Origin of the sequence: Pseudomonas sp. 1928-m, assembly GCF_029269135.1 — a bacterium.
Classification (GTDB): Bacteria; Pseudomonadota; Gammaproteobacteria; order Pseudomonadales; family Pseudomonadaceae; genus Aquipseudomonas.
On sequence record NZ_JARIXO010000007.1, the window covers coordinates 112,047 to 169,717 of the forward strand.

51 protein-coding genes and 1 pseudogene (2 of these 52 cut by a window edge) are annotated in these 57,671 nt (G+C 62.4%); 25 read left to right on the top strand and 27 right to left on the bottom strand.

Annotated features, from left to right (window positions below; genetic code table 11):
- A protein-coding gene (cysZ, locus tag P3C18_RS18805; protein ID WP_275963328.1) for a sulfate transporter CysZ crosses the window boundary here: on the top strand, window positions 1–22 show its 3' portion. The gene continues 731 nt to the left of window position 1, outside the view; the window shows 22 of its 753 coding nt (coding positions 732–753); its start codon lies off the left edge, out of view; its stop codon occupies window positions 20–22.
- Between the two features lie 4 nt (window positions 23–26).
- Here cysZ and P3C18_RS18810 read toward each other — a convergent pair whose 3' ends face one another.
- Window positions 27–1,148, bottom strand: coding sequence for an SRPBCC family protein (locus tag P3C18_RS18810; RefSeq protein ID WP_275963329.1), 1,122 nt, complete (start codon window positions 1,146–1,148; stop codon window positions 27–29).
- Between the two features lie 82 nt (window positions 1,149–1,230).
- On the opposite strand from P3C18_RS18810, the gene P3C18_RS18815 reads away from it, so the two are divergent.
- The gene (locus tag P3C18_RS18815; RefSeq protein WP_275963330.1) at window positions 1,231–2,133 is read left to right on the top strand and encodes a LysR family transcriptional regulator; all 903 of its coding nucleotides are present in this window, start codon (window positions 1,231–1,233) and stop codon (window positions 2,131–2,133) included.
- 58 nt (window positions 2,134–2,191) lie between these two features.
- On the top strand, window positions 2,192–3,370 hold the full coding sequence (locus P3C18_RS18820; protein ID WP_275963331.1) for a glycosyltransferase family 1 protein: 1,179 nt from the start codon (window positions 2,192–2,194) through the stop codon (window positions 3,368–3,370).
- A gap of 230 nt (window positions 3,371–3,600) precedes the next feature.
- On the opposite strand, the gene sfsA is transcribed toward P3C18_RS18820, so the two are convergent.
- Both sfsA and P3C18_RS18830 read right to left on the bottom strand, forming a co-directional pair.
- A complete protein-coding gene (gene sfsA, locus P3C18_RS18825) occupies window positions 3,601–4,308 on the bottom strand; it encodes a DNA/RNA nuclease SfsA (RefSeq protein WP_275963332.1) in 708 nt (235 codons plus the stop codon).
- Window positions 4,298–5,479, bottom strand: coding sequence for a pyridoxal phosphate-dependent aminotransferase (locus tag P3C18_RS18830; RefSeq protein ID WP_275963333.1), 1,182 nt, complete (start codon window positions 5,477–5,479; stop codon window positions 4,298–4,300). The genes sfsA and P3C18_RS18830 overlap by 11 nt, the downstream gene beginning before the upstream one ends.
- Window positions 5,480–5,675: 196 nt before the next feature.
- Between P3C18_RS18830 and dksA the strand changes: the two genes are divergently transcribed.
- The 4 genes from dksA (at window position 5,676) to P3C18_RS18850 (ending at window position 16,651) form a co-directional block, all read left to right on the top strand.
- Window positions 5,676–6,119 (top strand): RNA polymerase-binding protein DksA, encoded by a 444-nt coding sequence (gene dksA, locus P3C18_RS18835; protein WP_090251641.1) that lies wholly within the window; start codon window positions 5,676–5,678, stop codon window positions 6,117–6,119.
- A gap of 60 nt (window positions 6,120–6,179) precedes the next feature.
- On the top strand, window positions 6,180–7,067 hold the full coding sequence (gene gluQRS / locus P3C18_RS18840; RefSeq protein ID WP_275963334.1) for a tRNA glutamyl-Q(34) synthetase GluQRS: 888 nt from the start codon (window positions 6,180–6,182) through the stop codon (window positions 7,065–7,067).
- Between the two features lie 238 nt (window positions 7,068–7,305).
- Window positions 7,306–7,746, top strand: a complete 441-nt coding sequence (locus P3C18_RS18845; RefSeq protein WP_275963335.1) for a hypothetical protein — start codon at window positions 7,306–7,308, stop codon at window positions 7,744–7,746.
- A 400-nt stretch (window positions 7,747–8,146) separates the two neighbouring features.
- Window positions 8,147–16,651 (top strand): glucoamylase family protein, encoded by an 8,505-nt coding sequence (locus tag P3C18_RS18850; protein ID WP_275963336.1) that lies wholly within the window; start codon window positions 8,147–8,149, stop codon window positions 16,649–16,651.
- Here P3C18_RS18850 and P3C18_RS18855 read toward each other — a convergent pair.
- The 3 genes from P3C18_RS18855 to pgm all read right to left on the bottom strand — a co-directional run bounded on the left by P3C18_RS18855 (window position 16,646) and on the right by pgm (window position 19,140).
- The gene (locus P3C18_RS18855) at window positions 16,646–17,002 is read right to left on the bottom strand and encodes a winged helix-turn-helix domain-containing protein (protein WP_275963337.1); all 357 of its coding nucleotides are present in this window, start codon (window positions 17,000–17,002) and stop codon (window positions 16,646–16,648) included. The genes P3C18_RS18850 and P3C18_RS18855 overlap by 6 nt on opposite strands.
- 198 nt (window positions 17,003–17,200) lie before the next feature.
- Entirely contained in the window at window positions 17,201–17,359 is a 159-nt protein-coding gene (locus P3C18_RS18860) for a DUF3309 family protein (RefSeq protein ID WP_275963338.1), read from the bottom strand.
- A 128-nt stretch (window positions 17,360–17,487) separates the two neighbouring features.
- Window positions 17,488–19,140: a phosphoglucomutase (alpha-D-glucose-1,6-bisphosphate-dependent) gene (gene pgm, locus P3C18_RS18865; protein ID WP_275963339.1), complete on the bottom strand. Its 1,653-nt coding sequence runs from the start codon at window positions 19,138–19,140 to the stop codon at window positions 17,488–17,490.
- A gap of 397 nt (window positions 19,141–19,537) precedes the next feature.
- On the opposite strand from pgm, the gene P3C18_RS18870 reads away from it, so the two are divergent.
- Together P3C18_RS18870 and P3C18_RS18875 are read left to right on the top strand one after the other, a co-directional pair.
- The gene (locus tag P3C18_RS18870) at window positions 19,538–19,834 is read left to right on the top strand and encodes a hypothetical protein (protein WP_275963340.1); all 297 of its coding nucleotides are present in this window, start codon (window positions 19,538–19,540) and stop codon (window positions 19,832–19,834) included.
- A gap of 101 nt (window positions 19,835–19,935) precedes the next feature.
- On the top strand, window positions 19,936–22,062 hold the full coding sequence (locus tag P3C18_RS18875) for an EAL domain-containing protein (RefSeq protein WP_275963341.1): 2,127 nt from the start codon (window positions 19,936–19,938) through the stop codon (window positions 22,060–22,062).
- Here P3C18_RS18875 and P3C18_RS18880 read toward each other — a convergent pair.
- Entirely contained in the window at window positions 22,059–22,763 is a 705-nt protein-coding gene (locus P3C18_RS18880; protein ID WP_275963342.1) for a Crp/Fnr family transcriptional regulator, read from the bottom strand. The two genes, P3C18_RS18875 and P3C18_RS18880, sit on opposite strands and share 4 nt — an antisense overlap.
- A gap of 152 nt (window positions 22,764–22,915) precedes the next feature.
- Window positions 22,916–23,644, bottom strand: coding sequence for a Crp/Fnr family transcriptional regulator (locus P3C18_RS18885; RefSeq protein ID WP_275963343.1), 729 nt, complete (start codon window positions 23,642–23,644; stop codon window positions 22,916–22,918).
- A gap of 249 nt (window positions 23,645–23,893) precedes the next feature.
- On the opposite strand from P3C18_RS18885, the gene P3C18_RS18890 reads away from it, so the two are divergent.
- Entirely contained in the window at window positions 23,894–24,427 is a 534-nt protein-coding gene (locus tag P3C18_RS18890; RefSeq protein WP_275963344.1) for a hypothetical protein, read from the top strand.
- 32 nt (window positions 24,428–24,459) lie between these two features.
- Here P3C18_RS18890 and P3C18_RS18895 read toward each other — a convergent pair whose 3' ends face one another.
- The 3 genes from P3C18_RS18895 to P3C18_RS18905 are packed head-to-tail and all read right to left on the bottom strand — an operon-like array spanning window position 24,460 to window position 26,419.
- Window positions 24,460–24,693, bottom strand: coding sequence for a zf-HC2 domain-containing protein (locus P3C18_RS18895; protein ID WP_275963345.1), 234 nt, complete (start codon window positions 24,691–24,693; stop codon window positions 24,460–24,462).
- A complete protein-coding gene (locus P3C18_RS18900) occupies window positions 24,687–25,298 on the bottom strand; it encodes an RNA polymerase sigma factor (protein ID WP_275963346.1) in 612 nt (203 codons plus the stop codon). Before P3C18_RS18900 ends, P3C18_RS18895 begins: the two co-directional genes overlap by 7 nt.
- A complete protein-coding gene (locus P3C18_RS18905) occupies window positions 25,298–26,419 on the bottom strand; it encodes a beta-ketoacyl-ACP synthase III (RefSeq protein WP_160016304.1) in 1,122 nt (373 codons plus the stop codon). The genes P3C18_RS18900 and P3C18_RS18905 overlap by 1 nt, the downstream gene beginning before the upstream one ends.
- A 353-nt stretch (window positions 26,420–26,772) precedes the next feature.
- Here P3C18_RS18905 and P3C18_RS18910 point away from each other — a divergent pair, with 353 nt between their 5' ends.
- The 8 genes from P3C18_RS18910 to P3C18_RS18945 all read left to right on the top strand — a co-directional run bounded on the left by P3C18_RS18910 (window position 26,773) and on the right by P3C18_RS18945 (window position 33,363).
- A complete protein-coding gene (locus P3C18_RS18910; protein WP_275963347.1) occupies window positions 26,773–27,846 on the top strand; it encodes a hypothetical protein in 1,074 nt (357 codons plus the stop codon).
- Between the two features lie 149 nt (window positions 27,847–27,995).
- Entirely contained in the window at window positions 27,996–28,607 is a 612-nt protein-coding gene (locus P3C18_RS18915; RefSeq protein WP_275963348.1) for a LysE family translocator, read from the top strand.
- 29 nt (window positions 28,608–28,636) lie between these two features.
- Complete coding sequence (locus P3C18_RS18920; RefSeq protein ID WP_275963349.1) at window positions 28,637–29,365, top strand: ABC transporter substrate-binding protein; 729 nt, start codon at window positions 28,637–28,639, stop codon at window positions 29,363–29,365.
- Window positions 29,366–29,458: 93 nt separating this feature from the next.
- A complete protein-coding gene (locus P3C18_RS18925; RefSeq protein ID WP_275963350.1) occupies window positions 29,459–29,884 on the top strand; it encodes a MarR family transcriptional regulator in 426 nt (141 codons plus the stop codon).
- A gap of 34 nt (window positions 29,885–29,918) precedes the next feature.
- Window positions 29,919–31,277: an MATE family efflux transporter gene (locus P3C18_RS18930; RefSeq protein WP_275963351.1), complete on the top strand. Its 1,359-nt coding sequence runs from the start codon at window positions 29,919–29,921 to the stop codon at window positions 31,275–31,277.
- Window positions 31,274–31,549, top strand: a complete 276-nt coding sequence (locus P3C18_RS18935) for a hypothetical protein (RefSeq protein WP_275963352.1) — start codon at window positions 31,274–31,276, stop codon at window positions 31,547–31,549. Before P3C18_RS18930 ends, P3C18_RS18935 begins: the two co-directional genes overlap by 4 nt.
- A gap of 119 nt (window positions 31,550–31,668) precedes the next feature.
- Entirely contained in the window at window positions 31,669–32,451 is a 783-nt protein-coding gene (locus P3C18_RS18940; protein WP_275963353.1) for a transporter substrate-binding domain-containing protein, read from the top strand.
- 159 nt (window positions 32,452–32,610) lie between these two features.
- Window positions 32,611–33,363 carry a hypothetical protein gene (locus tag P3C18_RS18945; RefSeq protein ID WP_275963354.1) on the top strand — a complete coding sequence of 251 codons (753 nt, stop codon included), beginning with the start codon at window positions 32,611–32,613 and terminating at the stop codon, window positions 33,361–33,363.
- Window positions 33,364–33,367: 4 nt separating this feature from the next.
- Here the strand turns inward: P3C18_RS18945 and P3C18_RS18950 are convergent, their stop codons facing one another.
- The 3 genes from P3C18_RS18950 to P3C18_RS18960 all read right to left on the bottom strand — a co-directional run bounded on the left by P3C18_RS18950 (window position 33,368) and on the right by P3C18_RS18960 (window position 38,143).
- A complete protein-coding gene (locus P3C18_RS18950; protein ID WP_275963355.1) occupies window positions 33,368–35,710 on the bottom strand; it encodes a M48 family metallopeptidase in 2,343 nt (780 codons plus the stop codon).
- Between the two features lie 77 nt (window positions 35,711–35,787).
- A complete protein-coding gene (locus P3C18_RS18955; RefSeq protein ID WP_275963356.1) occupies window positions 35,788–37,122 on the bottom strand; it encodes an NAD(P)/FAD-dependent oxidoreductase in 1,335 nt (444 codons plus the stop codon).
- A 262-nt stretch (window positions 37,123–37,384) separates the two neighbouring features.
- Window positions 37,385–38,143, bottom strand: coding sequence for an SDR family oxidoreductase (locus tag P3C18_RS18960; RefSeq protein ID WP_275963357.1), 759 nt, complete (start codon window positions 38,141–38,143; stop codon window positions 37,385–37,387).
- Between the two features lie 141 nt (window positions 38,144–38,284).
- Here P3C18_RS18960 and P3C18_RS18965 point away from each other — a divergent pair, with 141 nt between their 5' ends.
- On the top strand, window positions 38,285–39,187 hold the full coding sequence (locus P3C18_RS18965; RefSeq protein WP_275963358.1) for a LysR family transcriptional regulator: 903 nt from the start codon (window positions 38,285–38,287) through the stop codon (window positions 39,185–39,187).
- A 25-nt stretch (window positions 39,188–39,212) separates the two neighbouring features.
- Here the strand turns inward: P3C18_RS18965 and P3C18_RS18970 are convergent, their stop codons facing one another.
- Both P3C18_RS18970 and P3C18_RS18975 read right to left on the bottom strand, forming a co-directional pair.
- Window positions 39,213–39,638, bottom strand: a complete 426-nt coding sequence (locus tag P3C18_RS18970; protein WP_275963453.1) for a 3-isopropylmalate dehydratase — start codon at window positions 39,636–39,638, stop codon at window positions 39,213–39,215.
- Between the two features lie 127 nt (window positions 39,639–39,765).
- The gene (locus P3C18_RS18975) at window positions 39,766–40,203 is read right to left on the bottom strand and encodes an HIT family protein (protein ID WP_275963359.1); all 438 of its coding nucleotides are present in this window, start codon (window positions 40,201–40,203) and stop codon (window positions 39,766–39,768) included.
- A 135-nt stretch (window positions 40,204–40,338) separates the two neighbouring features.
- Between P3C18_RS18975 and P3C18_RS18980 the strand changes: the two genes are divergently transcribed.
- Window positions 40,339–41,043 (top strand): glutathione binding-like protein, encoded by a 705-nt coding sequence (locus tag P3C18_RS18980; RefSeq protein ID WP_275963360.1) that lies wholly within the window; start codon window positions 40,339–40,341, stop codon window positions 41,041–41,043.
- A gap of 90 nt (window positions 41,044–41,133) precedes the next feature.
- Entirely contained in the window at window positions 41,134–42,843 is a 1,710-nt protein-coding gene (locus tag P3C18_RS18985; RefSeq protein ID WP_275963361.1) for an amidase, read from the top strand.
- 95 nt (window positions 42,844–42,938) lie between these two features.
- Here the strand turns inward: P3C18_RS18985 and P3C18_RS18990 are convergent, their stop codons facing one another.
- The 9 genes and pseudogenes from P3C18_RS18990 to P3C18_RS19030 form a co-directional block, all read right to left on the bottom strand.
- On the bottom strand, window positions 42,939–43,679 hold the full coding sequence (locus P3C18_RS18990; protein ID WP_275963362.1) for a Crp/Fnr family transcriptional regulator: 741 nt from the start codon (window positions 43,677–43,679) through the stop codon (window positions 42,939–42,941).
- A 282-nt stretch (window positions 43,680–43,961) separates the two neighbouring features.
- Window positions 43,962–44,150, bottom strand: a pseudogene (locus P3C18_RS18995) (DUF1348 family protein); the annotation flags it as partial.
- A 64-nt stretch (window positions 44,151–44,214) separates the two neighbouring features.
- Complete coding sequence (locus P3C18_RS19000; RefSeq protein WP_275963363.1) at window positions 44,215–44,694, bottom strand: GNAT family N-acetyltransferase; 480 nt, start codon at window positions 44,692–44,694, stop codon at window positions 44,215–44,217.
- Between the two features lie 148 nt (window positions 44,695–44,842).
- Window positions 44,843–45,319, bottom strand: coding sequence for a nuclear transport factor 2 family protein (locus tag P3C18_RS19005; protein ID WP_275963364.1), 477 nt, complete (start codon window positions 45,317–45,319; stop codon window positions 44,843–44,845).
- Window positions 45,320–45,608: 289 nt separating this feature from the next.
- A complete protein-coding gene (locus P3C18_RS19010; protein WP_275963365.1) occupies window positions 45,609–47,669 on the bottom strand; it encodes a pyridoxamine 5'-phosphate oxidase family protein in 2,061 nt (686 codons plus the stop codon).
- 51 nt (window positions 47,670–47,720) lie between these two features.
- Complete coding sequence (locus tag P3C18_RS19015) at window positions 47,721–48,350, bottom strand: glutathione S-transferase (RefSeq protein WP_275963366.1); 630 nt, start codon at window positions 48,348–48,350, stop codon at window positions 47,721–47,723.
- Between the two features lie 151 nt (window positions 48,351–48,501).
- A complete protein-coding gene (locus tag P3C18_RS19020) occupies window positions 48,502–49,404 on the bottom strand; it encodes a LysR family transcriptional regulator (protein WP_275963367.1) in 903 nt (300 codons plus the stop codon).
- Between the two features lie 3 nt (window positions 49,405–49,407).
- Window positions 49,408–50,304 carry a LysR family transcriptional regulator gene (locus tag P3C18_RS19025; protein ID WP_275963368.1) on the bottom strand — a complete coding sequence of 299 codons (897 nt, stop codon included), beginning with the start codon at window positions 50,302–50,304 and terminating at the stop codon, window positions 49,408–49,410.
- 438 nt (window positions 50,305–50,742) lie between these two features.
- Complete coding sequence (locus P3C18_RS19030; RefSeq protein ID WP_275963369.1) at window positions 50,743–51,516, bottom strand: alpha/beta hydrolase; 774 nt, start codon at window positions 51,514–51,516, stop codon at window positions 50,743–50,745.
- A 90-nt stretch (window positions 51,517–51,606) separates the two neighbouring features.
- On the opposite strand from P3C18_RS19030, the gene P3C18_RS19035 reads away from it, so the two are divergent.
- Window positions 51,607–53,046, top strand: a complete 1,440-nt coding sequence (locus P3C18_RS19035; protein ID WP_275963370.1) for an HD domain-containing phosphohydrolase — start codon at window positions 51,607–51,609, stop codon at window positions 53,044–53,046.
- A gap of 28 nt (window positions 53,047–53,074) precedes the next feature.
- Here P3C18_RS19035 and P3C18_RS19040 read toward each other — a convergent pair whose 3' ends face one another.
- Window positions 53,075–53,992 (bottom strand): LysR family transcriptional regulator, encoded by a 918-nt coding sequence (locus tag P3C18_RS19040; RefSeq protein ID WP_275963371.1) that lies wholly within the window; start codon window positions 53,990–53,992, stop codon window positions 53,075–53,077.
- A gap of 116 nt (window positions 53,993–54,108) precedes the next feature.
- Between P3C18_RS19040 and P3C18_RS19045 the strand changes: the two genes are divergently transcribed.
- Complete coding sequence (locus P3C18_RS19045; RefSeq protein WP_275963372.1) at window positions 54,109–54,438, top strand: nuclear transport factor 2 family protein; 330 nt, start codon at window positions 54,109–54,111, stop codon at window positions 54,436–54,438.
- Window positions 54,435–55,208, top strand: coding sequence for an SDR family oxidoreductase (locus P3C18_RS19050; RefSeq protein ID WP_275963373.1), 774 nt, complete (start codon window positions 54,435–54,437; stop codon window positions 55,206–55,208). The genes P3C18_RS19045 and P3C18_RS19050 overlap by 4 nt, the downstream gene beginning before the upstream one ends.
- 28 nt (window positions 55,209–55,236) lie before the next feature.
- Here P3C18_RS19050 and P3C18_RS19055 read toward each other — a convergent pair whose 3' ends face one another.
- Complete coding sequence (locus P3C18_RS19055) at window positions 55,237–55,932, bottom strand: tRNA (adenine(22)-N(1))-methyltransferase TrmK (protein WP_346015640.1); 696 nt, start codon at window positions 55,930–55,932, stop codon at window positions 55,237–55,239.
- 1,004 nt (window positions 55,933–56,936) lie between these two features.
- Between P3C18_RS19055 and P3C18_RS19060 the strand changes: the two genes are divergently transcribed.
- Window positions 56,937–57,671: the 5' portion of a hypothetical protein gene (locus tag P3C18_RS19060; protein ID WP_275963374.1), read on the top strand. The gene runs 2,733 nt beyond the window's last position; only the first 735 of its 3,468 coding nucleotides appear in the window; the start codon lies at window positions 56,937–56,939; its stop codon lies beyond the right edge, outside the window.

Sequence of the window (57,671 nt, forward strand, 5' to 3'; positions counted from 1 at the left end):
GGCGCTCACGGCCACGTCCTAAGTAATCACCCTGCAGGTTGGCTGCGCTCAAGTACCGCGCGCAGCGCCTGCATCGAGGCCTGGGATTCGCGCTCGATACGCCGACTCAGCAGCAGGCGGTTGGCCAGGCGCATCAGCGCACCGTCGAAACCGTATTCCAGGGTGCGCACAAACTCGCAACCGCCCTCCACTTCCAGGCATTCGTAGGTCAGCAGCAGCCCCAGGCCGTGATCGCCTCGAGCGCTGGCCTGCCAGCGGCGGGCCGGCTGGTAGTCGAGCACATCCCAGCGCAGATGGCCGGTACGGCCACCGGCATGGATATCTTCCTCGAATACCTCACCGGCGAGCAACGCGCCCTCGCGGCCGTAGATATGTAGCGATGACGGGTGCCACTCGGGCCAATGCGCCGGGGCGGCGGCATAGCTCAGCACTTCGTCAGCTGAACGAGCGATATGCACGCGATGCTGCTGGCGGTTCTGCTGATAAGTCGCCTCGGGCTCCCAATGCAGGGTGCCGTACAGCCAGTCCATCAGCGGATGGACGATGCCGAAGTTGCGCGCCTGCATCAGCTCACGGCGATGGTGCAGCGCATGCAGGCGGCGCATCTGGCGAATCCACGGCAGTCGCGTGAGCGGATGTTCGGCCGGTAGATGCTCGCAGGCATGCACCACCTCGTAGCTCATATACCCCAGCAGCATACTGCCGACGAACAGCGCGGCGAGGTTGCCGTCGAGAGGCGCCAGCAGCCACCAAATGCCCAGCAGCGGCAGGCTGTAGAGCACGATCAGCCAGGCGGGAAAGAGGATCACCCGCCAGTCACGTGGCGTCTCGTAACGCATCTGGCCTTCGACAAAAAAGCTGTGGTGGTCACCCGTGTGGCGCTTGTAGAACAGCTGGCCGAAGCGCGTCTTGTTGTGTCCCAGGCGCTTGTGTACCTGGTATTCGCCCCAGCTGAAGAACACCAGGCTCAGCGGCACCAGCAGCCACTGCCAGAGCGCCACCGAGTCCAGCGTGCGCCACAGCAGGCTTATACAAATCAGGCCGTAGGCCAACACAAAGCCGGCATGCAGCCAGGGGTTGTACAGCGGGTGGATGGCATCCCGATAACGTGTGCGGAAAGCCTGGGCATTGTCGTTGTTATAGGCCACGGCATGACTCCTGTGCGGATTGACAGCAGTCTAGGCGCGGCCAGATCATTCCGATAATGGATATTCAGAAAGAGCATTATTCTTGATAACGAATTTGCGTCAGCTCGACCTCAACCTGCTGCTGGTCTTCGATGCACTGATGCAGGAAGGCAACCTGACCCGCGCTGCCGAACGCCTGCACCTGAGCCAGTCGACGGTGAGCAACGCCCTCGCCCGCCTACGCCAGCAACTGGGTGAAGAGCTGTTCCTGCGCACCGCCCGTGGCCTGCCCCCCACCGCCCGCGCCCAGGCTCTGTATGTGCCGGTGCGCCAGGCGCTGCGCCTGCTGCAGACCGGCCTGGGCCCGGCCGAGCCGTTCGACCCGCAAACCCCGCACGCCTTCAGCCTGTCGCTTAACGACTACGCCCAGGCCGCACTGCTGCCCATGTTGCAGGCGCATCTGACGCGAGTCGCCGCGCAGGTCGAGCTGCTGGTGCAAGCCGATGATGCCGACAGCCTGGTGCAGCGTTTGGAAAGCGGTGCGCTGGACCTGGCCATCGACTACCTGCACTTCGATTCGCCCGACCTGCATTACGCGCCGCTGCGCGAAGAACCGCTGGTGGCCATCGGCCGCACCGGCCACCCGGCCTTTATCGGCGGGCTAAGCCTGGAGGATTACCAGCAGGCGCGGCATATCACGGTGACGCCACGCGCCGGGCGCGGCTCGCCGCTGGAAATCGTCCTCGGCTCGGCCAGGGTGCGGCGGCAGGCGGCGCTGCATCTACCCAACTACCTGCCGATCCCAGCCATCGTCGCTCAAACCGACCTGCTCGGCACCGTGCCCGCGCGCCTGGCCGAGGCCTTCGCTCCGGTGCATGCGCTGGAAATCGCGCCGCTGCCCWTCGATATGCCGCCGGTGCAGGTCAGCCTGATCTGGCATCAGCAGCAACACCTCGACCCTGCGCACGCCTGGCTGCGTAAGCAACTGATCGAGCTGCTCGACTGAAATACAAACGCAATCAAAGCGTCACAGTCACTACATAACGGCAGCGGACACTGCTGCCATGAGCACAGCTTCCCTGCATATTGCGCTGATCAGCGAAACCTTCCCGCCGGAAATCAACGGCGTGGCCAATACCCTCGGTCGCCTGGTCGATGGCCTGCGCGGCAGTGGCCATCGCGTGCAACTGGTGCGTCCGCGACAGAGCGTCGACCCGCGCGGTGCGGCCGATCAGGACCTGCTGCTGACCCGTGGCTGGCCGCTGCCCGGCTACCCCGGTTTGCAGTGGGGTCAGTCGTCGATGCACAAGCTGCTGCGTAACTGGCAACGGCAGCGCCCGGATGTGCTGTATATCGCCACTGAAGGCCCGTTGGGTCTGTCCGCCCTGCGCGCCGCGCGGCGTTTGCAGATCCCGGTGGTCAGCGGTTTTCACACCAACTTCCAGCAATACACCGGGCATTACGGCTTCGGCCTGCTGACCCGCGTTCTGACCAACTACCTGCGCTGGTTCCATAACCGCTCGCAGATGACCCTGGTGCCCAGCGTCAGCCAGCAGATCGAGCTGCAACGCCGTGGTTTCGACAATCTGGAACTGCTCTCGCGGGGCGTCGACAGCCAGCTTTTTCACCCGGCCAAACGCTGCACAGCTTTGCGCGAGCGCTGGGGCCTGGCGGAACAGGACATCGCCATCCTGCATGTCGGCCGCCTGGCCGCAGAAAAGAACCTGGCCCTGCTCAGCAAGAGCTTTCAGGCGCTGCAGCAGGCGCACCCGCAGCGGCGGCTGAAACTGATTCTGGTCGGCGATGGCCCACAGCGCGCCAGCCTCCAGCAGCAACTGCCTGATGCGGTGTTCTGCGGCCTGCAACGCGGTGAAGAGCTGGCCGCGCATTACGCCTCGGGCGATCTGTTTGTGTTTCCCAGCCTGTCGGAAACCTTCGGCAATGTGGTGCTCGAAGCCCTGGCTTCCGGGCTTGGCGTAGTGGCGTTTGATCAGGCGGCGGCCGCCCAGCATATCCGCCACGGGCATAACGGCGCGTTGGCAGTGGCCGAGGACGAACAAGGTTTTATCGACGCCGCCAGCTGGCTGCTGACCGACCACGAAGGCCTGCGCCGAGTACGCCTGAATGCCCGGCTACATGCCTCACGCCAGGGCTGGCCGGCGATTGTCGAGCTGTTCGAACAGCATCTACGTACTGCCATGCAACCAGTAGCGGAGCTGCCGGCCGGCAGAACGCAGCATTGAAGTGAACATTTGTGGGAGGCGCTTTAGCGGCGCGCTTTCAGCCGCAGTTCTCGCGGCTAAAGCGGAACGCCGCCCAGCCCCTCCTACAACAGCAGGCACCGTAGCCCGGATAAGCCTTGGCGCAATCCGGGAAGCAATCACCATCCTACTCACAGGCCACTGCGCAAACATCCAACCCCGGACTGCGCTGCGCTTGTTCGGGCTACGGGTTGAAACGGAAAGCTCCGTTCCTACAACCGCACATCCAGTCGCTTAATCAACCGCACTTCCTGCGCACTGATCGCCGCACCATAGGCCAACACCTCAACACCGGCGCTCACTGCCTCACGCAACGCAGCGGCGTAGGCCGGGTCGATTTCCTCAGCTGGGCGCACCGCATCGATGTCCGTCAGATTCACGCAATACAACTGCACCGCGCGAATCCCCTCACGGGCCAGCGCAGCCAATTCACGCWGGTGTTTGCTGCCACGCTCGGTGCGCGCGTCGGGAAAGGCGGCGACGCGGCTATCGGCGAACCCCAGGGTGACGCTCTTAACTTCGACAAACGCCGCGCCTGTCGGGTAGTCCAGGCGAAAGTCGATCCGGCTGCGCTCCTGACCGTAAGGCACTTCGCGCTTGAGGCTGGTAAAGCCGTTTAGCTCGGTGATAAGTCCAACATTTAGCGCCTCTTCCACCAGGGCATTAGCCCGCCCGGTATTGATCACCGCCAAACGCCCGTGCGGTGTCTCACCGATCTCCCAGGTGCCCGGCAGCTTGCGTTTGGGGTCGTTGCTGCGGCTGAACCAGATGCGCGCACCCTCGCTCATGCAATTGAGCATCGAGCCGGTATTGGCGCAGTGGATGGTCAGCAGCTCGCCGCTGGCACTCTCGATATCAGCGAGAAAGCGCTTATAGCGGCGTAGCAAACGCCCCTCTTCCAGCGGCGGCTCAAACTGCATGGGGCTTCCAGCTATTCAGGCCACGCTTGATGCGATCCGCCGCCTGCTGCAGGCGCGGCAGATCCTGGGTGTAGGCAAACCGCACATGCTGCGCAGCCTGATAGCGACCAAAATCCAGGCCGGGGGTAAAGGCTACGTGCTCGGTTTCCAGAAAGTGCTGGCAGAAGGCAAAGGCATCGCCGCCGAAGGCGCTGATATCGGCATATAAATAGAAGGCGCCCTCCGGCTCCACGGCGATCTTAAAGCCCAGCTCACGCAACGCCGGCAAGAGGAAATCGCGGCGGTGCTGAAACGCGTGGCGACGCTGCTCAAGAATCTCCAGGGTCTGCGGCTGAAAACACGCCAGCGCAGCATGCTGAGCCATGCTCGGCGCGCTGATATAGAGGTTCTGCGCCAGCTTCTCCAGTTCCGGCACGGCGGCCGGTGGCGCCACCAGCCAGCCCAGGCGCCAGCCGGTCATGCCGAAATACTTGGAAAAACTATTAAGCACAAAGGCCTCATCGTCCACTTCCAGCACGCTGGCAGCGTCTACGCCGTAGGTCAGGCCGTGGTAGATCTCATCCACCACCAGATGACCGCCACGCGCTTTCAGCGTATGGGACAACCCGCCCAGCTCATCACGGCTAAGCAAAGTACCGGTCGGGTTGGCCGGGGAAGCCACCAGCGCGCCAACGCTATCTTGATCCCAATAACGCTCGATCAGGTCGGGCGTCAGCTGATAACGCACATCCGGGCCAACCGGCACCAGCTGCGCCGCGCCCTCGACCAGGCGTAGAAAGTGCCGATTGCAGGGGTAACCGGGGTCGGCCAGCAGCCAGTGCTTGCCGGGGTCAACCAGCAAGCTGGTGGCCAGCAGCAAGGCGCCCGAGCCGCCAGGGGTGATCAGAATGCGCTGCGGGTCGATATCCAGACCGTAACGCTGGCCATAGAAACTGGAAATCGCCTCACGCAGGGCCGGCAGGCCGCGTGCGGCAGTGTAACGGGTGTGCCCATCGACCAGGGCCGCCTGCCCGGCAGCAACAATCGGCGCGGCGGTGGTGAAATCTGGCTCGCCGATTTCCAGGTGAATCACATCATGGCCGTCGGCCTGCAGCTGATTGGCGCGAGCCAGCAGCGCCATCACGTGAAAAGGTTCTATGGCGCGGCTGCGCGCACTGTAGGACTGAGCCATGGGACTGTCTGCGTGGGAGATAAGGCGCGGATTCTAAAGCATACCCGGCGCAACCACGACAACCGGGAGTGGCGCGGCGGGAGTTGTTCTGGTAAGTTCGCCCGCTTGCAGCCGCAGGGCCAGTTCTACGCGACGTAGGATCGGCAAGGGACACCGTCCTGCGCAGTGGATTAGAGAGAGTGAGAGGCGGTCATCCATGCCCACCAAAGCAAAAGCAAAAAGCAGCCAACTGACTCGTGGTTTCGAGCCCTATAAAGAAACAAAGGGCGAGGAATACATGGGTGAGCCGATGCGCGCCCACTTCACCGGCATCCTCAACAAGTGGAAGCTGGAATTGATGCAGGAAGTTGATCGTACTGTGCACCATATGCAGGACGAAGCAGCCAACTTCCCCGATCCAGCGGACCGCGCCAGCCAGGAAGAAGAATTCAGCCTGGAACTGCGTGCCCGTGATCGCGAGCGCAAGCTGATCAAGAAGATCGACGAAACCCTGCAACTGATCGAAGACAACGACTACGGCTGGTGCGATTCCTGCGGCGTAGAAATCGGCATCCGCCGACTGGAAGCACGCCCCACCGCCACCCTTTGCATCGATTGCAAGACGCTGGCGGAAATCAAAGAAAAACAGATCGGTTCCTGATCTGACCCAGAGGGTGCTTCGGCACCCTCTGTTGTTTCTGTATCCCTGTGTGTGCCAGACATGAACACACCCGCGTATATCGGCCGCTTCGCCCCCACCCCGAGCGGTTATCTGCACTTCGGCTCACTGGTCGCAGCTCTTGCGTCGTACCTTGACGCGCGCGCGGTAAACGGCCGCTGGTTGCTGCGCATGGAAGACCTCGACCCGCCACGGGAAGTCGCCGGCGCCCAGGCTGGCATTCTCAGCACCCTAGAAAGCTACGGCTTCGAGTGGGACGGCGAGCTGGTGCGCCAGAGCGCGCGCCACGACGAATACGCCGCACTGGTCGAACGCCTGCTCAGCCAGGGCCTGGCCTACGCCTGTACCTGCTCACGTAAACAACTGGAAGGCACTCAGGGCATCTACCCCGGCACCTGCCGCAATGCCGGTCACGGTTTTGCCGATGCGGCGATTCGCCTGCGCGTGCCGGAGCTGAGCTACCACTTTGTCGACCGCGTGCAAGGCAAGTACCGCCAGCACCTGGGCCGTGAGGTCGGTGACTTTGTGATTCGCCGCCGCGATGGCCTGTATGCCTACCAACTGGCCGTGGTGCTCGACGATGCCTGGCAGGGCATCACCGATATAGTGCGTGGCGCCGACCTGCTCGACTCCACCCCGCGCCAGCTGTACCTGCAGGAGCTGCTCGGCTTTTCGCAACCGCGCTACCTGCATGTGCCGCTGATTATCCAGCCGGATGGCCACAAGCTGGGCAAATCCTACCGCTCGCCGCCGCTGCCGGCCGATCAAGCAACGCCATTGCTGATACGCGCTCTGCGTGCGCTTGGCCAGCAGTTGCCGGATGGCGCCAGCTACGGCCAGCCCGCTGAACTGCTGCACTGGGCCAGCCAGCACTGGGACGCATCGCTTATTCCGCGCAGCCTGACGCTGGCCGAAGCCCAACTTCGCTAAGAACCTGCCAACGATCAGCTGCGCGTCGGCCCTGCGGCGTTAAAACCCGGTTCGGCAAGCCGCTTGCGGCTAACGCGCTGCAGCGCGGCCCGGAGGGCGAGTGAAACGAGTAATGCTCATGTACTGCTCGTACACTCATAGGCGAGCCCAATCCGCTTGACTCGCTTCGCTCATCCTGCGGATCAACCACCGGCTAGTGGTACGCTCGCAATGCAAAATAACGCGCAGGAGTATTGAAATGCTTGATGGGGTATCGGCTGTACTGGGTAGTGCAAAGGTTGCCTACGACCTGACTAAGGGCCTGCTTGACCTTAAAGAAGGGGCAGCAGTGCAAGAAAAAGCTATAGCACTTACCGGCATACTGATTGAGCTGCAGGGCCATCTTATATCTGCGCAGCAAGAACACATGGCTCTGCTTAAACGCGTCAACGAATTGGAGCAACTTCTGGATGCAACCCATACAAAAAGACAGAAATTCGAGCGCTACCGCCTCCATCAGTTTCCAAAAGGAAGTAGCGCATATGTCCTCAGAGATGAGCACCACACGGAAGAGCCCAAACACTACATTTGTGGAGTATGTCTGGAAAGCGAGCAGAAAGTGATACTGCAGCCCAGAGCCATGGGCCTTGTATGCCCAAAGTGCGAAGCTTTTGTTTATACGTCGCAAGAGTCTCTCTAGGGACTTTGCGCGTTTTTAGCACGCCGCCAACCGCTCCCGAAAGAACATTGCTCATCACTCACGGTCGCCCCGGCTCATAAAAACGACTGTCCACCATGCCTCATGTATCTCGCCCTATGTCCGTTAGCGAACAGACGCCAGCCAGGGCCCTGCTGTAGGGTGGTGACAATGCTGCGACAGCATTCTTCCCGATGGTGCAGGTTTACCCTGCCATCGCGGTACCCGGGTCTTGGGTGTTGACCGGTCACACCAGCGTCTGCGGCCAATATGCAAAATCAGCACGGCGAAGCAACAGGGGCACGGCAATCGTGACTTCGTAGGTCCGCTGTCGCGGTTTCTCAGATGGGTCTCGCACCTCGACGCCCATCGCGCATGCCAATGATGGCTGGAACCGCGCCCTATGACCTCAGTCTTCTCTGCTCTATTCAGCCGTGCCGCTGCACCCTCGCCATGGCTTGATCACGCCCCAGTACGCGAAGAACTGTTCGGCATCGAACGCCTCGAACAACACGCCTGCACCCTGGCCGCTGCCCAACCGGTGAGCAGCAAGCCGCCCACCGTGCTGTCGCTGCATCGCCGCCTGAATGACAACGCCAAGGTGCTGCTCGCGGCCTACCGCGCCAGTGCTGCGGAGCTGGCCAACGGTCGCGGCGTGGTGCCAGCGGCCGAGTGGCTGCTGGACAACTACCACCTGGTCGAAGAGCAGATTCGCGAGATCCGCGATGACCTGCCGCCCGGCTATTACCGCCAGCTGCCGAAACTCGCCAGCGGCCCCTTTGCCGGTTACCCACGGGTGCTGGGCATGGCCTGGGCGTTTATCGCCCACACCGACAGCCACTTCGACCCGGACATCCTGCAGCACTTTCTCGTCGCCTATCAGCAGGTGCAACCCCTGACCATCGGCGAGCTGTGGGCGGTGGCCATCACCCTGCGCATCGTGCTGATCGAGAACCTGCGTCGCCTGGCTGACCAGATGACCGCCGGACGCAGCGCACGGGCCGACGCCGATGCCCTGGCCAGCCGTCTGCTGGGCAAAAGCGCCACGCACGCAGCACTCGACAAGGAGCTGCACGAGCGCGCCCGTATACCGCTCAGCGAGCCGTTTGCCGCGCAACTGGCCAAGCGCCTGCGCGACCATGACCCGCTCACCACGCCGGCGCTGGGCTGGCTGGAAGAGCGCCTCGGCGTGCAGGGCAGCAGCATCGAGGAAGTGGTGCAACACGCCCTGCAGCGCCAGGGCGCGTCCAACCTCACGGTGCGCAACATCATCAACAGCATGCGCCTGATCTCCTCCATCGACTGGGCGCAGCTGTTCGAGAACGTCAGCCTGGTGGATGCCCGCCTGGGCGCGCGCAGCGACTTTGCCGCGATGGATTTCGCCACCCGCAACCAGTACCGCAGCGCCATCGAACAACTGGCCCGTGGCAGCACCTGCAGTGAATTGGAAGTTGCCGAACAGGCCCTGCAGGCCAGCCAACTGGCCGGCGAGGCCGAGCATGCCGACCCACGCATCAGCGACCCCGGTTACCACCTGATTGCCGAAGGCCGCCTGGCACTTGAGCAGCGCATCAATTTTCGCCCGCCGCTGCGCTTGCGCATCAGCCGTGGCCACATGCACCTCGGCATGCCCGGCTACGTCGGCGCCATCGTCGGCCTGGCCAGCCTGCTACTGGGTCTGGCGCTGTACAGCCTGGCCGGCCAAGGCGTCAGTGCCGGCTGGCTGCTGGCGCTGGGTGTGCTGGGCTTTCTGCCCGCCACCGAAGTGGCCACCGCGCTGGTCAACCGCGCGGTCAGTAACAGCTTCGGCGCCATGGGCCTGCCGGGCCTGGAGCTTAGCGAAGGGGTGCCCAGCAACCTGCGCACGCTGATTGCCGTACCGACCCTGCTCGGCAGTGAGGCCGATCTGCTTGAGCAGATCGAACGCCTGGAAGTGCATCACCTGGCCGGGCATGGCGGCGATCTGACCTTCGCCCTGCTAACCGACGGCCTGGATGCCGACCAGGAACACCTGGCCAGCGACGCCGAGCTGTTGCAGCTGGCCAGCACCGCCATCGACCAGCTCAACCAGCGTTATGGTCCCGGCATCGCCGGCAGCCGTTTTCTCTTGCTGCACCGGCGGCGGCAGTTCAACCCCAGTGAAAACGTCTGGATGGGTTGGGAACGCAAGCGCGGCAAGCTGCATGAACTCAACCGCCTGCTGCGCGGTGCCAATGACACCAGCTTTACCGAGGTGCCCGGGCTAAGTCAGCGCGTGCCGGACGCTGTGCGCTATGTCATCACCCTGGATGCCGACACCCGCCTGCCCCGCGATGCGGCGCTGCGCCTGATCGGCAAGATGGCTCACCCACTGAACCAGCCACGCTTCAACACCGAGCTACAACGGGTGGTCGGCGGCTACGCGATTCTGCAGCCCCGGGTCACCCCGTCACTGCCCTTGCAGCGCGAAGGTTCGCTGTACCAGAAGGTCTTCTCCAGCCCCGGCGGCATGGACCCCTACGCTGCCGCTGTCTCCGATGTGTACCAGGACCTGTTTGGCGAAGGCTCCTTTACCGGCAAGGGTATCTACGACATCGATGCCTTCGAGGCCGCGCTGGCCGGCCGGGTCGGGGAAAACAGCATGCTCAGCCATGACCTGTTCGAAGGGGTTTTCGCCCGCGCAGGCCTGGCCTCGGATGTCGAAGTAGTCGAGGAGTTCCCCTCGCGCTACGACGTAGCCGGCAAGCGCCAACACCGCTGGACCCGTGGCGACTGGCAGCTGCTGCCGTGGATTCTCGGGCCTTTCAGCGGCAAACAAGCGCTGCCGAGCATCGGCCGCTGGAAGATGCTCGACAACCTGCGCCGCTCCCTGCTGGCGCCAGCCACCCTGGCGGCGCTGGGCCTGAGTTGGCTGCTGCCGTTGCCAGCAGCGCTGAGCGCCAGCCTGTTGCTGATTGCCAGCCTGCTGATTCCGACCCTTTTGCCGCTGTGCTTCGGCCTGCTGCCGGCGCGCGCCGGTATTCGCTGGCGCAGCCACCTCGGCAAGCTGCGCGATGACCTGCTGCTGGCGCTGCTGCAAAGCGTGCTGAACCTGACGTTTCTCGCCGACCAGAGCTGGCGCATGCTCGATGCGATCAGCCGCACCCTGACCCGCCTGCTGATCACCCGGCGCAACCTGCTGGAGTGGACCACCGCCGCGCAGGCGTCGATCAGCCCGCGCCTGAAGCTGCTGGGCTTTTACAGCGGCATGGCTGGCGGCACGCTGCTCGGCCTGTTGCTCTGCGTCGCCGCCCTGCTCTGGTCGCCGGCCATCTGGCCTGTGGTACTGCCCTTTGCCCTGCTCTGGCTCAGCGCACCGGCAATTGCCCTACGGGTCAGCCGTTCGCCGCGCGTGGCCAAACGCCTGCTGGTCGATCCGACACAAACCAGTGAGCTGCGGCTGATCGCCCGGCGCACCTGGCGCTTCTTCGAAACCTTCGTCACGCCAGCCGACAACCAGCTGCCGCCGGATAACTTTCAGGAAGACCCCAAGCCGGTCATCGCCCACCGCACCTCGCCAACCAATATGGGCCTGTACCTGCTCTCCGCCATCGCCGCCCGCGATTTCGGCTGGGCTGGCACCCAGCGCACCGTCGCCCGCCTGCAAGCCACCCTGGCGGTCATGGCGCAACTGCAGCGCCATCGCGGGCACTTCTTCAACTGGTACGACACCCAGGATTTACGCCCGCTGGCGCCGGCCTATGTGTCGTCGGTGGACAGCGGCAACCTGGCCGGCCACCTGCTGGTGGTCGCCAATGCCTGCGAGGAATGGCTGAAAGCCCCCGTGAGCGCGGACGCCCGCCAGGGCCTGCACGACAACCTGCAACTGGCTCGCGCCGCGCTGACGGATCTGCCCGCCGCCGGGAGTGAACGCAGCCAACAGCTGCACGAATTACTGCAACAGATCGAAGCGGGGCTGAATGGCGCACAGCCGCTGCACGGCCTGCTGCCAACCCTGCTGCGCCTGAGTGAAAAAGCCGCGCAGCTGGCCAGCGGTTTCGCCCCACTGGACACGGACAACCAGGCCGGCGACCTGCAGTTCTGGCTGCAGGCATTGGCCCAGGCCCTGGGCGATCTGCAGCAGGATGCCGAGCTGACGGATATCCAACGCACAACCCTGCACGACGAGCTACGCAGCGTTGCCGAGCAGGCGCGCAACATGGCCCTGGGCATGGACTTCGCCTTCCTGCTGGAGCCGGAGCGCAAACTGCTGTCGATTGGCTTCTGCCTGGCGGACAACAGCCTGGACAGCAGCTGCTATGACCTGCTCGCCTCGGAGGCGCGCCTGGCCAGCCTGTTCGCCATCGCCAAGGGCGATGTCAGCACCCGCCACTGGTTCCGCCTGGGCCGCACCGCCACGCCACTGGGCAGCGGCTCGGCACTGATTTCCTGGTCCGGCTCGATGTTCGAATACCTGATGCCTTCACTGGTGATGCGCGCCCCAGCCGGCAGCCTGCTGGAGCAGACCAACCGCCTGGTGGTGGCACGTCAGGCTGCCTATGGCAAAGCACTGGGCATCCCCTGGGGGATTTCCGAGTCGGCCTACAACGCCCGCGACATGGAACAGACCTATCAGTACTCGAACTTCGGCGTACCGGGTCTGGGCCTCAAGCGCGGCTTGTCCGCCAATCGGGTGATTGCCCCCTACGCCACGGGGCTGGCGACCATGGTCGACCCGCAAGGCGCACTGGCCAACTACCGCCGCCTGAGTGAGATGGGCGCACTGGGCCGTTATGGCTTCTATGAAGCGCTGGACTTCACCCGCACCCGCCTGCCGGATGAGCAGCCGTTTGCCATCGTGCGCAACTTTATGGCCCACCACCAGGGCATGAGCATCGTCGCCATTGCCAACACCCTGCATGACGGCCAGATGCGTGCGCGCTTTCACCGTGAACCGATGATCCAGGCCTGCGAGCTGCTGTTGCAGGAACGCATGCCGCGCAATGTCGCGGTCGCCCACCCACGCGCCGAAGAGGTCAGCGCCTGCGCCGCAGAAGCCGACTGCACGTTGCACAACGAGCGCCGTTTGAACCACTTCAATGGCAACCCGCCCGTCACCCACCTGCTCAGCAACGGCCGTTACAGCGTGATGCTCACCACCAGCGGCGCCGGTTACAGCCGCTGGCGCGACATCGCCGTCACCCGCTGGCAGGAAGACAGCACCCGCGACCAGCACGGCTCCTTTATCTTTCTCTGGGACACCCGCAACGGCACGCACTGGTCCCTGGGCGCGCAGCCGAGCAGCGGCAACCCCTATGACGAAGTGGTGTTCGCCGAGGACTACGCCAGCTACAGCCGCCACGACGGCAACCTCACCACCAGCCTGGAAGTGCTGGTCTCCGGCGAAGACGACGGTGAAGTGCGCCGCGTTTCGCTGACCAACAGCGGCCGCGTAGCGCGGGAAATCGAACTGACTTCCTACGCCGAACTGGTACTGGCCAGTGCCGCCAGCGACAACGCCCACCCAGCGTTCTCCAAGCTGTTTGTGGTCACCGAGTACCTGCCCGCCTTCGCCGCGCTGCTTGCCACCCGCCGTCCGCGCAGCGCCAGCGAGCCGACGTTGTGGGCTGCGCACTTTGCCGTGGTTGAAGGTGAAGTGAGCGCCGAGCCACAGTACGAATCCGACCGCGCGAAGTTTCTCGGGCGCAGTTGCGCGCTGCACGCCGCCGCGGTGATTCGCCAGGGCCAACGCCTGTCCAATAGCGTCGGCACGGTGCTCGACCCGATCTTCTCGCTGCGCCAGCGCCTGCTAATCGAACCGGGCAAGATCGCCCGCGTGGCGTTCTGGACGGTGGTGGCGCCGAGCCGTGAGGCGCTGCTCGACCTGATCGACAAGCACCATGACCGCAGCGCCTTCGACCGGGCGAAAACCCTGGCCTGGACCCAAGCCCAGGTGCAGTTGCGCCACCTCGATATGCTTGCAGCTGAAGCCGCCGACTTTCAGCGTCTGGCCGCGCCGATTCTGTACGCCGATGCGCGCTTCCGCGCGCCGGCCGCCAGCCTGCTGCGCGGTCTCGGCAGCCAGTCGGTGCTGTGGTCCCAGGGAATTTCCGGCGACCTGCCGATCGTTCTGCTGCGCATCAGCGACGCCGAAGACATCGCCCAGGTGCGGCAGCTGCTGCGCGCCCACGAATACTGGCGGATGAAGCGCCTGGCGGTGGACCTGGTGATCGTCAACGAACACGCCTCCTCCTACCTGCAGGACCTGCAGGTGGCCATCGAAACCGCCGTGCGCAGCAGCCAGTCACGCCCGCGTTTTGCCGCCGAACTGGCGCAGGGCTCGGTGTTCGTACTGCGCGCCGACCTGCTCAGTGGCGAGTTCCGCGAACACCTGCAAGCGGTGGCGCGGGTGCTGCTGGTGGCCCATCGCGGGCCGATCAGCGAGCAACTGGCGCGTATTCCGCCCTGCGCCAGCGCCGTACCTGCCAGCACCGGAAACCACAGCGCGCAGCCTATTCCCATATGCCACACGCCGCCGCTCAGCCCGCTGGAGTTTGCCAATGGCCTGGGCGGTTTCGACCTGGATGGTCGCGAGTATGTGGTGCGCCTGAACGCCTGGAGCAACACCCCGGCGCCGTGGATCAACGTGATCGCCAACCCGCAGTTCGGCTTTCAGGTCTCGGCCGAAGGCAGTGGCTACACCTGGGCCGACAACAGCCGGGAAAACCAGCTCACGCCCTGGTCCAACGACCCGGTCAGCGACCCGCCAGGCGAAGCCCTGTATGTGCGCGACGAAGACAGCCTGGCGCTGTTCAGCCCCACCGCCCAACCGCTGCGCGACAGCGGCCACTATGAAGCGCGGCATGGCTTTGGTTACAGCCGCTTCAGCCACCAGGCCAGCGGCATTGCCATGGAACTGCTGCAGTTCGTACCGCTGGAAGACCCGATCAAGATCTCCCGCCTGACCCTGCGTAACCTCTCCGGCCGGCCACGCCGCCTGAGCGTTACCGCCTACGCCGAATGGGTGCTGGGCAGCACACGAGCGGCTAATGCGCCGTTTATCCTCAGCCGCCAGGACAGCGCCACCGGCGCCATTCTGCTACGCAATCCCTGGAGCATCGCTTTTACCGGGCGCAGCGCGTTCAGCGACCTGGGCGGCCGACAGAGCAGCTGGACCGCTGATCGCAGCGAGTTTATCGGGCGTAACAGCAGCCTCGCGCACCCTGCCGCCCTCGCCCGCCTGGCCCCACTGAGCGGCAGCCTGGGCGCGGGCTTCGACCCCTGCACGGCGCTGCAATGCCAGCTGGAACTGCAGCCGGGGGAAAGCGTGGAAGTGCTCTGGCTACTCGGCCAATGCGCCAGCGAACAGCAGGCCAGCGCCTTGATTGCGCAGTACCGCCAGGCCGATCTGGACGCCGTACTGGCCCAGGTGCAGGCGCACTGGCAGCGCGTGCTCGGCGCGGTGCAGGTGCAGACACCAAGCCGCGCCATGGACATCATGCTCAACGGCTGGCTGCTCTATCAGACCCTGGCTTGCCGCGTTTGGGCGCGCTCGGCGTTCTACCAGGCCAGCGGCGCCTACGGTTTTCGCGACCAGCTGCAGGACGGCATGGCGCTGACCTTCGCCAGCCCGGCCATGACCCGCGCGCATATCCTGCGCGCGGCCAGCCGTCAGTTTGTCGAAGGTGATGTGCAGCACTGGTGGCTGCCGCATTCCGGCCAGGGCGTGCGCACGCGCATCTCCGATGACCGGGTGTGGCTGGCCTACGCCACCGCGCAGTACATCCAGTGCAGCGGCGATGCAGCGATTCTCGATGAGCAATTGGACTTTCTCGAAGGCCCGCTGCTGGCCGCCGGCGAGCACGATGCGTTCTTCCAGCCGATGCAGGCCGATGCGCCGGCTTCGCTGTTCGAGCACTGCGCCCGTGGCCTCGACCAATGCCTGCAGCTGACCGGCGAACTGGGCCTGCCGCTGATTGGCGGCGGCGACTGGAACGACGGCATGAACCGCGTGGGCGAGCACGGCAAAGGCGAAAGCGTATGGCTGGGCTGGTTGCTGCTGCGCAGCATCGCGCTGTTCGCGCCTTATGCCGAAGTGCATGACAGCGCCCGCGTAGCACGCTGGCGCGCGCATGCCGAGCAGCTGCGCCTGGCGCTGGAGACCTATGCCTGGGACGGCCAGTGGTACCGCCGCGCGACCTTCGATGACGGCACCTGGCTCGGCTCGTTGCAAAGCAGCGAATGCCGGATCGACTCGATTGCCCAGTCCTGGGCGGTGCTGTCCGCCAGCGCCGATCCGCTGCGGGCGAACATGGCCATGGCTGCCATGCAACGCCAGCTCATCCGCGAGGACGACGGCATTGCTCTGCTGTTCACCCCGCCGTTCGACAAAACCCCGCTGGAGCCTGGCTATATCAAGGGTTATCCGCCGGGTCTGCGGGAGAACGGCGGGCAATACAGCCATGCGGCGATGTGGGCGATTTTGGCGTACTGCCAGCTCGGCTCCGCCAAGCAGGCGTTCGATCTGTTTGATCTGGTCAACCCGATCAACCACGGCAACAGCCCTGAGGCCTGCCAGCGCTACAAGGTCGAGCCTTATGTGCTGGCCGCCGATGTTTACGCGGTGGCGCCGCACAACGGCCGCGGCGGCTGGACCTGGTACACCGGCGCGGCCGGCTGGATGTACCGCGCTGGGGTCGAAGGGATTCTCGGTATTCGCCGTGAGGGTGACTGGCTGCTGCTCAACCCCTGCATCCCGGCCGACTGGCCAGGCTTTAGCGCACGCATCGCGCTGGCCGGCAGCCATTACCAGATTGAGCTGAGCAACCCGGCGCAACGCAGCCAGGGCATTCGCCAGGCCTGGCTGGACGAACAAGCCATCGAGTGTCCACAAGGACAGCTGAAAGTGGCGCTGGATGGCGCCACGCATCGCCTGCGAATTGAGCTATAGCGGAGCGGGTTCGGCCAGCAGCTCAGCCAACTCGTCACAGCCACTCTGCACCGCTGCCAACGCGGCGGTGCAGACGGCCTGATAGCGCTGCAGAACCCGTTCGCCAGTGGCGGTAAGCTGGGTGCCACCGCCCTGCTTGCCGCCGGCCAGGGTGCTGACCAGCGGCTGCTTGAAGCTGCGGTTCATGGTTTCCACCAACAGCCAGGCACGCCGATAGGACATGCCCATGGCGCGCGCGGCGGCGCTGATCGAGCCGTGCTGGGCRATAGCCGCCAACAGCTCAGCCTTGCCGGGGCCGATGGCAATGTCGGAGCCGTTATGCAGGCGGATTTTCAGATCAAGACGGTACATGCGGCGACCACAGCGGGGGATACGCTGCGCAGACTAACGCCTGATCAGATCAGGTGAAAGGGACACATCARCCAAGTGGGTAGGTTGGGTTGAGGAGCAACGCGACGAAGCCCAACGAGACCTGTCACAGCCTGTTGGGCTTCGCTGCGCTCAGCGCCAACCTACCCATTGCATGCACACGCAATGGCTACATAGCCTTTAAATACGGCCCATTAACAGCAGCACCAACAGCACAATCACCACTACGCCCAAGCCGCCCGTAGGCCCGTAGCCCCAGCTGCGGCTGTGTGGCCAGGCCGGTATGGCGCCGACCAGCAACAGCACCAGCACGATCAATAAAATGGTACCCAGGCTCATGGCGTTCTCCTTGATGAGTCACTGCAGCGCGCCGGAACAACAGGTGCCGACATGGCACCCAAGCGCTCTTTCATCCTGTACGCCACTGCAGCCGCCGTCGGTGCGCTATCGCACCAACGGGCGCCGCTCTATTCGCCAGTCAGGGCGCCATCGACGAGCTGCTGCGCCTCGCTAAAGATGCGCTGCAGATGCGCCGCATCGCGGAAGCTTTCGGCGTAGATCTTGTAGATGTCTTCAGTGCCCGATGGCCGCGCGGCAAACCAGCCGCCTGCGCTGATCACCTTGATCCCGCCAATCGCCGCGCCATTGCCCGGCGCCTTGTCGAGCACCTGGGTAATGGCATCACCGGCCAGTTCACGGCTGCTGATCTGCGCCGGCGAGAGTTTGCCCAGGGCTTTTTTCTGCGCCGGTGTGGCCGGTGCATCGACGCGGTCGGCATAGATTGCGCCGAACTCATCACTCAGCCCCTGGTACAACTCGCCCGGGTCACGCCCAGTCACGGCGGTCATCTCGGCGGCCAGCAGGGCCAGGGCGATACCGTCCTTGTCGGTGGTCCAGACCCGGCCATCACGGCGCAGGAAAGTCGCCCCGGCGCTTTCCTCGCCGCCAAAGCCCAGGGAGCCATCGAACAGGCCACCAGCAAACCATTTGAAGCCCACCGGCACTTCCTGCAACGGCCGCCCCAAACGAGCAGCGACGCGGTCAATCATCGCGCTGCTGACCAGGGTTTTACCCACCGCCGCGCTGGCGCTCCACTGCGGACGATGCTGGAACAGGTAATCGATGGCCACGCTGAGGAAGTGGTTGGCCGGCAGCAGGCCGACGCTCGGCGCGACGATGCCGTGGCGGTCGTAGTCGGTGTCGCAGGCAAAGGCAATGTCGTAGCCATTCTTCAAGCCGATCAGACGCTGCATGGCATGGCTGGAGGATGGGTCCATGCGGATCTGCCCGTCCCAGTCCAGGCTCATAAAGGCGAACTGCGGATCGATAATCTCACTCACCACATGCAGATTGAGGCCGTACTGCTCGGCGATGCGCGCCCAGTAATGCACCCCGGCGCCGCCCAGCGGATCGACGCCCAAACGCAAACCGGCTGCGCGGATCGGCGCGAAGTCGATGACATTGCCCAGGTCATTCACATAGCTGCCGAGGTAATCGTATTCCTGCACATTGGCCGCCTGCCGCGCCTGCGCCAGGGGCATGCGTTTGACCTCGCGCAGGCCGCCTTCGAGCAGCGCATTGGCGCGGTTCTGCACCCAGGTGGTGATATCGCTGTCAGCCGGGCCGCCATTAGTGGGGTTGTACTTGAAGCCGCCGCTGTCCGGCGGGTTGTGCGAGGGGGTGATGACGATGCCATCGGCCAGGCCCGAACTGCGGCCCTGGTTGTGCACCAGGATGGCCTGACTGATCGCCGGCGTCGGGGTGAACTCACCGCCGGCGGAGATCATGGTCTGCACGCCATTGGCCGCCAGCACTTCAAGCGCGCTGTCCAGCGCCGGTTGCGACAGCGCATGGGTGTCGGCGCCGATAAACAGCGGGCCGCTGATGCCCTGGCTGCTGCGGTAATCACAGATCGCCTGACTGATCGCCAGCACATGCGCCTGGTTGAAGCTGTGCGCCAGGGAGCTGCCACGATGCCCGGAGGTGCCAAATGCAACGCGCTGGCTGACCACGCTCGGGTCCGGCTGCAGATCGTAATAGGCCGCCAGCAGCGCAGAGATATCGGTCAACAGGGAAGCAGGTGCCGGCTGACCGGCCAAAGGGTGAATGCGCGGGCTCACAAGGGGCTCCAAAGGATGATCGGGCGGTGAAAAGGGCGCCAGTTTAGCAGCCTGGCTGGCTAAACCGGGCAGGCTTTAAGCCGCATGCACGCTAGGTGCGATAGCGCACTGACAACGCCCCGGCAATCAGCGTATCTAAGACTTAGCCCCACCCTATTTGCGCCAGCATGGGACTTGCTCAGAGGTGATTATGGACAGACCAACCCAGCGCCAACCCGCCCCACGCCCAAACGGCCAGGCTCGACGAAAGGCCATGCGGCGCCCCCCTGAGCGAAAGCCCGATTAACCGGCAGTAAACCTATTGCAGTTGTCGACGTTAGCGCGGGTCAAACCCAGCGGCGGACGTTGTGCGTTGGAAAAAGCACGTGAAACACGTCCACGAACAGGGAGAGATGACATGCACAGGCTTGGATACATCCACGCGATGGCCAGCAGCATCGCTCTGATACTGCTGACCTTGCTGGCCGGCAGCGCATCTGCCGAGCTATTTGCACCTGAAGTGTTCAGCCAGGCGCCGCTGTACGCGCCAACCGCCGAACCGGACGAGAGCAACGGCCTATACAACACCAGGCTGCTGCCCGAAACAGAGAGCACTGAGCCTGCCAGTAGCCAGGCGCGGCTAAACAGCCACTGGATCAGCTTGCCGGTAAAAGCGCCGCAGCATGACCAGCCACCACCAGGGCTGCGCTTCTGAGCACGAAAACACACTGCACCTCCCACGATGCTTAACGCCATATCGGCAACGCAGGCGCCTCGCCCGCCCCGCGTAATGTTGTGCAAGGAAGAATAAGCATCATGGTTAATCGCGTTCTGATCATTACCGGCAACACCGACGACGCCGCCACCCTGGAAGACGTGCTGGAAAGGGCCCAGGACGGCCCGTTCTTGATCGAGTGGGTGACCAGCTTGGCGCAGGCCCTGCAGCGCCTGGAAAGCCACCGCAAAGAGCCCATCGACGCGATCATGGTTGATCTCGACCTGCCGGACAGCCAGGGCCTGGCCACCTTCGATAAGCTGTTCGTTCTCGCTTCGAGCATTCCGATCCTCACTCTAAGCGCCCTGGAGGATGACCAGCAAACCTGGGACGCCATCCAACGTGGTGCCCAGGGCTGCCTGTCCAAGGGACACTTCAACAGCTATCTGGTGCCGCAATCGCTGCGCAGTATCATCCAGCGCAAAGCGGTAGAAGAGGCGCTGTTCGTCGAAAAAGCCCGCGCCGAACTGACGCTCAACTCGATCAGTGATGCGGTGATCAGCACCGATCTACAGGGTAACGTCGACTACCTCAACAGCGCCGCCGAACATATGACGGGCTGGCAACTCGACGAAGCCCATGGCCTGCCAATCGCCAGCGTGATGCACCTGGTCAACGATAAAACCCGCGAGGCGGTGGCCAACCCCATCGCCAAGGTGCTGCAGCACGATGAAGGCAAAGTGCTGGCGGCCGGCACGATACTGATCCGCCGCGATGGCAGCGAGTCCGCCATCGAAGATTCCGCCGCGCCGATCCATGATTCAGCCGGGCGCCTCAAAGGCGCGGTGATGGTCTTCCACGACATGACCGCCGCCCACGCCATGACCGAAAAGATGACCCACCTGGCGCAACATGACGCCCTGACCAACCTGCCTAACCGCGCCCTGCTCAATGACCGGATCAACCAGGCGATTGCCCTGGCCGAACGGCGCAGCAGCCACCTGGCGCTGCTGTTTCTCGACCTGGATAACTTCAAGCACATCAACGATTCGCTTGGCCACGGCGTCGGCGACCAGCTGCTGCAAGCGGTAGCGCTGCGCCTGAGCGACTGTGTGCGCAGCTCCGACACGGTCAGCCGTTTGGGCGGCGACGAATTTGTTGTGCTGCTAAGCGAAAGCCACTCGGCCGAAGATGCCGCGCGCACCGCTGAAAAAATCCTCAGCGCCCTGGCCGTAAGCCACAGCATTGGCCAGCAGCAGCTGCACATCACCTCCAGTATCGGCATCAGCACCTACCCCAACGATGCCACGGATGCCGAAGGCCTGATCAAGAATGCCGACACGGCGATGTACCTGGCCAAAGAGGAAGGCCGCAACAACTACCAGTTCTTCCGTCACGAGATGAATGTTCACGCGGTTGAACGCCAGTTGATCGAAGCGCACCTGCGCACAGCCATGGAAAACAGCGAATTTGTCCTTCACTACCAGCCGAAGATCGACCTGCACAGCGGCAAAATCACCAGCGCCGAAGCACTGATCCGTTGGCAGCACCCGGCCTGGGGCATGATTCTGCCGGCGCGTTTTATTCCGGTGGCCGAGGCCTGCGGGCTGATCGTGCCACTGGGCCGCTGGGTGCTGCTGCAAGCCTGCGCCCAGGCCAAGCGCTGGGAGAACTGCGGCTATGCCCTGGATTCGGTGGCGGTGAACATCTCGGCCCTGGAGTTTCGCCGCAAGGACTTTGTCGACAGTGTGGAAAGTGCCCTGCGAGTCACCGGCCTTAACCCCCACAACCTGCAGCTGGAGATCACCGAAAGCGTGCTGATGCGCGACGCCCAGGCCAGCGCCACGATCCTGCAGCAGCTCAAGACCCTCGGCGTGCAACTGGCGGTGGACGACTTCGGCACCGGTTACTCAAGCCTCAGCTACCTCAACCAGTTCCCCATCGATGTGCTGAAAATTGATCGCTCCTTTGTTCAGGACATCCACAACAGCAACGGCATTATCGTAAGCGCCGTGATCGCCATGGGCAACAGCCTGAAACAGCGCGTGATTGCCGAAGGCATCGAAGAAACTGCGCAGCTGGAGTTTCTGCGCAGCCATCACTGCAGCGAAGGCCAGGGCTTTCTGTTTAGCCACCCGGTCAGCGCGGAGCACTTTGCCAACCTGCTGCGCAGCGGCATCAGCTCGCCGATCAATACGCTCTACCAGGCAACCGGCACCCGGGGTTAGAACTGCGCGCGGTAATCGGCCTGCAACGCCGCATAACACTCGCAGGCCGCGCGCTCCAGCCCGGCGCGGTTAAGGATATTGATCTCACCCCGGCTGTAGCTGATCAAACCGCGCGCCTGCAACGCCGCAGCGGCAATCGATACCCCACTGCGGCGCACCCCGAGCATGTCGGCGAGAAATTCATGGGTCAGGTGGAAATGATCGGCATGGGCGCGGTCATGGGTCATCAGCAGCCAGCGCGCCAGGCGCGGCTCGATTGCATGAAAATGCGTGCAAGCCGCGCTCTGTGACAACTGCGCCAGCACCACATACAGGTAGCGTTTGAGCGAACGCAACAGCGCCGGGCTGCTGAGCAACTCCTGCTTGAACAACTGGCTGCTGATGCGCAAGGCGCTACCGGAGCCCTGCACCACCGCACGCATGGGCGCCAGGCCGATGCCCAGAGCGAGGGTCGCACCGAGCATGCCTTCATTACCGATCAAACCCATTTCCAGCGGCTGATGCCCATCCAGGGTGGTGACCAGTGAGATAAAACCGCTGAGGGGGAAGTACACATGGTGAATCGGCCGGTTGGCCTCATGCAGCACATTGCCGAAAACCAGGTCCACCGGTTCGCAGCTTTCAAGGAGTTGTTTGCGTTGTTTGGCCGGCAGCCCTTCGATCAGAAGGCTGAGGATATGCAGCGGTGCTTTAACAGACATTCACTTGTCCCGAGCACGACGCTTGCCAAAGAATGGCACGACAGCGGTGCCTGACGCTCTCGCCGCTGCAGTCTGCCTGAGCACCCGGCAAAGCTCTGTGCGCTACGGCACTCAAGCCACGCCATTAAATTGCTAACCGCGCGCGTAACAGGTTAGTGCGCCGGATGCGCCACTTTATAAGGCAGCAGGCGGTCTGTTTCGCGCTTGACCACGGCATAACACTCACAGCTCAGGCGTTCGAGCTTGTCGCGATCCAGCACAGTGATCAGCCCACGGCTGTAATCGATCACACCCAGGCGGTGCAGTTTGCCGGCCGCCTCGGTAACGCCCTCACGGCGCACGCCGAGCATATTGGCGATCAGTTCCTGGGTCATGGCCAGCTGACTGCCGGAGAGGCGATCCAGCGACAGCAATAGCCAGCGGCACAGCTGCTGGTCAATCGAGTGGTGGCGGTTGCACACCGCTGTCTGCGCCATCTGGGTAATCAGCGCCTGGCTGTAACGCAGCATCAACTGCAGCATGTCGCCATGGCGGTTGAACTCTTCCTTGAAGCGTTTGCCGAGCACCCGGTAAGCACTGCCGGCACTCTGCACAATGGCCCGGCTGGTGGTGCTTTCGCCGCCCATAAACAGCGCTACGCCAATCACCCCGTCATTGCCCACCACGGAAATCTCCGCCGATGCGCCGCTTTCCATCACATACAGCAGGGACACAATCGAGTCGGTGGGAAAGTAGACATGCCGCAGCGTGTCGCCCGATTCGTAAAGCACCATGCCCAGCGGCATCTCCACCAGCTCAAGGTGCGGCAACAGGCGCTCCAGCACTTCGTCAGGTAAGGCGGCAAGTAGGTGGTTTTGCTGCGGATTGGGGGCTACGGACATCACTGTCTCCGGTCTTCTTAGGCCTGTTGGCGATTGATATGCGCTCGCTACAGAGCCTGAACTGCACGCACCAGCATAATCCAATCTGTTTTTATATCTGTACGGTACCGTACAGACAGCCCCTATGCCGAGCCGTTACAAGAGGTGGCACGCTGGCCACCGTGCGGGCCCGAAATAGCCCAACATGCAGCTTCTGCAGCCATTTGCGGCTATCCTTGCCGGCCTCTTTTATGCCGCAGGATGACCCCAATGAAAGCCCAGCTCGAAGAACTGATCAGCAAAATAAGCTCGGGCTGCATGCTGCCAGAAGAAGTCACGCGCATCGCCACCGAGGCCGCCCAGGCCTATGCCGACCCGCAGGCGTTTCTCGCCGCCAACCCGGATATCAATTTCGACGACAGCTTCCCCATCCCGCTGGGCGAATGGGTGGTGGTCGGCAGCCTGCCGGAAACCGTACTGTTCCAGGCCGACAGCTATGACGCGCTGTTCCAGCAGATCACCGAGTCGTTTGGCCCTGAGGTGAGCTTTGTGCTCAAAGCCAAGCAGTTGGCCAAGGTCGAGCCGCTGAAAGCGCTAAACCGCATCCAGGTGCAGCTGTCCAGCCTGTCACCGGAAACCAAGGGTTATGTTTTGCTGGATTTCAGCGAGCCGCTGGATGACGAGCTGCAAGCCGTACTGGTCTACAGCACAGACTTGGCACGGGTGATGGAGCTGGCGGTGGAAGTCGGCATCTACGCCGCGCCGGCCTATGAGGCGCTTAAGGCTGCGCAGGAAGCCGAATAACCGAGAACTGAGCCAGGCCAATGGCCTGGCAATCAGCCGTTATTGCGCCGAACTTCGGCCAGCTTGGCCGCTAATTTATCCAGCTCGGCGCTCTGCCCGGGCGGCAGTTGCCGTAGTACCGCCTGACTCATGCGCATCTGCCGGATAAAGCGCCGACAGTGCTGACACATGGCCAGGTGCAGGCGCACTGACATGCGTTTACCCAGGCCCAGCTGTCCATCGAGAAATTCGCTGGAGTGGGCCACCAACTCCTTACAGCTCAACATTGGCCGGTCTCCTCAAAATGCTCCAGGGTGGCGAATACCTTGAGACGCGCACGGTGCAGCAGCACCCGCACATTGGAGAGCGAGACCTGCAAAAGATTACAGATCTCCTCCAACTCCAGCCCTTCGCGCTCACGCAGGTGCAATACGCTGCCCTGCAACTCGGACAGGCTGGCCAGGGTTTTCTCCAGGCATTCGCGCAACTCGTCCTCGGTCAGCAGTGCTTCCGGGGAGTCGTGATGCCAGGCATGCGGCGCCAGCAGCCAATGGCCATCGGCGCTGAAACGCTCATCACCAATGCTGCCGTGGGGCGAGGGAATATCGTCGAGTAGCACTTCACGGCGATTGCCCTTGAGGCGGGTTTTCGCGGTGTTGGCGGTGATGGTCAGCAGCCAGGTCTTCAGACTGGAACGCGCCTGAAAACCATCGAGGCTGCGCACCACGGCCAACCAGGCGTCCTGCACCACTTCATCGGCATTGCGGCTGCCGACAATGGCAAAGGCCACCGCGCGCATCGCCCCCTGATAGGTGGCGACCAGCTCGCGGTAGGCCTTCTGCTCACCCGCCCGCAGACGAGTCAGCAGCGCCTGATCGGCCGGGTACTCCATCAATGCTTACGCAGAATCACGCTACCAATCGAATACCCCGCCCCGAACGAGCTGAGCACGCCCAGGGCGCCGCTCGGCAGGTCTTCCTGGTATTTGTGCAGGGCGATCACCGAACCAGCCGAGCTGGTGTTGGCGTAGGTGTCGAGAATCACCGGCGCTTCGCCTGGCTCTGCGTCGCGACCGAGCAGCTTGCGCGCGATCAGCAGGTTCATATTGAGGTTGGCCTGGTGCAGCCAGAAACGCTTCACGTCGCCAACGTTCAGCTTGTTCTCAGCCAGGTGCGCGGCAATCAGCTCGGCAACCATCGGGCAGACGTCCTTGAACACCTTGCGGCCTTCCTGAACGAACAGCTTGTCACGCGCGCCAACGCCCTCTTCCGCACAGCGGTTGAGGAAGCCGAAGTTGTTGCGGATGTTGTTACTGAACTGGGTGATCAGCTTGGTGCCGACGATATCGAACTGGTAATTCGAGGTGGCCTGGTCGGCGCGCTCGATGATTACCGCCGTGGCGGCGTCACCGAAGATAAAGTGGCTGTCGCGGTCGCGGAAGTTCAGGTGGCCGGTGCAGATTTCCGGGTTGACCATCAGGATCGCGCGGGCCTGGCCCAGTTGCACGCTGTTGGCGGCCGCCTGGATGCCGAAGGTGGCCGAGGAGCAGGCGACGTTCATGTCGTAACCGAAACCCTGGATGCCCAGTGCGGCCTGCACTTCAATCGCCACCGCCGGGTAGGCGCGCTGCAGGTTGGAGCAGGCAACGATCACCCCGTCGATATCGGCGGCAGTCTTGCCGGCGCGGGCCATGGCGTCCTTGGCGGCGCCTACGGCCATTTCGCAGAGGATGCCCCAGTCTTCATTGCTGCGCTCCGGCAGGCGCGGCGCCATGCGCTTGGGGTCGAGGATGCCGGCCTTGTCCATGACAAAGCGGCTCTTGATGCCCGAGGCTTTTTCGATAAAGCCGCTGCTCGACTCGCTCAGCGCTTCAACTTCACCGCTGGCAATGGCCGCGGCGTTGTCGGCATTGAATTGCTGGACAAAGGCGTTGAACGACTCGACCAACTCATCGTTGGAAATACTGTTTGCCGGGGTATAGAGGCCGGTACCACTGATCACGACGTTATGCACAGTCATTCCTCTTGTTCTTCGCCGCAGGCAGCGGCCAGTTATGCAATACGCCCAGGGCAGGCTAGGCCATGGGCAAAAAAACGGCTGACAGGCTCAGCAAACTCGATCCATGAAACGTCCTGTTACGAGCCACGGAGTTTGCCACAGCCAGGGGGGCTTCGTCCGCTCAGCACGTCAGGCCAGATGCAACAAGCTGCCGGCTATTGAGGCAAAGATGCTCACAACGTGGCGCAAGACACATCCCGCCAGCGCCCGCGCACTGGCACTTGAGCAGCCTCACCCGTCCGGGTGATAGCTGATTGTCGGACAATCTATATGCTCGCCTTTCCCTAATAACAAGAAAGGTTTCCGCCATGCGCAAGCTGCTTTTACTGCTGGTGCTGAGTTTTGCCCCATTGAGCCAGGCCGCCGTGGGTGTGTTCCCCGACAGCACCTTCCAGAATCTCGACCACGGCCTGTACTGGTTCGGTTACGGCGACAGCTGGCAAAAAGCCGTGCCCGGCCAGAGCAACGCCTATTACGTGGCCAGCAAGCCGACGCTGATCTATATCCACGGTTGGCAGAACGGCTCGACGCAAAAGAAGAATCGCGAAACCTTCAACCGTAAAGATGCCGGCGGCCCAGACCTGGATCTGGCCCACGCTTGGCTCGCCGCCGGTTACAACGTCGGCGTGTTGTACTGGAACCAGTTCGCCGATGAAGGCGAAGTGAAGGATGCCGAAGCCAAGATCTGGACCGCCAGCGGCCCGCGCGCCATGCGCTGGCGCAACAGCAGCGGGGTTTACGCCAGCGGTCCAACTCAATCGGCCAGCGACCTGCTGTTCAACAGCTACAAAGCCAACCTCGCTGGCTACAGCGGCAGCAATATCCGCATTGCCGGGCATTCCCTGGGCAACCAGATGGCCATCGTGCTGACCAAGAAGATCAGCGATGCAGTCAGCGCTGGCACGCTTAACAGCAAGCTGCTGCCCAAGCGCGTCGCCCTGCTCGACCCCTTCTACTCCAACAACGCGAAAAGCTTCCTGGGCAACAAGTGGGTCGGCGAAGTGTGCCGCAGCTATGTCAGCGAGCTGAAAACCAAGGGCGTGATCTTCGAGACCTACCGCACCTCCGGGGCCAGCAGCACCGGTTTTATCGGCGACAGCAACACCGGGCTGATGAACATGACCGCGTTCAGCGAGTTAAAACCCTGGTACTTCAACACCACACAGCTGACCGAGAAACACAATGCCGCCGTGTGGCACTACCTGTGGTCGTTCAGCAGCAACCCACCGCTGATCAGCGGCACCAGCAACCAGGCCGCCTCGGCGAAAACCAGCGACAGCCGCATCACCACGCTGATGAATGGCAGCAAGAAACTGGTGCAGGATCAGGGCGCCTACAGCAAAGAACCGTCCGACGATAACTTCAAGGAAGCCAACCGCTGATAACGACGGCCCTGCCTTCACCGGCGGGGCCGTTGCCTCGGCATATCCGCCAACGCGACCTAAGGCGGCTTGACTATCCAGTCACAGCATGAAAAAACAGAGGCACGCAGGCTCTGCCCTGCTCTCTCCCGCTTCTGGATACCTGTCTTATGGCTCTGCATACCTGGCTGCTTTTTGTCACGGCGGTATTTGGCCTGGCGCTGACTCCAGGCCCCAACGGCCTGCTCGCGCTCAGCCATGGCGCTTTATATGGTCATCGCAGAACCCTGTTTACCGTCAGCGGCGGAGTGCTGGGTTTTACCCTGTTGATGGCCTTGTCGATGCTCGGTATCGGCACCTTGCTGCAAGCCTCGGCGCAGGCCCTGACCATTCTCAAATGGCTCGGTGGCGCCTACCTGATCTGGCTCGGCATTCAACTCTGGCGCGCGCCGCCCCTGCACCTTGCGATGGCCGAGAAGGCCAGCGAGACCAGCCCTTTCAAGCTGTTTCGCCAAGGCCTGCTGTCAGCCATTTCCAACCCAAAAGTGATCCTGTTTTTCGGCGCATTTCTGCCGCAGTTTCTCGACCCGCGCGGTGACCTCTGGCTGCAGTTCGCCATCATGGCGCTGACCTTTGCCGTGGTCGAAGGCAGCGTCGAATACCTGCTGGCACGCATGGCCCATCGCGTGCGGCCCTGGCTGCAACGCAGCGGCAAAGGCTTCAACCGTTGCTGCGGCGGGATGTTTGCACTGATGGGCGCCGCCCTGCCGATGACCCGCTGAAGCGCCCACAGCGCAAAGGATCTGCCCTGGTGCCCAAGCTGTTACCTGCCCTGCTGTTGCTCACATTGAGCGGCGCTTCATTCGCCGCCGAGCGGGCGCTGCGCTTCTCGATCAACGACAGCTGGGCCATGCCCATGGTGCGTATCGAAGACGGCAAGGCGGTGGAAGGCATTCTGGTCGACCTGCAACAGCGCATGGCCGCCAAGGTTGGGCGCAAGGCCGAGCTGCTGGTGATGCCGCGCATGCGCGTACAGCATGCATTGGATAGCGGCGAGATCGATGTGCGCTGCTACGTCAGCCCGAACTGGGTCAACAGCGGCCACTACCGCTATATCTGGAGCCTGCCTTTTATGACCCAGCGCGATGTGCTGGCAGGCGTTACTGCCGAAAAACTGCAACCCGAGCAGCTGCTCAATGAGCGCCTGGGCACCGTCCTCGGCTTCACCTACCCGCGCCTGGAACCGCTGTTCGCCAGCAACCAAATCCAACGCGAAGACGCCCGCACCCAGGATCAGGTGCTGCTCAAACTCAGCGCCCGGCGCTACCGCTACGCCATCAGCAACGAACTCTCGCTGCACTGGTTCAACCGCCACCAAGCACCCGGGGAAAAACTGCACCTGCTTAGCGAAGTGGCTACCGACCCTATCGCCTGTATCGTCCGCGACGCCGTGGATATCCCGACCATGGCCCTGCTGCGCGCCATGGTGCAGATGAAACAGGCTGGCGAATTCGACGACATACTCGCCCGCTACCGCTGACCTCAAGCCCTACACAGGCAACCGTCGATTAACTGCAGGCTTGCTACACTTCATATAGTTAGTTAGCCTAACGAAATATAACGGAGAGCACGCATGCCCATCACCGACAGCCTTAAACGCCTGCAATGGCACATGTGGCACCACTGGCGGCAGTACGCCCAGCACAGCGGCAGCATGGAGCTGAGCAACAGCGAGCTGGATTACCTGTATGCCCTGATGTCCGCCGAAAACGGCCTGCGCCTGACCGAACTGGCCGAGCGCATGAGCGTCAGCAAGGCCAGCGCCAGTGCCATGGCCAGCAAGCTGGAAGCACGCGGTTACCTGCAGCGCCTGCCCTGCAGTGACGACGGCCGCGCCATGCGCCTGCTGGCCACGGCCAAATCCAATGCGCTGGAACAGGAAGAGCGCGATGTCTACGTGCAAACCGCCGCCAGCCTTGAACAGAACCTCAGCCCTGAAGAAATGCAGCAGCTCAGCCAGTTGCTGGCCAAAGCCTGCCAGACCCTCGAAATCGGCTGACACAGCCGCGCAACCCTTTACCCATGAAAACCTTATGAACAGTCAAAGCATCACCCGCACCTTCTGGCGCTACAGCATCCCGGCCATCGCCGCCTTGATGATCAGCGGCCTGTACATGGTCGTCGACGGCATCTTTATCGGCCACGCCATGGGTGCCACCGGTTTGTCGGCGATCAACATGGCCTGGCCGCTGTCCGGGCTGATGCTGGCCATCGGTATGATGATCGGCATGGGCGGCGGCGCTCAATGTTCCCTGGCCCAAGGTGCCGCACAGTGGCCCGAAGCACGTAGCTATCTGGCGCAAGCCTTATGGTTGCTGGTACTGCTGGGCATCCCCACAGGCGTGCTGGTGGTGCTGAGTGGCCCGGCGTTTATGGCCATGCAAGGCGCCGAGAACGACCTGGCGCAACTGGGTAACGACTACCTGCTGGTGCTCGGTTGGGCCACGCCCTTGGTATTCGGCTCCATCGCCCTACCCCTGCTGGTGCGCAACCTCGGCGCACCGCGCCTGGCGACCCTGGCCATGCTGGTGGGCGCCCTCACCAACGTGGCGCTCGATTACCTGTTTATCATCAAATTGGAGTGGGGCCTGCACGGCGCAGCCCTGGCCACGGTGATCGGCGAAAGCCTATCGGTGCTTATCTGCCTGGGCTTTATCTGCAGCCGTCACAACCCGCTGCAGATGGCCCTGGCCGCCTGCACGCTAAACCTGCGCAAGAGCCTGGACATCCTCACCACCGGCTTCTCCAGCATGCTGATGTACCTCTACATGAGCCTGGTAGTGGTGCTGCACAACCTGCTATTTATGCACTACGGCAGCCCCCTGCAGGTGGCCGCCTACGCCATCGCCGGCTACCTGATGGCCTTCTACTACATGTTTGCCGAAGGCGTGTGCGGCGGCATGCAACCGCTGGTCAGCTACTTCTACGGCGCCCGCGAGCCGGACAAGGTGCGCCGGGTGCTGCGCCTGGGTCTGCTCACGGCGGTAGGCAGTGGCGTACTGATGACTGCAGCGCTGTTAATCCTGCCCAAGCTGTTTGCCGGGATTTTCAGCGGCAGCGACGCAGCCCTGCTCGACGCCAGCGTATTGGGCCTGCGCCTGCACCTATTCGCCATGTTCCTTGATGGCTTTATCATCCTCGCGGCGAGCTTCTTCCAGGCCATGGGCCAGGCCCGCTACGCCACCCTGGTGACGGTGGGCAATATGCTGATCCAACTGCCCTTCCTCGCGCTGATGCCACTGCTGCTGGGCCTTAACGGCGTATGGCTGGCCCTGCCGCTGTCCAACGTCTGCCTGAGCCTGGTGGTGATCTGGATGCTGCGGCGCCAGTTGCAACAGCTAAAAACGCTCGACAGCACACCCCTCAATCCAACCCAGGAACAACCGCTATGACCGAGGCCCAAGAAGAACAACTCTGCGTACTGCTGGAAGACGCACAACAGCAGCTCTTGGCAGAGATCGACAAGGCGCTTCTGGCCTGCAGCACGACGCTTGACCAGGCCGCCCGCACCGCCGGCCTGCACAACGCGCAAGACCCAGTAGTCGACCCGCAATACCTGTATGCCGTACTGCACCAGCACTGCTTCGAAAAACTGCATCAAGGCGATGCCGAAGTGGCCAGATTCGTCGCGGATAACCAGAGCGCGCTGGCAGAGCAGCTGTAATCGCGGTAACCGGGAGGGCGGTAAAACAGCGCAATCACGGGCAGATCATTGACCGCCCTCTCCGCGTCTCAACTACGCTAATAACACTCAAATCGCCGTCAGCTGCATGGGAGGTTTACATGCGTATTAGCCTGGCACTGCTTGCCCTTAGCGTCGCCATCAACGTCCACGCCATCGAACAACCAGTGCAGATCTGCCTGGGCGACAGCTACGAGTGGCCGCCGTACAGCTTCTGGGAGCGGGTCAACGGCGAACCAGAGCAAAGCCGGCTGACCGGTTATTCCGCCACCCTAGTGCTCAAGGCGCTGGAAAACCTCGGCCTGGATTACCGCATCCACTACATGCCCTGGGCTCGCGCCCAGCAGGAACTGGCCGACTTCGCCAGCAAAGGCCGCTGCGAAATGACCTGGGACGCCAGCTTCAACAGCACCCGCGCCGGTTTTCTCTACTACAGCGTACCGCTCTACAAAACCCGCCTGGGGTTGTTCTATTCGCGCAAACGCTTTGCCGAGCCGCCGCAACTGGCACTGCCTGATGACCTACGCCAGTTCAAGGTGTGCGGCGTGATCGGTTTCAATTACCAACCCTATGGGATTGACTGGCCCCTGGAGCGACTACCGACCATTCAACAGAACCTTGAGATGCTCGACCGCCAGCGCTGTGACTTCTTCCCCAGCGAGATCGAACCCCTGCTCGGCGGCATTGCCATCGGCACCTACAGCGATCCGGGGCAGCTCACGCCTCTGCCGCTACCGCAACAGAAGACCTTCTACTTAATGGTCAGCAAAGGCTCACCGCGCGCCCACGAGCTGATCAACCGACTTAACCAGATCATCATCGAGCAACAGGAAAACGGTGAGGCGCAGCATTTACTGGAGCGTTTTCTGCCGGGGATGCAGTAAACCCAAGACACGGAGAATAACGCCCACAAAACAGTAGCCAGGCGCACTGTGATCCACGCCACAGCGACCATGGCGGCGCCTGACAAGCAGCTATCATCCGTGATCTGATAGCCACGTTTGCGCGACTTATCTCTATTTCCAAAGGACTGGATCATCACCATGCCCCTACTCGCTCTGCTGGTTATCGCCTGCCAAGTCACCTGTGGTCTGCACGTAGTGCGCAGTGGTCAGGAACGCTACTGGATCTACTTGATCATCGCCCTGCCGGGCCTCGGCTGCTTGATCTACTTCCTCGGCATCATGCTGCCCGACATGCTCGGCAGTCACCGTGGGCGTCGCACCATCAACCGCCTGCACGACAGCATCGACCCCGAGCGCCACCTGCGCGCCCTGCGTGATGAGTTGGAGATTCGTGACACCCGCGACACGCGCGTCAATCTGGCCGATGAGCTGTTGCGTATGGGGCTGGCCGAAGAAGCGGCCAAGCACTATCAGCTAGCCTTGCGGGGGATTCACAGCGACGCGCCGGATATTCTTCTCGGCCTGGCCAAGGCCCGCTTTGCCCACGACGATTTCGCCGGCTGCCGCGAAAGCCTTGAGCAGTTGATTAACAAAAATCCAGACTTCCGTTCAGCCGACGGCCACTTGCTCTATGCCCGTACGCTCGAAGCCTTGGGCGAAACCCTCAAGGCCGAAGAGGAATACCAAGCGCTGAGTAGCTACTACGCCGGCCCCGAAGCCGCCTATCGCTACGCTTTACTGCTGCGCAGCTTGGGCCGCCAACGTGAAGCGCGTGAAATGCAACAACAGATCCAGACCTACGCCCGCCGCGCTGCCAGACACTACCGCACACTGCACAAAGAATGGCTGGAGCTCAGCCAGCAGGAACTGCGCAATCTGCAACAGGACTGACAACTCAAACCGCTTGCGTAACCTTGAGCACCAGACGAATGCCACGCAGCCCCTGCTCGCGCTCACGCTGCAAGGCATAGCTGGCCAGGTCAGCCATGGCCCGACGGTGCACATAGGCCAGGCTGTCGATCAGCGTCGCGCTATTGCGTAGGAACTCGACCGGCTCGCCGGCCTGGGCATTCAGCCGTGGGCAGCGCAGGCGCAGATAACCGCCCAGAGTGCTGCCATCGAGCAAGGTCTGTGGAATCTGATCCGCCGCTTTGAGCAAGCGCAGGGCCAGATCCTGATAGCGTGACAAGGCGTCCTGGCTCAAGCGCTCAGTCAGGCTGTCGGGAGTCTGCTGATGCCAATCCAGCAAGCGTTCGGCCAGCTCACGGGCCTCCAGCAGGCGCGCATAGTCGACATACAGCTTGCTCAAATGCAGCGCCAGACGGGCGGTTTCACGCAGCACAGTGGTTGCACCCGCCAAACTCAGTTCCAGGCGGCGCCGGTATAACGAAGCGGCCTGAAGTAACTGCAGCTGCGCTGGGGTCTTACCGGCGTCAATCTGTTGATACAACGGCAGGTGCTTGCTGGCATCAAACGCCTCACTCTCACTGAGCCGCGAATTCACGCCATTGCGCTGCAACTCACCACACCAGGCCAGCGCCACTCGCTGGTCTTCCTGCGCCTCAGCCTGAGTCCAGGCCTGGGTAATTTCCGGAGACAGGCGCCGCAACTCGTCAATCACAGCCTGCCAGCCCAGCGTGGCATGGGCCGCCTGAACCGGCTGGTGCAGCGCCAGCCAGGGCAGATTGCGCCATTGCCGGCCGGTCCACTCCCAGAGCTGATCAAGCGCCTCTTCACGCTGAGCGCTGATCTGGAAGATCTGCTGACTGTCCTGCAACTGCTGCTCGTCATACTCCAGACCCAGCTCCGCGTAGTAAGCCTCGGTGACACTCTTACAATGCTCGGCGAAGTGCTCGAATAGAACTGCCGCCGGCCGGGCGTCATGCAAGTAGCCGGGCGCCTGCAGGGCTTCACTGTGCTGGATACGCGCCAGATCGGCAGGGTGCGTGTGCCAGTAGCGGGTACTGCCCTCTTCGAGGCTCTGCTCCATCTGCTGCCGAGTGGCCTGGCTCATGCTGGAGGTCTTTTCGGCAGTGGCGTGCGGCATATCGCGCAGCAGACGACGCTCGCGCCAGGTACGGGAATTCTGCTGATCCACTTCACGCCAGGCCCAGGACAACGCACGCAGCTGCAAGGCACTGCCACGAAACGCCGCACTACCGGCCAGCAAACTCTCGTAGCGGTCGGCGTCGAACTCCATCTGCCGCGACAATGAGCGGGACAGGCGAAAGCTCAGCCAGAAACAGCCACGCATCAGCAGCCGCGACAACTCGATACCTTGCTGCGCCACCCAGATTGCCAGCTGCAGAATCCACCAGGGATCGTTTTCCAGCCATTCCTGCAGGCGATCATCCCAAGGGTCGCGGCTATTACTGCGCACTTCCAGCCAGGCATTGACCGAATTGACCAGGAAGTTACAGCGCATGCCCAGACGCTGAGCAAAGTGGCCAAACTCGTGCCCCAGTACGCCGACAAACTGCTGCACGCTCATCCCGGCAACCAGTGGCATGCCGATGGTCAGCACCTTGCGGCCAGAGAAGAATCCGCTCCAGCCATTCTCAAAATGCACGCTGGCATTCACTTCATTGGACAGCTGCACCGCCACCGGCGGGCGCAGGCCAATCGCCTGACACAACTGGTTGATTACCAGCTGCAAACGCGGTTCGCAGGCCAGGTCCAGTTCCAGCGGTTCATCACCACGCTGGCTGGGTAGAAAGAATGGCCGAGCCATAAACAGCAGCAGAATGCCGCCGCTGATTGCGGGTACGCCATAGATGCAAAGCAGCAACCAGATATTGCGCAACCCTCCGAGGTATTCGTGGATATGCATCAGGTACCAGGCAAGCCCCACGCCCAGGCCAATCACCAGCCCTGCATAAAGCGTCGGCACCAGCAGGCAGCAGAGCGTGACCAGAAACAGCTGCAAGGCGTAGGCCGGGCTGGGCCGGGCGCGCTTAAGCCCCTTCTGGGCTAGTTCCTGCAAAACCGTCAGAGGGTCGACCGCCGCAGGCGCGGCAACTTCCTCGACCGAGACGGCCAGGCCTGCCTGCTGCAACCGACTGCACCAGCGCTCGGCACTGGGCCGATCCAGACCACTTTTGACCACTCGGTGAGCAGGAGGCAGCAAGGCCTTCACCTGGGCCTCGGAGAACTTCAGCTGCGTCTGTAGATGCTGAGCAATCTGCTCAGGCGTATACCCAGGCAAGGCCCGGCCACTCAGCACAACACGGAACGACACGGCGATCCCTCGCTACAAATTGAAATTGGCGGGCAGCTTAACAAAGTGTTCAGCGCCCGCAGTACGTCACGCACAGCTCAAACCACCGGCAGCTGCCCAGCCTGTGAAGCAGTAGTAATCTCACCTAGAGCTGTAACTTCCGGCTGCCCATTCCAGACCTGCAACGGTCGTTCGGCACCGGCCAGCAGCCAACCACTGCGCCCACCCACCAGGGTGCTGACCGCATGCGCGCGGCCCAGCGGATTGTGGCGCGCCAGTAACAGCACGCCGTCACGCAACCAGGCCAGGCTGCGGCTGTGGGATTGGAACAGTGGCGTGAGCAGGCGGCTGGCTTGGCGGTAGTAGCGCAGGTGATCACGTCGGCTGCTGGCATAGGCGGCGAATACTGCTGACCAGTCGCAGTCCGTCGCTGCGTTCTGTGCGGTAACCGCAGCGGATAAAGCAGCCGCATCCACCAGGGCCATATTGGCGCCCTGGCCCAGTTGTGGGCTCATGGCGTGGGCGCAGTCGCCGATGGCGATCACCCGGCCGTCGTGCCACTGCTGCATACGTACATCGGCATACACCGCCTGGCTCAGTTGCTCGGGGCGTTCGATCAGTTCAATAAAGGGCTCGGCGGCGCTGCCAGCCAGTTGCCGTACCTGGGCTTTCCAGGCGGCCAAGCCGGCTTCGCGCCAGGCACTGAACTGCGCCACCGGCAGGCTCCAGAACAGGCTACTCAGGGCCTGCTCGCGGTTCAGGTGAGTACGCCCAGTGGGCATGATGCCGAACATCTGCGCGCAGTCCCGATACCACTGGCGCAGGTCCGTGGCATCCGGCGCGTTTGGCGAGGAAGCCGGGGTCGGCACAATGCTCCACAGCGCGCCCCAGGGGTAAGGCTGCAACCATTGTTTGACCTGCATCTGCCCACGCAGAGCCGAGCGCACGCCATCGGCCAGCACCAGCGCGGCGAACTCGCCGAATGGCTGCTCGACGCCCTGCTCGTCCTGACGGTAGAGCTGCACATGGTTGCTGTACTGGCTGAAACGGCTGATATGCACACCGGTTTCAATCTGCACCCCAGCTTGCCGCGCCGCGTTGAGCAAGGCCGTGAGCAATACGCTGCGATGGATGCCCATGCCGAAACTGCCGGGCTGCCAATGCGCGTAACGGGTATCGAGAATCACCCGGCCATTGGCCGAGGTGCCGTACAAGCGGCTGACCGCAGCCCCCAAACCGCTGCACTCGGCAAACAACCCCAGTTGCTGCAACACCGCCAGCCCCGAGGGCTGCAACAACACCCCGGCCCCCACCGGCTGCAGCTCCGGCACGCGCTCCAGCAGGCGCACGCTGAAACCCTGGCGGACGAGGAACAACGCCGTGGCCAACCCTGCCGTACCGGCCCCAACAATGGCAATCGGCAATCCCTTCACGACCCGTCTCCGTTAATTAACCGAGCGGATTCTACCCTTGCCACTTCCCCGCGCCGCCATACGTAGCAATAGATTGCCGCCAGTCTGAGCGCCAGCGCACATCATATGTTGGCAAGCGGCAGAACCTGTTTACGATCTCGCGAGCTAGAGCGAGACAAGGCAGAAATGACCGAGGGCGCGGAGTTTACTGGTTGTAAATGAGCAAGCCCGAGGCCATTTCTAACGCCGTATCGCCGACGCGCAGCAGATCGTAAGTAGGTTCTCAGAGGAACATGCCACCCGATGCCTCTATCCGCTGCCCGGTGATCCAGCGGCCGCCGTCACTGAGCAACATGGCAATCGCGCCGCCAATATCGTCCGGCAGGCCGACCCGGCCCAGGGCGGTATTGGCGGCGATAAAGGCATTGACCTGACTGTTGTCGCGCACCACGCCGCCACCGAAGTCGGTCTCGATAGCGCCCGGGGCCAGCACGTTGACGCTGATACCACGCGGCCCCAGCTCCTTGGCCAGGTAGCGCGTCCACACCTCGATGCCACCCTTCATCGCCGCATAGGCGGCATAACCCGGCAGGCTGAAACGCGCCAGACCGGTGGAAATATTGACGATGCGGCCCTGCTCGGCGATCAGCGGCAGCAGTTGCTGGGTGAGGAAGAACGGCCCCTTGAGCTGAATATTCACCAGCTGATCAAACTGCGCCTCAGTGGTTTCGGCAAAGCTGGCGTGGATGCCGATACCGGCGTTGTTAATCAGAAAGTCGAAATCGCTGCGGCCGAAGGTGCTCTGCAGCCCCGCCGTCACTGCTGCGGCAAACGCAGCAAAGCTGCTGCTCTGGCTGACATCCAGTTGCAGCATCAGCGCACGCGCGCCGAGTTGTTCGATCTCGGCAGCCAGGCTCTGCGCATCCGCCGCCTGACTGTGGTAAGTGCCGATGATGTCGATACCCTGCGCCGCCAGATGCAGGGCAGTGTTGCGCCCCAGGCCGCGGCTTGCGCCAGTGATCAGTGCGATTTTACGGGTCATGTGCGTGCTCCCTTTAGTTGATTAGCAGTGCCGTGGTTGAAATCAGTAAGCACAGGTTATTGCTCGACTTAAACTGGATAAACTCAGAAAAATTGAAAACACTGATCATCAATCACGAACAATTCAGCGGAGCTGCTGCCCATGAATACCCTGGAACTGCTGCGCACCTTTGTCCGGGTCAGTGAGCTGGCCAGTTTTACCCAGGCCGCCGACAGCCTTGGCCTGCCCAGGTCGAGCGTGTCGCAGCAGGTGCAAAGCCTGGAAACCCTGCTCGGCACACGCCTGCTGCACCGCACCACGCGCAAGGTGCAACCGACTCAGGACGGCCTGGTGCTGTATGAACGCAGCAAGGACATGCTGGCCAATATGGATGAGCTGGAAGGCTTGTTCCGCCAGGACGGCGCGCAGCTGAGCGGCCGCCTGCGCATCGACATGCCCACCGGCCTGGCGCGACGCTTGGTGGCACCACGGCTGGGGGAATTTACCGCGCAGCACCCAGGTATCGAACTGGAGATCAGCAGCAGTGATCGGCGCGTCGATCTGGTGCGCGAAGGCTTCGACTGCGTGCTGCGCATCGGCGTGGTCAACGAGCCCAACCTGATCGTCCGACCGCTCGGCCAATTACCGATGGTCAACTGCGCCAGCGGCGCCTACTTGGCACGCTACGGCACGCCGCAGAGCCTTGATGGCCTGGCCCAGCATCGGCTGATCCATTACGTGCCGGTGCTCGGCAGTCGCTCAGACGGTTTCGAATACCTGGCCGGCGGCGCGCTGCAGCAACTGCCGATGACGGGAAATATCACGGTGAATAACGTCGATGCCTATGAAGGCGCATGCCTGGGCGGCCTGGGGATTATTCAGGCGCCGCTGATCGGGGTTAGCGAGCTGCTGGCCAGCGGGCAGCTGCACAGCCTGTTGCCAGACTACTTGCCGCCGCCCATGCCGATCAGCCTGCTGTATGCCCAGCGCCGTCATCAGCCGCAGCGGGTACGGGCATTTATGCAGTGGTTGGAAGCGTTGCTGAGCGAGCACACCGGCACCTGACGGGCAGGCACCGGCGCGAGGCGCGTTACTGGGTAATCGGCAGGATGTCGAAACCTTTGCGGTTATCGCTGACGATACGGAAGTTCTGCTGCGAGCCCGGCTCAACCTTCACCGCCAGCTCACGACGCAGACGGCCCATGCCGCACAGGGTGTCGTCCATCTCGTCGATACCGATGCTCAACACCCGCGTGCCGACCGGCACCTGAAAACGCACCTGCTCACCCACGCCGATGCGCGCAGCCACCTTGCGGTCGACCAGCACCGCCACATAGCAGCCCGCCCCCATGCCGCCTATATCGCGATCGACCTGCAACTGCCCGCCCAATCCCAGCGGCTCCTGATAGCCCAGCAAGCGATCCGCCGGCACGGCTTTTACATTCTCTGGCGCGGGCTTCCAGGACGAACAGCCGGCCAACAGCAACAGCGGTAAAACGGCACAAATCAATCGCATATGACGCATGGAAGCCCTCCATGGGCGCAGAAAACAGCAAAGGGGAACAGCCAAAACGGCTTGAGTATTGCCCCTGGCGCGGCCGGCCTCAAGTACAGACTTTTGCGCCGCCGTAACCAGGGTTTTATTAGCCGGCGATACGCTTGAGCAGACGCGCCTGCAGCGCCGCCAGCTCTTCAGGAGTCGCCTTGCCGCCGGCGTGCACGCTGAGCGTCTCGCCGGCATAGCGCGGCACGATATGCATGTGAATATGGAACACCGTCTGCCCGGCCGGCGCGCCATTGAACTGCGCCACCTGCACCCCGGCAGGCTCAAGTTCCTCAACGATCACCCCCGTGAGCTTTTGCACCACGGCCATCACCTTGTTCAGGCTGTCGGCATCAATTTCCAGAATATTGCGCGCCGCCGAGCGCTTGGGGATCACCAGGGTATGGCCGAAGGACTGCGGAAACACATCGAGGAAGGCCAGCACATCCTCATCCTCGTACAACTTGTAGCAAGGGGCTTCGCCGCGAATGATCTGGGCAAAGATATTCTGGTTGTCGTACTCGCCGTGCAAGCTCATCGGGGTTCTCCAGTGGACGGGGGGTGAGATGGCCCCAACCATACCGATTTCTGCGCACGGGGAAAAATCTGCAACCTGACCAAATGGCCAATCACCGTTATCCTGAGCCTTTCGCCACCTTAATCCGGAGCGCCCATGTCAGCCCTTGCCGCTTACCCCATTACGCAAAAATGGCCCGCCCAGCACCCCGAGCGTTTGCAGCTGTATTCGCTGCCCACGCCCAACGGCGTCAAGGCCTCGATCATGCTCGAAGAAATCGGCCTGGCCTATGAGCCGCACCTGGTCAGCTTCGACACTAACGATCAGCTCAGTGAAGAATTCCTCTCGCTCAACCCCAACAACAAGATCCCGGCGATCCTCGACCCCAACGGCCCCGGCGGCAAACCGCTGGCACTGTTCGAGTCCGGGGCGATACTGATCTACCTGGCGGAAAAGACCGGCCAGCTCTTGGCCCAAGACCCCGCCATGCGCTACGAAACCCTGCAGTGGCTGATATGGCAGATGGGCGGCATCGGCCCGATGTTCGGCCAGCTGGGTTTCTTCCATAAATTCGCCGGCAAGGACTACCCGGACAAACGCCCGCGCGACCGTTACGTCGCCGAATCCCAGCGCCTGCTCGGCGTCCTTGATCAACGCCTGCAAGGCCGCAGCTGGATCATGGGCGAGGACTACAGCATCGCCGATATCGCCGTGTTCCCCTGGGTGCGCAACCTGGTGGGCTTCTACGAAGCTGGCGAGCTGGTGGAGTTCGAGCGTTTCAGCAATGTGCAGCGGGTGCTGCAAGCCTTTGTCGCCCGCCCGGCAGTTATCAAGGGCTTGGTAACCCCGGCACGCGGCTAAAATAACTGCCCGCGACCTAATTCAACGCGAACACAACAGTGCCACGAGAACCGATATGAACAACCTTCTGCAACAGCCAGCGGTGACAGCATGATCGAGGTAACCGAGCTTTCCATTGCCGAACTGCGCGCCGCGCTCGAAGCAGGCCAGACCACGGCGGTCGAACTGGTGCAGGCCTACCTCGCCCGCATCGATGCCTACGACGCCGCCGGGACGCCGACCCAACTTAACGCAGTCGTCGTGCGCAACCCCGATGCGCTCAAGGAAGCCCAGGCCTCCGATGCGCGCCGCGCCCGTGGCGAGACCCTCGGCCCGCTCGACGGCATACCCTACACCGCCAAGGACAGCTACCTGGTCAAGGGCCTGACCGCTGCCTCCGGCAGCCCGGCCTTTAAGGACCTGGTCGCCTATCGCGATGCCTTTACCGTCGAGCGCTTGCGCGGCGCCGGGGCCATCTGCCTGGGCAAAACCAATATGCCGCCCATGGCCAACGGCGGCATGCAGCGCGGCGTCTATGGCCGTGCGGAAAGCCCGTACAACGCCGGCTACCTCACCGCGCCTTTCGCTTCCGGCTCATCCAACGGCGCCGGCACCGCCACAGCGGCGAGCTTTGCCGCTTTTGGCCTGGCCGAAGAAACCTGGTCGAGCGGTCGCGGCCCAGCCTCGAACAACGGTCTGTGCGCCTACACGCCGTCGCGCGGAGTGATCTCGGTGCGCGGTAACTGGCCACTGACGCCGACCATGGACGTGGTGGTGCCCTACGCGCGGACCATGGCCGATCTGCTCGAAGTGCTCGACATCGTGGTCGCCGATGACCCGGACAACCGTGGCGACCTCTGGCGCCTGCAGCCCTGGGTGGCGATCCCGAAAGCCTCCGACGTGCGCCCCGCCGTCTATGCCGACCTGGCCGCCAAGGCCGATGCTCTGGCCGGCAAACGCTTTGGCGTGCCGCGTATGTTTATCAACAAGGATGACGCCGCCGGCACCAGCGAGAACCCAGGCATCGGCGGCCCGACTGGTCAACGCATCCACACCCGCGCCTCAGTGATCGACCTGTGGGAAACCGCACGCAAGGCGCTGGAAGCCGCCGGCGCCGAAGTCATCGAAGTGGACTTCCCACTGGTGTCCAACTGCGAAGGCGACCGCCCCGGCGCGCCGACCGTATACAACCGCGGCATCGTCACCCCGGAGTTTTTGCATGATGAACTGTGGGAACTGAGCGGCTGGGCCTTTGACGACTTTCTGCGCGCCAATGGCGACCCCAAGCTAAACAAACTCGCCGACGTCGACGGCCCGCAGATTTTCCCCCACGACCCCGGCACCCTGCCCAATCGCGAAGGCGACCTGGCCGCCGGCATGGATGAATACGTCAATATGGCCAAGCGCGGCCTGAAGACCTGGGAGCAGATCGACACCCTGCCCGACGGCCTGCGCGGCCTGGAACACACCCGCAAACTCGACCTGGAAGACTGGATGGACCAACTCGGCCTCGACGCCGTGCTGTTCCCCACCGTCGCCGATGTCGGCCCGGCGGATGCCGATGTAAACCCCGCGTCTGCGGACATCGCATGGAGCAACGGTGTCTGGGTAGCCAACGGCAACCTGGCCATCCGTCACCTCGGCGTACCCACCGTCACCGTGCCGATGGGCGTAATGGCCGACATCGGTATGCCCGCAGGCCTAACCTTCGCCGGCCGCGCCTACGACGACTCAGCCCTGCTGCGCTTTGCCGCCGCGTTCGAGTCCACCGGCTCGAAGCGTCTGGTGCCACCACGCACGCCGCCTTTGCAGGGTGGCTGAAAACGCAAAACTGTGAGCCCGTCAGGAGCTGTAGGCAATGGGTAGGCCGGCGCTGAGTGCAGCGAAGCCCACCGGCAGCCCTGATGGGCAATAAATCAGTCCGTTTTTATCAGCTGCGCGGCGCGCAAGGCACTCGGAAACAGACGCTCGAACTCGTTTCTAACCACCGCATAACACTCGCAGGAACGCCCCTCCAGACCCGGCCGATCGAGCAGCGTAATACAACCACGGCTGTAGCTGATGAGCCCGGAGCGCCGGAGATTTCCGGCCATTTCGGACACCCCGCCGCGCCGCACCCCGAGCATGCTGGCGATCAACTCTTGAGTCATCCGTCGTTGATTCACCGGCAAGCGATCAAAGCACTGCAATAACCAACGGCATAATTGCTGGTCCAATGAATGCACGCGGACGCACACCAGGCGCTGGGCCATTTGCGTAAGCAGCGCCTGGGTGTAGCGCAGCAGTAACTGTTGCAGCGGGGCGGCGTGATCAAAGGGCGACATAAGCACCTGCCCTTTCAAGCGGTAGGCCGAGCCCGAACTCTGCACGATAGCTTGGCTGAGGGTGGTCTCGCCGCCCATGTACAAGGCCATGCCCACTGCGCCTTCATTACCGACTAAGGCGATTTCCACCGAAGAACCATCCTCGACGCCGTACAACAACGAAACAATAGAATCGATTGGGAAATAGAGATAACGCATGGGCTCCCCAGGCCCGTACAGCACAGTGCCGCTGGGTAATGGGATCAGTTCGAGAAAGGGCAGCAGGCGTCCTAGCTCCTCGTCAGGTAGGGCGGCCAACAGGTGGTTTTCGCGTGGATTGGCAGCGGTCGACATAGCATCCTTTGAGCAACGGCACAGCTCTCTTTTGCAGGCCGATGGCATCATGGCGATAAACGCCAAGGAGTTCTGTCCGTTTGCGTACACAGCGCGAAAAGTTACATTTCACCGGCCGCGTCTATGACGACTCAGCCCTGCTAAGCGTTACCGCTGCTGTCGATTCCATTGGTTCGAAGTGCCTGATGACGCCTCTATCACGAGCCTGAAAGCAAAAACGGGATTGGCGCGCAAGGCGTCAATCCCGTTTTGTCTTACTCGAGTGGCTTAGGTCGATTGCCGTTAAAGCCCCAACTGCGAAAGCCCCGGATGGTCATCAGGGCGACGGCCCAAGGGCCAGCGGAATTTGCGTTCGGATTCCTGAATAGGCAGGTCGTTGATGCAGGCAAAGCGATGGGCCATCAGGCCGTTTTCGGCGAACTCCCAATTCTCGTTGCCGTAGGAGCGAAACCAGTTGCCTGAGTCGTCGTGCCTCTAAGTATCACCCGGCAAAGCCGGGGGATTCCTTGTTCTATTTAATAGGGAGCGCTGTAAATCAGCGTTCAATCCAAAGCATTGTCTGAACCGTAATATGCGGATGACTGTCTAGCGGCTCCCATTCATCCAGGAAAGTAAAACCCTGTTTCAGATAGAAATTCGAGGCTCTTGCATTATCGGTGGAGACCTCCAGATACACGCGATCAAAACCTTTCTCCGTCGCGCGATTTTTCACTGCTTCGACCAGTTGAGTGGCCACACCAGAGCCTCGTGCAGCAGGTTCAACCCACATCCCAATCAGGCTAAAGCGCTGCGCGCCACTGACTACAGCACCCACCATGGCGACAGGTCGGTCTTGCTCGAAGGCCAGCCAGAACTCTGTTCCGGCCGATGAGGCTCTGTCTTTCCACTGTTCGTCACTGTATGCGGCGGCCGTTTGATAACTCACAGCAAACGCCGTTGGCGTGTCCAAAAGTGCGGCGAGTCGGACTTGCTTTAAAAGCATCCAGTCTTTTGTTTCCGTTGATCGAATGCCCATGATCTTCCCTGGAAAATTAACCTCACCTCAACCTCTCACAAGCGTTCCGAGGGAGCAACCAGACTCGCGGGGCGTAATGACAAAGCCTGGCCGGTAGCTGGCAACCACCCACATCCGCGCAATACTAACCATCCGAAGTCGACTGAACCTACAACCCCAACTGCGAAAGTCCCGGATGGTCATCAGGGCGACGGCCCAATGGCCAGCGGAATTTGCGTTCGGACTCATCAATGGGCAGGTCGTTGATGCAGGCAAAGCGGTGAGCCATCAGGCCGTTTTCGGCGAACTCCCAGTTCTCGTTACCGTAGGAACGAAACCAGTTGCCTGAGTCGTCGTGCCATTCGTAGGCATAACGCACGGCGATGCGGTTATCGGTAAAGGCCCACAGCTCCTTAATCAAGCGGTACTCCAGTTCTTTGCGCCATTTGCGCTCTAAAAACGCCTGCGCCTCGGCACGGCTGGTAACGAATTCCGCGCGGTTGCGCCATTGGGTATCCGGCGTATAGGCCAGGGCTACTTTCGACGCATCGCGGCTGTTCCAGCCATCTTCGGCGAGGCGGACTTTTAAGATGGCGGACTCGCGGGTAAAGGGCGGAATCGGTTGACGAATTTCAGCGTTAGACATGGCGATTGCTCCTGTTTTTTGTAAATGGAGAGAGCGATAACGGGTTATGGCTGCGCACTCACAGCGCGTCGACTGAGCCAACGGGGAGGCATTCTTGGCGCCCGCAACGCGGCGAACAGCTGCCTCAATCCGTGCGATAGCCACGCCGTCGTGGCGTACGTCGGGTACTCCGCACCGGGCAGCATTTGTGGCAGCAGATAGTTCACCTCCCACTCCCCTGGCGTTTCCCGCAACGCTGCGGGCGAGTCGTAGCCGCCAAGTATTTCGCTGTTCATGTCGCAGCACCTCGCTAGAGATCAAGCACCAGGGGTTGGATAGCGCCGTCCAGTTCCGCCGGTACGGCGCAGCAGATCAGCACGCTGCCGCTTTCTGGCAGTTGTGCCGGTGGGTTGGGGTAATGCACGTTGCCGCTGACCAGGCGCGTTTTACAGGTGCCGCACGAACCACCCCGGCAGCTGAAGTCGGGGTTCAAGCCACGGCTTTCCGCCAGTTCCAGCAGGCTGCCGCTGCCTGGTGCCCAGCGCGCCTCTTTTGCCGACGAGGCGAAATAGACCGGCACCGGCACGCTGGCGGCGGGCAGCTGAATCGGTGCAGCCGACTGTTCAACCGCTGAGCGTTGCAACGTCGAGGGGCCGAATGCTTCCGCGTGGATGCGCTCATCGACAATATTCAGCGCCCGCAGCCCGTCGTACATGGCCTGCAGAAAACCGCCGGGGCCGCACAGGTAGAAGTCGTAGTCATCCAGCGGCAGCCGCGCCTTGACCTGGGCAAAGTCGAGGCGGCCGGCGATTTCAAAGTCACGGCCAACAACCGCCTCAGTTCCTGGGCTGCTGAGTGCGCGGTGGATATGCAGGTGCTCGGCATCACGTTGCTGCAGCGCCTTGAGTTCGGCCTGGAACGGCAAGTCCTCCAGAGTTCTGGCGCTCTGGAATAGATACACATGGCGTTGCCGCTGCTGCTGCACATTCTGCGCGGCCAGCTCACGGAACATCGAGAGCAAGGGCGTGATGCCGACCCCAGCAGCGATCAACACCACCGGGCGCTCGCTTTCCTCAATCAGGGTGAAGCTGCCCATGGGCGGGCGAACCTCCAGCACATCGCCCACCTGCACCTGCTTGTGCAGGTGATACGAGGCCGGCCCCTGGGCTTTGACGCTGATGCGGATATGCCCGTCAGACGGCGCGCTGGAAACGCTGTAGGTGCGGATCAGCGACACTTCAGCGCCAGCTGTTTGCAGGCGTAGCGGCATATGCTGCCCAGGGGTGAACGCCACCGCCGCGTTATCCAGCGGCTGGAGATAAAACGAGCGGATGTCCTGGCTCTCCTGCTGCACCTGGGTCACGCGCCATTGCTGCCACTGTCGGCGTTGCTCGTTCTGGCGCAGTTTCTCGTCCGCGTCAGCCCAATTACCGGTGGCCAGGCTGGTCGGCGCGTAGTCGTGAAATTCCCAGCGCAGCGATACGGCAGCCGGGCGCAATACCGCCTGCTCAACCTCGAAGGTCCACAGACGCTCGGCACTTTCAAAGGCGTGGATCATCGGGCTATCGAGAATCAGCTCGGTGCGGCCGGTGAGTTGCAGCAGGTCGCCCGTAGTGAAATCGACAAACAGCAAGCCGGCGACAGGGTTGGCCTGCAGGTTGCCCAAGGTGTTGAAGAACAGGTTGCCGGCGTAATCGGGGATGGTCAGCCGATTGCCTTCGACTTTGACAAAGCCGGCGCGGCCGCCGCGATGCGACACGTCCACCGAGCGGCTGTGCGCGTCATGGTCGAAGTAGCTGGCGATAAAGAAGGTGTCAGCCGCGCGGATCATCTCAGTCGTGCGGGCATTTAACTCCGTGAAATCCTCGCGTGCAGCGCGATGCTTCAGCGGCGCCGTAGTGCGGCTATAGCTGCGGGCCTGGATGTACTTGGGGCAGTTGCCGTAGGAATGCTCGACCGCCACGGCCAGGCCAGCGGCAGAGACCTGCTGGATCACCCCGTTGATGCGATTGCGCCGCCGCGTATGCAGTTCGATACCGAGCAGGCCGATGGCCTGGCCAGCTTGCAGGCCGGCAGCGGCCGGGTCCTGCGCATCGGGTTGTACGGCCACTAGCAACTGCTGCGGATCGGGCGAGGTGACGAAACCTTCCGGCCCCTCAAGCAGGGTCGCCCAGGGCCGCTGCTGTGCATCGACCGCGCCGACCAGCATAAACGGCAGTTGCTGGTAGAACTCGCGGTGCTGGGCGGGCATGTAATCGCGAATGACCTTCTGCCCGATCACCTCCATGCGTTCGGAGACGCCGTAGGTTTCCTGAAGCGTTTTTTCCCCGGCATGCCAGGGTGAGCGGCGGTGTTTGGGCAGATGATCCATGCTGTGCGCTCCTCGATAGGGCTGCCGGGAAGCCCGGCAGCCTGCGGCGACTCAGGCTGCTTGCAGGCCTGCTGCAGTGCGTTGCATAGGCACAAAACCGGGCAATGCTTCGACCCGCTGCAGCCAGGCGCGCACGTTCGGGTAGGCCTCAAGCGAGACATTGCCTTCCGGCGCATGGGCGATGTAGGTGTAGTTGGCGACATCGGCGATGGTCGCTGTGTTACCTGCCAGGAAAGGCGCGGCGGCCAGTTCGCTGTCCATCACTTTGAGCAAGGCATGGGAGCGCGCAATCACATCCTCGGCATTCAATGGCGCGCCGAACACAGTGATCAACCGAGCCGATGCCGGGCCGTAAGCCAGTTGGCCAGCCGCCACCGACAGCCAGCGCTGAATGCGCGCAGCAGCAAGGGGCTCTTCAGCCAACCAGGCACCGTTGCCATATTTCTTGGCCAGATAAACCAGAATGGCATTCGAGTCGCTGAGGATGGTGCCGTTGTCGTCGATAACCGGCACCTGACCGAAGGCGTTGATGGCGAGGAATTCAGGCTTCTTGTGCGCCCCGTTGGCCAGGTCGACAAACACCAATTCGGTGGGCAGCTTTAACAGTGAGAGCAGCAGTTCAACGCGATGGGCGTGGCCAGAAAGCGGGTGGCGATAGAGTTTGATGGCTGGCTGAGACATGGTGCGGCTCCGTGTGGGGTCAGGGTAGTCAGCGGCGTCAAACCGGGTTGGCGGCTTTTGCGCTGGTAGGTTCATGCTGCGCTCACTCGCGGCTAAGCAGAATCACCATGCAGAGCAATGCATAATTTCGTTTTGTAAAAGAATGCGGTTGTTAGCCAAGAAATGCCGGATGAGCGCGCAGCCTGGGCGTGGCGAAGTCGATAAAAGTGCGCACCCGTGCCTCGGCCCGGCGGCCGTCGCGGTAGATCAACTGTGCAGGCAGGTCCTGGCTAACAAAGCCGCTCAATACCGGCTCAAGCAAGCCGCTGCGCACTTCATGGTGCACCTCGTAGCTCATGCAGCGAATCAGCCCCAATCCCAGGGTTGCGGCATGGATGGCCGCGCGCTGGGTGGTGCAGGTCAGCACTGGCGCGGGCCTCACCAGGCGCGTGGCGCGCTCGTAACGAAAGCGCCATTCGTTGTGCTGGCCGCTGGCTGTGGTCAATACCGCGCGGTGTGCTTTGAGGTCGTCCGGCGTCTGCGGGCGCCCCCACTTTGCCAAGTAACCGGGAGCGCCGCAGACAACCGGTTGCACCTTGCCCACCGGCATGGCGAAGCCGGAAGAGTTCGGCAAATGGCCCACCACCAGGGCGATATCAATGCCTTCCTCAAGCAGTTTTGGCACGCCTTCGCTGGCCCGGGTAACCAGCTGCACGTCGGGGAACGCTGCCAGATAGTCGAGGGCGATAGGCATCAATACCTGCTGATCCATCAGCATCGGTAACGACAGGGTCAAGCGACCGGCAGGGCATGCATGCAGGCCGGCGGCGGAGCGTTCGGCAACCGCGGCTTGTTCGAGAATCTGCCGACAGCTAACGGCAAACTGCTCGCCCGTCGGGCTCAACTCGACGCCGCGCGGCCCACGAATAAGCAGGTGGTTGTTCAGCCGTGCTTCCAGTGCGGCAATGCTGCGCATGATGGTCGCAGGGGAAAGCGCCAGCTGGCGCGCCGCCGCTGCCAGGCTACCGGCTTGCACCACCGCAGCGAACACCTGCATCTGCTGATAGCGGCTCATGCGCTAGGCGCTCCCGACCTGTTGCAGCGCCGGGTCCTGCAGGAAACGACTGGCACAAAAGTCGACAAAGGTACGCACCTTGGCCGGCACCCGTCCGCCGCCTTGATAGAGCACATGCACCGGCAGCGCGGCGGCTTCAAAGCTATCGAGGATGATCTCCAACTCACCCTTGGCCACCCGCTCGGCCACCTGATACGACAGCACCCGCGTCAGCCCCCAGCCCAGGCATGCGGCATTGATCGCCGCCTGATTGGAACTCACCAGCAGGCGCGGTTTGGGGTGCAGGGTCAGAGAGCTGCTGCCCAGGTTGAACTGCCAATCGGTAAGTAGGCTGCTGGCGGACGACATCACGATAGGCGCGGCCAGCACCTCCTTGGGCTCTTGCGGCCGGCCAAAGCGTTCGAGAAAGGCCGGCGCGGCACAGATAACCGGGCGGATTTGCCCGACCTTGATGGCCTGCAGGCCGGTTTCCGGCAACTGACCAATGCGGATGGCGACGTCCACGCCCTCCTCCACCATATTTACCAGGCGATCCACCAACAGCGCATTGATCGTCACCTGTGGATGGGCCGACAGGTACTCGGTAATCAGCGGAATCAGGTACAGCTCGCCGAACATCACCGGCGCCGTCACGGTCAGGTTGCCCCGTGCCCGAATGCTGCTGCCGGTGGCCAACTCTTCGGCCTCTTCCAGCTCCAGCAGGATGCGTTTGCAGTCCTCCACATAACGCCGCCCCGCCTCGGTCAGGCGCAGGCTGCGTGTGCTGCGCGCCAATAGCAGCGTACCCAAGCGCTTCTCCAGCCCGGCAATTACCCGGGTCACGCTGGGCGGCGACATGCCCACCAGCTTGGCGCCACCGGCAAAGCTTTCCGCCTCGGCAACGGCCAGCAGCACCTTCATCTCCTGAAACCTATCCACACTCACCGCCCAACGTCGAGATTGGCTTTAAGAATTGCATAAAGCGCTACTAGCGTAGCGCCTGCTCACAGCCTACTGCTGAAACTATGCAGTGGCTGCGAGTCCTTACGGGAGAGGTTAAGCGCTTAATTTTGGCTATGTAGCCATTATCTGTGCAGGCCGATTTTGTAGGGTGGGTTAGCGGCGCGTCGGCGGTTATGGGAACGCCACGTAATTCGAGCGCCGCGTAACCCACCATTGCGGCTTGCCGGTAGACCGCCATGGTGGGTTACGGCGCGTTGAGCGTCGGTGGTGTTTATCTGATCCCGGTTCGCGCAATCCCCATGGATGGGGTGAATGCCGTAAGTCCGCCGGGAGCGGGCGCGGCCTAACCCACCCTACGTACTACCGCGCTTTATGCACCTTATCGGTGAACCGCAATCACTGCGCATCGACACTGCGTACTGCTTCGAGAATCACCTTGGCCACTGCGGCCGGCTGCGACTGCTGCGGCACATGGCTGGCGTTTACTTCGCTCAGGGTGGCGCCGATACGCTTGGCACTGGAGCGCTGTACGTCGGGGTGAATCATGCGGTCGTCAGTGGCGAGCAGGTACCAGGACGGCTTGGTCTTCCAGGCAGCGACTGTGGTGCGATCATCGAAGGCCGATGCCTTGATCGGGCCTTGGGTAGCAGTCATCACAGCGGTCTGTGCCGCCGGCAGATCCTGGGCGAAGTCCTTGGCCATGCCTTCTGGCGTCAGGTAGAGGAAACCGTTGCCGTCAGCCTTGATCTGGCTGATGCCAGGCGGGGTAGGCGCGCCCTTGCCTTGTTCGCCACTGAACTGGCCTGCATCAGGTGCGAAGGCGGCGACGTACACCAGGGCGCTGACGTTCTCGTGGGCGCCGGCTTCACTGATCACCGTGCCGCCCCAGGAGTGGCCGACCAGCACCACGTTGCCTGGCTGGTTGTTCAGCACGCGCTGCGTGGCGGCAACGTCATCGGCCAGCGAGGTCAGCGGGTTTTGTACGACCGTCACCGCAACCCCTTCGGCCTGCAAGTACGGCACTACCTTGGCCCAGTCAGAGCCGTCGGCGAAGGCGCCGTGTACGATGACCACCGAAGGCGTTGCCTCGGCAGCCTGACTGACACTTACCATCAGGGTGCTGGTCAGGGCGAAGGCAGCGGTAACGAGTTGCGACTTGAATGTTTTCATGGGCTGAACTCCTGTGTTGGGAGTTCAAATTCTGCTGACGGGCCTGCTTAGCGGGTATCGGTCATTTATCCGACCCAGGGGCTTTATTTCATGGATAGCGCATTGCGATTCGACATCTCATTGAGCGGCGCACTGGGGGCTATCTCCCAGGTCGGCGACCTCAGCATGGGCCAGCCCCTTGGCCACTCCCAGCGCGTTGCCCGCCTGGCGCAGATGCTGGCCCGCGCCATGCACGGCGACGGCGAGCACCTGATGACGGCGCAACAGGTCGCCTTGCTGCGCTGGTCCGGCTGCACCGCCAATGCCGATGGTTTTGCCCATCTGCTGGGCAATGATGTCGACGGCCGCCGCGCGATGCTCGACCAGACCCTGGGCGCCGAACAGATGAACGCCGTGCACCAGGCGGCGCCACTCGCCGTGGTGCATTGCGAGGTGTCTGGCCAGATCGCGAAAACCCTCGAACTCGGCGCGCCAGTCGAAGCCGGCTTGTGCCGGATATTTGAAACCTATGACGGAACCGGCCGCCCTTTCGGCGTGAGCCACGAGCACATCCCGGACGTGGCCTACCAGGTGGTGCTGGCCGGCGACCTGGACATCCTCAGCCGCGCCCATGGCCTGGACGCGGCGCTGAGCTGGATCAGCGAACAATCCGACCGCCGCTACCCCGCCGCCCTCGCCACGTTGCTGGTGCGCAATGCCAAGGCCTGGCTGGCGGAACTGGAAAAAACGCCCGACGTGCAGGACGACACCCAACTCGAACGCCCCGTATCGCTGACCCTGGTGGGCGATGTGATCGATCTGAAGTTGCCCTGGCTGGCAGGTTATTCCCGGCAAGTGGCGCAGATCGCCGTCGAGGCCGCACGTTTGTGGGGGCTGCCAGAGCTAGATCAAACGGAGATTGGCAAAGCCGCGCTGATCCATGGCCTGGGCCGCGCAGCCGTCTCCAATCAGCTGTGGAACACCGCCGGGCCGCTGCCCTACGGCGCCACAGAACGTATCCACCTAGTGCCCTACTGGACGCACAAGGCATCACGGCAAATCACTGAACTGGCCGCACCTGGCGAGATAGCCGCCCATGCCTACGAACGGCTCGACGGCAGCGGCTACTTTCGCGGCGCGCCGGCCGATGCCCAGTGCGCCGCGTATCGCTTGCTCGCCAGCGCGGTAGCCTGGGTAGCGTTAAGGAGCGCCAGGCCCTGGCGGCCCGCCCATAGCGAAGCAGAGGCAGCGCGGTTGCTCAAACAGGACGCCAGCCGTGGCCTGTTCGACGCGGAAATCTGCGCTGCGGTGATCGCTGCCGCACGTGGCGAACGCCGGCTGCCGCAGCCGAAGAGCGCGCTGCTCACCCCCCGCGAGTGCGCCATTCTGCTGGAAATCAGCCGTGGCGCCAGCAACAAGGAAGTGGCGCGCCGGCTGGAGATCAGCCCGAGCACCGTGCGCACCCATATGGAAAGCATCTTCCGCAAACTGGGTTGCTCCACCCGCGCGGCCGCCACCTTGAAGGGGCTGACCCTGGGCTTGATCGCCTGATCGCAGGCGCTTGGGGACAGCCGGGGAATTACCGCTGCTGGTCTTTGCTCGGCAGACTGGCGCGCGCCAGGGCGGTAAATGCCTTGAGCGCAGCGGAAGGGTTGCGCCGGTTCGGGTAGTACAGGCACAGGTTGTCGCGGGGCGGCGTCCACGCCTCCAGCACTCGCTCGAACTGCCCGGCGTCGAGTTCAGCCTGCACATCCTGCTGCATAAAAAAGCCTAGCCCCACACCTGCCTGCACCACCGCCTTGGCGACACTCGGCTCGTCCAGGGTGAGTTGGCCAGTCACATCAAGCCGGGTCACTTCGCCCGCGCGCTCGAAATGCCAGGGGTAGATCGCCCCATTGGGCAGACGGATGCGGATGCACTGATGCTTGAGCAAGTCCGCCGGGCTACGCGGCCGGCCGTGCTGGGCGAAGTACGCAGGCGAGCCGACCACGGCGTAGCGTTGCGGCTGGCCAAGCGGGATCACGATCATGTCGCTGGGCACAAGATTCTCGGCGCGTACGCCCAGATCGAAACCGTCCGCGACGATGTCCACCAGGCGGCCTTCGGTCACCAGGTCGATATGCACCTTCGGATACCGCTGCAGAAACTCCAACACCAGCGGCAGCAACGCGGCGCGGGCAGCACTGGCGAATGCATTGATGCGCAACACACCCGACGGCCCGGCATTGTGCGAGCGCACCGCTTCCAGCGCCGCACGCACCTCCTGCAACGCCGGGCCGACCTGCTCCAGGTACATCGCGCCCGCCTCGGTCAGCGACACACTGCGGGTGGTGCGATTGAACAGCCGCGTTTCTAGGCTCGCCTCCAGCTTGGCAATGGTGTGGCTCAACGCGGTGGTCGAAACATCCAGATCAATGGCCGCCTGCCGAAACGACGCCCGCCGCGCCACGGCCAGCACAGCTTCCAACTCATTGAGACCAAGGCGCGAATCTGCCATGTAATTGTCCTGATATTCGGGATAGGTCGTTAACATCTATCCCAGTTGAGCAAACTATCAACTGAGCGGCAAGATCACAGTCGTGAATCCCAATCCACTGTGAGAGGAAACAGGCCATGAACCTACAACTGCCTGACGCCGTACAGACCTACTTCGATGTCAGCAATGGCGGCGACATCTCGCGCCTTGCTGCCTGCTTCTACGCGGACGCCAGGGTGAGCGACGAAAACCGCACACACCACGGCATTGCCGCCATCGCAGCCTGGCAACAGCAGGCCCGCCAGGCGTTCACCTACAGCGTCGAGCCGCTAGAAGCGACGCAGAATGACGATTCGCTGAGCGTCACGGCGCGTCTGGTCGGTAACTTCCCTGGCAGCCCGCTGCAACTGAATCATCAGTTTCTGCTGCAGGACGGGCAGATCCGCTCACTGGAGATTGCGCCATGAACCTCGACCTGAGCGGCAAACGCGTGTTGGTCACCGGCGGCAGCAAAGGCGTCGGCCGCGCGGTGGTCGAGCTGTTTCTTGCCGAGGGGGCGCAGGTGCTGACTTGCGCCCGACAGGCCAGCAGCGATCTGCCGGCTGGGCTGTTTGTGCAGGCTGACCTCGCGACCCCGGAAGGCTGCGCAACCCTGGTCGCCGCAGCCAGGCAACGGCTGGGCGATGTGGACATCATCGTCCACGTCCTGGGAGGTTCGTCGGCCCCCAGCGGCGGCTTTGCGGTACTGGACGACGCACAGTGGCAACGCGAACTCGATCTGAACCTGCTGCCGGCCGTGCGTCTGGATCGCGCCCTGCTCCCGCAGATGCTGCAGCGCCAGAGCGGGGTGATCATCCATGTGACCTCGATTCAGAACCGCCTGCCCTTGCCCGAAGCCACCACGGCCTATGCAGCGGCCAAGGCGGCGCTGTCGACCTACAGCAAAAGCCTGTCGAAAGAAGTCTCGCCGCAAGGCGTGCGGGTGGTGCGGGTGTCGCCGGGTTGGATCGAGACCGAAGCGTCGGTGGCCTTGGCCGAGCGGCTGGCGCAGGAAGCCGGGACCGATTACGAGGGAGGGAAACGGATCATCATGGGTGCCCTCGGCGGTATTCCGCTCGGCCGCCCTGCCAAGCCCTCAGAGGTGGCTGACCTGATTGCCTTTCTGGCCTCGCCCCGCGCAGCCGCCATCACTGGCAGTGAGTTTGTGATTGATGGCGGAACGGTGCCAACTACCTAGTACTGCATGCTGGCCGCCTGAACCCGGTTTACGCCAGCAATTCAGTAATCCACTGCGTCTGTTGGGCGACTTTCTGCACCTTCTCTTCCGGCACCGCCTGGCGCGCCTGAGCGAAATCGGCCAGGGTCTGCTGCTTTAGACGCAGCATGCGTTGCCACTTGGCCAGGAACGCCGGGCTGCGCGCCTGCATTTGCAGCGGGCCAAAGTACAGCTCCTCGGCGCTGTAGCTCACCGGGCCAGAACGTTCGGCCACGATAATTTCGTAGGCAAAGCGATTCTCCCGCAGCACCTCCTCGCAGAGGATGCGGTAGCCATTTTCCATCAGCCATTGGCGCAGCGGCTGCTCGCCGCCATTGGGCTGCAGGATCAAACGCTCCTGCCCACTCAGGCGCGCCTTGCCGCTGTCGAGGATGTCGCGAATCCGCTCGCCGCCCATCCCGCAGATACTGATTGCCGTGATTGCATCGCTCGCCTCAATCGCCGCCAAACCATCGGCCAGACGCACACTGATGCGTTGGCTCAGCTCGCTTTCACGCACGCTGCGTTCAGCCGCGTGGAACGGCGTCAACGCCACCTCCCCCGCCACGGCTGCCTCGATGACACCACGGCGCATCAACGCCACCGGCAGATAGGCGTGATCCGAGCCAATATCAGCCAACCGCGCCCCTGCTGGCACATGCGCCGCCACACGTTCCAGGCGCATAGACAATGTCTGCTCGTTCAACTCCAGCCCCTTCTCAGCCTCGACGTCCGGCCATTGAGCCGAATCGGGGCGCGATTCTGTCGGGCAACGCCGTGCATGGCAAATCGCGGTGACCAGCGATATGTGCCCGACCAGAGCCTAGGGTTCAGCGGAGCACCAATAACGCCACTTAGTGATGGGCTGTTATCGGCCGATTCTGTTGAAAAAGTCGTCTTCTGAGAGAGCTACTTTTCGGCAGCTCAAAAATTGCTCGATTTCGGCGTTGCTACGTAAAAACCAAGGCAGCTCCACCTTCTGAGCGGATCGAATTTCAACGTCGCTAACGCACTTTCACTGGCAAAAATCGCAACGGGACTTTTTCAACAGAATCGGCCAACAGCAGTCATCAAGGCTGCCAAGCAGTGGCACCGAAGACGCCAAGCCTCACTACGAGGAGGGGCCTATCGGCAAGAAGTGAATACCCGGAGGACTTTGGATTTCCCGGTTTGGATTGCAGTCATGCTAGCCGGATAGAATCCGTCTCTCGACTATCTTCGTCTCGCCAGCCCTTTCTGCGTCAAAAGCGCCCTCAGGTTATATGCTAGGGCTTCAGTCAGCCTGACGGCCCCCAAATGCACTCACTATTTCAAGTAGACACTGCGGACATAAAAGTCCTGAACGACGAGCAAGCGCGCGCACTGATCGCAAGATTGTGTCGGGCTGAGATTCGCAAGCACGGGGGCTCCGAGTCAGCCGTCACCTGGGGTGGCGATCAAAGAGCAAAAGATGGAGGGGTGGACGTCAGGGTAGAGATAAATCCGCCACTGGAGATATCTGGCTATCTGCCCAATGACAACACAGCATTTCAGGTAAAGGCCGAAGTATTTCCCCCCAGCAAGATACCTGGGGAAATGGCGCCCAAGGGAGTGCTAAGACAAGCAATACGAGACCTGGCTACGACCAAAGGAAGTTACGTCATTGCCGCGACGCGAGATGACACCTCAGAGTCCGCTCTTGGTCTACGACTCGATGCAATGAGAGATTGCTTGTCGGCCAACGGCCTTGGCTCCTCGCCGCATATCGCCTTCTACGACGCAAGAAAGATTGCAGACTGGGTCGAGCAACACCCAGCAATCGTAGCTTGGGTCAAACACCAGCTAGGCAAACCACTTGTGGGTTGGCGCCCATATTCAGGATGGGCCTACCAGGAGACGACCGTCGACTCCGAATATCTGGTCGATGAGCGAGTCAAAGTGTTCACGCCTGGCGCCGAGAAGGGTATGAATATCTCGGCCACCATTGATCGCCTGCGACTCGATCTGTCGAAGGGGACAAGCGTACGCATCGTCGGTTTATCTGGCGTTGGCAAGACGAGATTGGTACAGGCACTCTTCGATCCGCGTGTAAAGACGAATCAGGCTGTGCTGAGTTCTGATGACGTGCTGTACACGGACCTTTCAGATGGGCCGTCACCTCAACCTTCAGCGATGCTTGAAGCTCTGATTGAAGACGGAAGTCAGTGTGTTCTCGTCGTGGACAATTGCGGAGCTGATACTCATCAGAAACTCACCGAGCTGCTTAAGAAATCGGGTAGCAAGATTGGCTTAGTTACTGTTGAGTACGACGTTCGCGACGACTTACCAGAGGCCACGAAATGCTACCGTCTCGAAGGCTCCTCCGATGACGTAATCAAGCGACTTCTTCAGCGGCGTTATCCGGTTCTATCAATCAGTGACGTTGAAACCATCACGACATTCTCAGACGGTAACGCTCGCGTCGCG

Bases quoted from the DNA above. Each gene is read 5' to 3' on its own strand.
- P3C18_RS18965 (WP_275963358.1), top strand. From the start codon at position 38,285: ATGAATACCCTGGAACTGCTGCGCACCTTTGTCCGGGTCAGTGAGCTG.
- P3C18_RS18910 (WP_275963347.1), top strand. From the start codon at position 26,773: ATGCGCAAGCTGCTTTTACTGCTGGTGCTGAGTTTTGCCCCATTGAGC.
- P3C18_RS18975 (WP_275963359.1), bottom strand. From the start codon at position 40,203: ATGAGCTTGCACGGCGAGTACGACAACCAGAATATCTTTGCCCAGATC.
- P3C18_RS19025 (WP_275963368.1), bottom strand. From the start codon at position 50,304: ATGAAGGTGCTGCTGGCCGTTGCCGAGGCGGAAAGCTTTGCCGGTGGC.
- P3C18_RS18850 (WP_275963336.1), top strand. From the start codon at position 8,147: ATGACCTCAGTCTTCTCTGCTCTATTCAGCCGTGCCGCTGCACCCTCG.
- P3C18_RS18890 (WP_275963344.1), top strand. From the start codon at position 23,894: ATGAAAGCCCAGCTCGAAGAACTGATCAGCAAAATAAGCTCGGGCTGC.
- P3C18_RS18945 (WP_275963354.1), top strand. From the start codon at position 32,611: ATGCCCCTACTCGCTCTGCTGGTTATCGCCTGCCAAGTCACCTGTGGT.
- P3C18_RS19020 (WP_275963367.1), bottom strand. From the start codon at position 49,404: ATGAGCCGCTATCAGCAGATGCAGGTGTTCGCTGCGGTGGTGCAAGCC.
- P3C18_RS18935 (WP_275963352.1), top strand. From the start codon at position 31,274: ATGACCGAGGCCCAAGAAGAACAACTCTGCGTACTGCTGGAAGACGCA.
- P3C18_RS19050 (WP_275963373.1), top strand. From the start codon at position 54,435: ATGAACCTCGACCTGAGCGGCAAACGCGTGTTGGTCACCGGCGGCAGC.
- P3C18_RS18940 (WP_275963353.1), top strand. From the start codon at position 31,669: ATGCGTATTAGCCTGGCACTGCTTGCCCTTAGCGTCGCCATCAACGTC.
- P3C18_RS18990 (WP_275963362.1), bottom strand. From the start codon at position 43,679: ATGTCGACCGCTGCCAATCCACGCGAAAACCACCTGTTGGCCGCCCTA.
- P3C18_RS19005 (WP_275963364.1), bottom strand. From the start codon at position 45,319: ATGTCTAACGCTGAAATTCGTCAACCGATTCCGCCCTTTACCCGCGAG.
- P3C18_RS19010 (WP_275963365.1), bottom strand. From the start codon at position 47,669: ATGGATCATCTGCCCAAACACCGCCGCTCACCCTGGCATGCCGGGGAA.
- P3C18_RS18895 (WP_275963345.1), bottom strand. From the start codon at position 24,693: ATGTTGAGCTGTAAGGAGTTGGTGGCCCACTCCAGCGAATTTCTCGAT.
- P3C18_RS18915 (WP_275963348.1), top strand. From the start codon at position 27,996: ATGGCTCTGCATACCTGGCTGCTTTTTGTCACGGCGGTATTTGGCCTG.
- P3C18_RS18985 (WP_275963361.1), top strand. From the start codon at position 41,134: ATGATCGAGGTAACCGAGCTTTCCATTGCCGAACTGCGCGCCGCGCTC.
- P3C18_RS18880 (WP_275963342.1), bottom strand. From the start codon at position 22,763: ATGTCTGTTAAAGCACCGCTGCATATCCTCAGCCTTCTGATCGAAGGG.
- P3C18_RS19000 (WP_275963363.1), bottom strand. From the start codon at position 44,694: ATGGGCATTCGATCAACGGAAACAAAAGACTGGATGCTTTTAAAGCAA.
- P3C18_RS18885 (WP_275963343.1), bottom strand. From the start codon at position 23,644: ATGTCCGTAGCCCCCAATCCGCAGCAAAACCACCTACTTGCCGCCTTA.
- dksA (WP_090251641.1), top strand. From the start codon at position 5,676: ATGCCCACCAAAGCAAAAGCAAAAAGCAGCCAACTGACTCGTGGTTTC.
- P3C18_RS18830 (WP_275963333.1), bottom strand. From the start codon at position 5,479: ATGGCTCAGTCCTACAGTGCGCGCAGCCGCGCCATAGAACCTTTTCAC.
- P3C18_RS18875 (WP_275963341.1), top strand. From the start codon at position 19,936: ATGGTTAATCGCGTTCTGATCATTACCGGCAACACCGACGACGCCGCC.
- P3C18_RS18980 (WP_275963360.1), top strand. From the start codon at position 40,339: ATGTCAGCCCTTGCCGCTTACCCCATTACGCAAAAATGGCCCGCCCAG.
- P3C18_RS18860 (WP_275963338.1), bottom strand. From the start codon at position 17,359: ATGAGCCTGGGTACCATTTTATTGATCGTGCTGGTGCTGTTGCTGGTC.
- P3C18_RS19045 (WP_275963372.1), top strand. From the start codon at position 54,109: ATGAACCTACAACTGCCTGACGCCGTACAGACCTACTTCGATGTCAGC.
- P3C18_RS19030 (WP_275963369.1), bottom strand. From the start codon at position 51,516: ATGAAAACATTCAAGTCGCAACTCGTTACCGCTGCCTTCGCCCTGACC.
- P3C18_RS18970 (WP_275963453.1), bottom strand. From the start codon at position 39,638: ATGCGATTGATTTGTGCCGTTTTACCGCTGTTGCTGTTGGCCGGCTGT.
- P3C18_RS18870 (WP_275963340.1), top strand. From the start codon at position 19,538: ATGCACAGGCTTGGATACATCCACGCGATGGCCAGCAGCATCGCTCTG.
- P3C18_RS18820 (WP_275963331.1), top strand. From the start codon at position 2,192: ATGAGCACAGCTTCCCTGCATATTGCGCTGATCAGCGAAACCTTCCCG.
- P3C18_RS19040 (WP_275963371.1), bottom strand. From the start codon at position 53,992: ATGGCAGATTCGCGCCTTGGTCTCAATGAGTTGGAAGCTGTGCTGGCC.
- P3C18_RS18925 (WP_275963350.1), top strand. From the start codon at position 29,459: ATGCCCATCACCGACAGCCTTAAACGCCTGCAATGGCACATGTGGCAC.
- P3C18_RS18960 (WP_275963357.1), bottom strand. From the start codon at position 38,143: ATGACCCGTAAAATCGCACTGATCACTGGCGCAAGCCGCGGCCTGGGG.
- P3C18_RS19015 (WP_275963366.1), bottom strand. From the start codon at position 48,350: ATGTCTCAGCCAGCCATCAAACTCTATCGCCACCCGCTTTCTGGCCAC.
- gluQRS (WP_275963334.1), top strand. From the start codon at position 6,180: ATGAACACACCCGCGTATATCGGCCGCTTCGCCCCCACCCCGAGCGGT.
- P3C18_RS18900 (WP_275963346.1), bottom strand. From the start codon at position 25,298: ATGGAGTACCCGGCCGATCAGGCGCTGCTGACTCGTCTGCGGGCGGGT.
- P3C18_RS19035 (WP_275963370.1), top strand. From the start codon at position 51,607: ATGGATAGCGCATTGCGATTCGACATCTCATTGAGCGGCGCACTGGGG.
- P3C18_RS18930 (WP_275963351.1), top strand. From the start codon at position 29,919: ATGAACAGTCAAAGCATCACCCGCACCTTCTGGCGCTACAGCATCCCG.
- P3C18_RS18845 (WP_275963335.1), top strand. From the start codon at position 7,306: ATGCTTGATGGGGTATCGGCTGTACTGGGTAGTGCAAAGGTTGCCTAC.